The 57,448-nt window shown below is 72.7% G+C and carries 47 protein-coding genes and 1 rRNA gene (1 of these 48 cut by a window edge); 20 read left to right on the plus strand and 28 right to left on the minus strand.

The annotated features are described in order from the left end of the window. Nucleotides 1-68 (minus strand): 16S ribosomal RNA (locus RM812_RS24695); the annotation flags it as partial. 558 nt (nucleotides 69-626) lie between these two features. Between RM812_RS24695 and RM812_RS24700 the strand changes: the two genes are divergently transcribed. Next, on the plus strand, nucleotides 627-1,076 hold the full coding sequence (locus RM812_RS24700) for a PTS sugar transporter subunit IIA (protein WP_311575681.1): 450 nt from the start codon (nucleotides 627-629) through the stop codon (nucleotides 1,074-1,076). Nucleotides 1,077-1,153: 77 nt separating this feature from the next. Beyond that, on the plus strand, nucleotides 1,154-2,824 hold the full coding sequence (ptsP, locus tag RM812_RS24705; protein ID WP_311575684.1) for a phosphoenolpyruvate--protein phosphotransferase: 1,671 nt from the start codon (nucleotides 1,154-1,156) through the stop codon (nucleotides 2,822-2,824). 58 nt (nucleotides 2,825-2,882) lie between these two features. Here the strand turns inward: ptsP and RM812_RS24710 are convergent, their stop codons facing one another. Beyond that, on the minus strand, nucleotides 2,883-3,770 hold the full coding sequence (locus RM812_RS24710) for a hypothetical protein (RefSeq protein WP_311575686.1): 888 nt from the start codon (nucleotides 3,768-3,770) through the stop codon (nucleotides 2,883-2,885). Nucleotides 3,771-3,890: 120 nt separating this feature from the next. Beyond that, nucleotides 3,891-5,867 carry an acetoacetate--CoA ligase gene (locus tag RM812_RS24715; protein WP_311575689.1) on the minus strand — a complete coding sequence of 659 codons (1,977 nt, stop codon included), beginning with the start codon at nucleotides 5,865-5,867 and terminating at the stop codon, nucleotides 3,891-3,893. Between the two features lie 213 nt (nucleotides 5,868-6,080). On the opposite strand from RM812_RS24715, the gene RM812_RS24720 reads away from it, so the two are divergent. Further along, nucleotides 6,081-8,456: a glycoside hydrolase family 31 protein gene (locus tag RM812_RS24720; RefSeq protein WP_311575692.1), complete on the plus strand. Its 2,376-nt coding sequence runs from the start codon at nucleotides 6,081-6,083 to the stop codon at nucleotides 8,454-8,456. On the opposite strand, the gene RM812_RS24725 is transcribed toward RM812_RS24720, so the two are convergent. Together RM812_RS24725 and RM812_RS24730 are read right to left on the minus strand one after the other, a co-directional pair. Next, complete coding sequence (locus tag RM812_RS24725; protein WP_311575695.1) at nucleotides 8,447-8,983, minus strand: NUDIX hydrolase; 537 nt, start codon at nucleotides 8,981-8,983, stop codon at nucleotides 8,447-8,449. The genes RM812_RS24720 and RM812_RS24725 overlap by 10 nt on opposite strands. Before the next feature lie 46 nt (nucleotides 8,984-9,029). Beyond that, entirely contained in the window at nucleotides 9,030-9,842 is an 813-nt protein-coding gene (locus RM812_RS24730; RefSeq protein ID WP_311575698.1) for a M15 family metallopeptidase, read from the minus strand. A gap of 150 nt (nucleotides 9,843-9,992) precedes the next feature. Between RM812_RS24730 and RM812_RS24735 the strand changes: the two genes are divergently transcribed. Then, nucleotides 9,993-11,618 carry a GGDEF domain-containing protein gene (locus RM812_RS24735; RefSeq protein ID WP_311575702.1) on the plus strand — a complete coding sequence of 542 codons (1,626 nt, stop codon included), beginning with the start codon at nucleotides 9,993-9,995 and terminating at the stop codon, nucleotides 11,616-11,618. A 375-nt stretch (nucleotides 11,619-11,993) separates the two neighbouring features. Here RM812_RS24735 and RM812_RS24740 read toward each other — a convergent pair whose 3' ends face one another. The 4 genes from RM812_RS24740 to RM812_RS24755 are packed head-to-tail and all read right to left on the minus strand — an operon-like array spanning nucleotide 11,994 to nucleotide 16,317. After that, entirely contained in the window at nucleotides 11,994-12,599 is a 606-nt protein-coding gene (locus RM812_RS24740) for a GTP-binding protein (RefSeq protein ID WP_311575705.1), read from the minus strand. A gap of 34 nt (nucleotides 12,600-12,633) precedes the next feature. Then, entirely contained in the window at nucleotides 12,634-13,029 is a 396-nt protein-coding gene (locus tag RM812_RS24745; RefSeq protein ID WP_311575709.1) for a DUF742 domain-containing protein, read from the minus strand. Between the two features lie 10 nt (nucleotides 13,030-13,039). Further along, nucleotides 13,040-13,474, minus strand: a complete 435-nt coding sequence (locus tag RM812_RS24750) for a roadblock/LC7 domain-containing protein (RefSeq protein ID WP_311575712.1) — start codon at nucleotides 13,472-13,474, stop codon at nucleotides 13,040-13,042. After that, nucleotides 13,471-16,317 carry a nitrate- and nitrite sensing domain-containing protein gene (locus RM812_RS24755; protein WP_311575715.1) on the minus strand — a complete coding sequence of 949 codons (2,847 nt, stop codon included), beginning with the start codon at nucleotides 16,315-16,317 and terminating at the stop codon, nucleotides 13,471-13,473. The genes RM812_RS24750 and RM812_RS24755 overlap by 4 nt, the downstream gene beginning before the upstream one ends. Before the next feature lie 420 nt (nucleotides 16,318-16,737). On the opposite strand from RM812_RS24755, the gene RM812_RS24760 reads away from it, so the two are divergent. Then, nucleotides 16,738-17,298, plus strand: coding sequence for a hypothetical protein (locus RM812_RS24760; protein ID WP_311575719.1), 561 nt, complete (start codon nucleotides 16,738-16,740; stop codon nucleotides 17,296-17,298). A 33-nt stretch (nucleotides 17,299-17,331) separates the two neighbouring features. Here the strand turns inward: RM812_RS24760 and RM812_RS43365 are convergent, their stop codons facing one another. Together RM812_RS43365 and RM812_RS24770 are read right to left on the minus strand one after the other, a co-directional pair. Further along, nucleotides 17,332-17,679, minus strand: a complete 348-nt coding sequence (locus RM812_RS43365; RefSeq protein ID WP_449657847.1) for an oxidoreductase C-terminal domain-containing protein — start codon at nucleotides 17,677-17,679, stop codon at nucleotides 17,332-17,334. Then, nucleotides 17,648-17,971, minus strand: coding sequence for a bifunctional 3-phenylpropionate/cinnamic acid dioxygenase ferredoxin subunit (locus RM812_RS24770; protein ID WP_311575721.1), 324 nt, complete (start codon nucleotides 17,969-17,971; stop codon nucleotides 17,648-17,650). Before RM812_RS24770 ends, RM812_RS43365 begins: the two co-directional genes overlap by 32 nt. A 240-nt stretch (nucleotides 17,972-18,211) precedes the next feature. Here RM812_RS24770 and RM812_RS24775 point away from each other — a divergent pair, with 240 nt between their 5' ends. The 5 genes from RM812_RS24775 (at nucleotide 18,212) to RM812_RS24795 (ending at nucleotide 25,063) form a co-directional block, all read left to right on the plus strand. Next, entirely contained in the window at nucleotides 18,212-19,036 is an 825-nt protein-coding gene (locus RM812_RS24775) for an IclR family transcriptional regulator (protein ID WP_394816512.1), read from the plus strand. A 154-nt stretch (nucleotides 19,037-19,190) separates the two neighbouring features. Beyond that, nucleotides 19,191-20,276, plus strand: a complete 1,086-nt coding sequence (locus RM812_RS24780) for an S-(hydroxymethyl)mycothiol dehydrogenase (protein WP_311575724.1) — start codon at nucleotides 19,191-19,193, stop codon at nucleotides 20,274-20,276. Continuing rightward, nucleotides 20,273-22,726, plus strand: coding sequence for a GcvT family protein (locus tag RM812_RS24785; protein ID WP_311575726.1), 2,454 nt, complete (start codon nucleotides 20,273-20,275; stop codon nucleotides 22,724-22,726). The genes RM812_RS24780 and RM812_RS24785 overlap by 4 nt, the downstream gene beginning before the upstream one ends. 10 nt (nucleotides 22,727-22,736) lie before the next feature. Then, nucleotides 22,737-23,942: an N-methyl-L-tryptophan oxidase gene (solA, locus tag RM812_RS24790; protein WP_311575728.1), complete on the plus strand. Its 1,206-nt coding sequence runs from the start codon at nucleotides 22,737-22,739 to the stop codon at nucleotides 23,940-23,942. Further along, nucleotides 23,939-25,063 carry an aromatic ring-hydroxylating oxygenase subunit alpha gene (locus RM812_RS24795; RefSeq protein ID WP_311575731.1) on the plus strand — a complete coding sequence of 375 codons (1,125 nt, stop codon included), beginning with the start codon at nucleotides 23,939-23,941 and terminating at the stop codon, nucleotides 25,061-25,063. Before solA ends, RM812_RS24795 begins: the two co-directional genes overlap by 4 nt. Here RM812_RS24795 and RM812_RS24800 read toward each other — a convergent pair. The 6 genes from RM812_RS24800 to RM812_RS24825 form a co-directional block, all read right to left on the minus strand. Continuing rightward, nucleotides 25,052-29,695, minus strand: a complete 4,644-nt coding sequence (locus tag RM812_RS24800; protein WP_311575733.1) for a hypothetical protein — start codon at nucleotides 29,693-29,695, stop codon at nucleotides 25,052-25,054. The genes RM812_RS24795 and RM812_RS24800 overlap by 12 nt on opposite strands. A 55-nt stretch (nucleotides 29,696-29,750) precedes the next feature. Beyond that, on the minus strand, nucleotides 29,751-30,632 hold the full coding sequence (locus RM812_RS24805; protein WP_311575736.1) for a hypothetical protein: 882 nt from the start codon (nucleotides 30,630-30,632) through the stop codon (nucleotides 29,751-29,753). 127 nt (nucleotides 30,633-30,759) lie between these two features. Beyond that, entirely contained in the window at nucleotides 30,760-32,283 is a 1,524-nt protein-coding gene (locus RM812_RS24810; protein ID WP_311575740.1) for a hypothetical protein, read from the minus strand. A gap of 80 nt (nucleotides 32,284-32,363) precedes the next feature. Further along, a complete protein-coding gene (locus tag RM812_RS24815) occupies nucleotides 32,364-33,059 on the minus strand; it encodes a GntR family transcriptional regulator (protein WP_311575743.1) in 696 nt (231 codons plus the stop codon). A gap of 143 nt (nucleotides 33,060-33,202) precedes the next feature. Continuing rightward, nucleotides 33,203-34,621: a HEAT repeat domain-containing protein gene (locus RM812_RS24820; protein WP_311575746.1), complete on the minus strand. Its 1,419-nt coding sequence runs from the start codon at nucleotides 34,619-34,621 to the stop codon at nucleotides 33,203-33,205. 345 nt (nucleotides 34,622-34,966) lie between these two features. Then, the gene (locus RM812_RS24825; protein ID WP_311575748.1) at nucleotides 34,967-35,359 is read right to left on the minus strand and encodes an ankyrin repeat domain-containing protein; all 393 of its coding nucleotides are present in this window, start codon (nucleotides 35,357-35,359) and stop codon (nucleotides 34,967-34,969) included. Nucleotides 35,360-35,668: 309 nt separating this feature from the next. Between RM812_RS24825 and RM812_RS24830 the strand changes: the two genes are divergently transcribed. Continuing rightward, entirely contained in the window at nucleotides 35,669-35,863 is a 195-nt protein-coding gene (locus tag RM812_RS24830) for a hypothetical protein (protein WP_311575751.1), read from the plus strand. A 53-nt stretch (nucleotides 35,864-35,916) separates the two neighbouring features. Next, complete coding sequence (locus RM812_RS24835; protein ID WP_311575754.1) at nucleotides 35,917-37,623, plus strand: P-loop NTPase family protein; 1,707 nt, start codon at nucleotides 35,917-35,919, stop codon at nucleotides 37,621-37,623. 50 nt (nucleotides 37,624-37,673) lie between these two features. Here the strand turns inward: RM812_RS24835 and RM812_RS24840 are convergent, their stop codons facing one another. Then, entirely contained in the window at nucleotides 37,674-39,173 is a 1,500-nt protein-coding gene (locus tag RM812_RS24840) for an SCO1417 family MocR-like transcription factor (protein ID WP_311575757.1), read from the minus strand. A 98-nt stretch (nucleotides 39,174-39,271) separates the two neighbouring features. On the opposite strand from RM812_RS24840, the gene yczE reads away from it, so the two are divergent. From yczE to RM812_RS24860, 4 genes are all read left to right on the plus strand, one after another. Beyond that, entirely contained in the window at nucleotides 39,272-39,934 is a 663-nt protein-coding gene (yczE, locus tag RM812_RS24845) for a membrane protein YczE (RefSeq protein WP_311575760.1), read from the plus strand. After that, complete coding sequence (locus RM812_RS24850) at nucleotides 39,931-40,698, plus strand: glycerophosphodiester phosphodiesterase (RefSeq protein ID WP_311575763.1); 768 nt, start codon at nucleotides 39,931-39,933, stop codon at nucleotides 40,696-40,698. Before yczE ends, RM812_RS24850 begins: the two co-directional genes overlap by 4 nt. An 85-nt stretch (nucleotides 40,699-40,783) precedes the next feature. Beyond that, entirely contained in the window at nucleotides 40,784-42,130 is a 1,347-nt protein-coding gene (locus tag RM812_RS24855) for an MFS transporter (protein WP_311575766.1), read from the plus strand. A gap of 277 nt (nucleotides 42,131-42,407) precedes the next feature. Continuing rightward, nucleotides 42,408-42,782, plus strand: a complete 375-nt coding sequence (locus tag RM812_RS24860; protein ID WP_003977404.1) for an RNA polymerase-binding protein RbpA — start codon at nucleotides 42,408-42,410, stop codon at nucleotides 42,780-42,782. 129 nt (nucleotides 42,783-42,911) lie between these two features. Here RM812_RS24860 and fxsA read toward each other — a convergent pair whose 3' ends face one another. The 4 genes from fxsA to RM812_RS24880 all read right to left on the minus strand — a co-directional run bounded on the left by fxsA (nucleotide 42,912) and on the right by RM812_RS24880 (nucleotide 47,152). Further along, nucleotides 42,912-43,484, minus strand: coding sequence for an FxsA family membrane protein (gene fxsA, locus RM812_RS24865; protein WP_311575880.1), 573 nt, complete (start codon nucleotides 43,482-43,484; stop codon nucleotides 42,912-42,914). A gap of 46 nt (nucleotides 43,485-43,530) precedes the next feature. Then, nucleotides 43,531-44,478 (minus strand): polyprenol monophosphomannose synthase, encoded by a 948-nt coding sequence (locus RM812_RS24870; protein ID WP_311575882.1) that lies wholly within the window; start codon nucleotides 44,476-44,478, stop codon nucleotides 43,531-43,533. Nucleotides 44,479-45,012: 534 nt separating this feature from the next. Beyond that, the gene (locus RM812_RS24875; RefSeq protein ID WP_311575884.1) at nucleotides 45,013-46,617 is read right to left on the minus strand and encodes an amidohydrolase; all 1,605 of its coding nucleotides are present in this window, start codon (nucleotides 46,615-46,617) and stop codon (nucleotides 45,013-45,015) included. A gap of 94 nt (nucleotides 46,618-46,711) precedes the next feature. After that, the gene (locus RM812_RS24880) at nucleotides 46,712-47,152 is read right to left on the minus strand and encodes an Lrp/AsnC family transcriptional regulator (protein WP_142196567.1); all 441 of its coding nucleotides are present in this window, start codon (nucleotides 47,150-47,152) and stop codon (nucleotides 46,712-46,714) included. A 267-nt stretch (nucleotides 47,153-47,419) separates the two neighbouring features. Here RM812_RS24880 and RM812_RS24885 point away from each other — a divergent pair, with 267 nt between their 5' ends. After that, complete coding sequence (locus RM812_RS24885) at nucleotides 47,420-47,857, plus strand: hypothetical protein (protein WP_311575890.1); 438 nt, start codon at nucleotides 47,420-47,422, stop codon at nucleotides 47,855-47,857. A gap of 307 nt (nucleotides 47,858-48,164) precedes the next feature. Next, nucleotides 48,165-48,446: a hypothetical protein gene (locus RM812_RS24890; RefSeq protein WP_311575892.1), complete on the plus strand. Its 282-nt coding sequence runs from the start codon at nucleotides 48,165-48,167 to the stop codon at nucleotides 48,444-48,446. On the opposite strand, the gene RM812_RS24895 is transcribed toward RM812_RS24890, so the two are convergent. The 4 genes from RM812_RS24895 to RM812_RS24910 all read right to left on the minus strand — a co-directional run bounded on the left by RM812_RS24895 (nucleotide 48,409) and on the right by RM812_RS24910 (nucleotide 52,520). Next, nucleotides 48,409-49,581 carry an acyl-CoA dehydrogenase family protein gene (locus RM812_RS24895; protein ID WP_311575894.1) on the minus strand — a complete coding sequence of 391 codons (1,173 nt, stop codon included), beginning with the start codon at nucleotides 49,579-49,581 and terminating at the stop codon, nucleotides 48,409-48,411. The genes RM812_RS24890 and RM812_RS24895 overlap by 38 nt on opposite strands. A gap of 543 nt (nucleotides 49,582-50,124) precedes the next feature. After that, a complete protein-coding gene (locus RM812_RS24900) occupies nucleotides 50,125-50,784 on the minus strand; it encodes a TetR/AcrR family transcriptional regulator (RefSeq protein ID WP_311575897.1) in 660 nt (219 codons plus the stop codon). A gap of 81 nt (nucleotides 50,785-50,865) precedes the next feature. Continuing rightward, complete coding sequence (locus RM812_RS24905; protein WP_311575900.1) at nucleotides 50,866-51,006, minus strand: SCO1431 family membrane protein; 141 nt, start codon at nucleotides 51,004-51,006, stop codon at nucleotides 50,866-50,868. 140 nt (nucleotides 51,007-51,146) lie between these two features. Next, the gene (locus tag RM812_RS24910) at nucleotides 51,147-52,520 is read right to left on the minus strand and encodes a peptidase C39 family protein (RefSeq protein WP_311575904.1); all 1,374 of its coding nucleotides are present in this window, start codon (nucleotides 52,518-52,520) and stop codon (nucleotides 51,147-51,149) included. Between the two features lie 207 nt (nucleotides 52,521-52,727). On the opposite strand from RM812_RS24910, the gene RM812_RS24915 reads away from it, so the two are divergent. Together RM812_RS24915 and RM812_RS24920 are read left to right on the plus strand one after the other, a co-directional pair. Beyond that, complete coding sequence (locus RM812_RS24915; RefSeq protein ID WP_394816513.1) at nucleotides 52,728-53,348, plus strand: uridine kinase family protein; 621 nt, start codon at nucleotides 52,728-52,730, stop codon at nucleotides 53,346-53,348. 430 nt (nucleotides 53,349-53,778) lie between these two features. Next, nucleotides 53,779-55,644, plus strand: a complete 1,866-nt coding sequence (locus tag RM812_RS24920; protein WP_311575911.1) for an AAA family ATPase — start codon at nucleotides 53,779-53,781, stop codon at nucleotides 55,642-55,644. 145 nt (nucleotides 55,645-55,789) lie between these two features. On the opposite strand, the gene RM812_RS24925 is transcribed toward RM812_RS24920, so the two are convergent. Together RM812_RS24925 and RM812_RS24930 are read right to left on the minus strand one after the other, a co-directional pair. Beyond that, nucleotides 55,790-56,827: a hemolysin family protein gene (locus RM812_RS24925; RefSeq protein WP_311575917.1), complete on the minus strand. Its 1,038-nt coding sequence runs from the start codon at nucleotides 56,825-56,827 to the stop codon at nucleotides 55,790-55,792. Beyond that, on the minus strand, nucleotides 56,824-57,448 hold the final stretch of the coding sequence (locus RM812_RS24930) for a hemolysin family protein (RefSeq protein ID WP_311575919.1). The gene runs 707 nt beyond the window's last position; only the last 625 of its 1,332 coding nucleotides appear in the window; the start codon falls outside the window, past its right edge; it ends in the stop codon at nucleotides 56,824-56,826. Before RM812_RS24930 ends, RM812_RS24925 begins: the two co-directional genes overlap by 4 nt.

The raw sequence follows: 57,448 nt of genomic DNA on the forward strand, positions 1-57,448 counted from the left end.
CGTTCGACTTGCATGTGTTAAGCACGCCGCCAGCGTTCGTCCTGAGCCAGGATCAAACTCTCCGTGAATGCTTGCCGGTAATCCGGCGTACACCACGAGAGCGGAACAGTCGGAGGAATGATCCGACCGTTCACAGCGTCCTCGCTGTGTTTTTCAAAGGAACCTCGTCCCGACCGTGCGGCCGGAGACGGGGTATCAACATATCTGGCGTTGACTTTTGGCACGCTGTTGAGTTCTCAAGGAACGGACGCTTCCTTTGTACTCACCCGATACTCTCGGGCTTTCCTCCGGGCGCTTCCCTTCGGTGTTTCCAACACTACCAGGCTTTCCCGGTGCTTCTGACCACCGTCCTGCGGGCATGCAGAAGGCGATCCAGCGATAGGATCTGATGAGTTGGTTACTGCCGGAGCCAGGACACGGTGCTTCGCATCGGTCAGCCCCAAGCAGGAGTCACGACACTACACGGGGCTGAGGAACGGGTGCAAATCCGTGGGGACTGTGGTCTAGACCTCTAATCGGAACACTCATGCGGAACCGGTACTTCCTATGACATACGCTGCTCCACAGTGCGCCGTCCGGGACAGGCAGTGACGGCCCGTACACATCTCCGCCCTGGGAGGCTTCCCATGACCACCGTCTCGTCCCCGCTCGCAGGACGCGCCATCGGACTGGCCGCAGTACCCGATCCCGTCTTCTCCGGGGCCATGGTCGGCCCGGGCACCGCCATCGACCCCGTGCGGGAGCCTTCCGAGGCGGTGGCCCCCGTGGACGGGGTCATCGTCTCTCTGCACCCGCACGCCTTCGTGGTCGTCGACGAGAGCGGGCACGGGGTGCTGACTCATCTCGGCATCGACACGGTGCAGCTCAACGGTGAGGGATTCGAGCTGCTGGTGAACAAGGGCGACACCGTCGTACGCGGGCAGGCCGTGGTGCGCTGGGACCCGGCCGCCGTCGAGGCCGCCGGCAAGTCACCGATCTGTCCGATCGTGGCCCTGGAGGCGACGGCCGAGGCCCTCACCGAACTGCGTGAGGACGGCGAAGTGAAGGCCGGCGAGGGTCTCTTTCTCTGGAAGTGACGTCAACGCCGTCGTATGACGGCTGGCAGGACAACGACCGCGGCGGCGGGACCCGCCGCACTATCGGGACGGGTGAGATGGAGACAACGCTGCGAGGCGTCGGTGTGAGCCACGGTGTGGCGATCGGCGAGGTCCGCCACATGGGGACGGCGGTGCTCGAGCCGCCGGCCAAGCAGATTCCGGCCGAGGAAGCGGAGCGTGAGCAGGGACGCGCCCGCAAGGCCGTGGAGGCTGTGGCGGCCGACCTGATGGCGCGCGGCAATCTGGCGGGGGGCGAAGCCCAGGCGGTGCTCGAGGCGCAGGCCATGATGGCCCAGGACCCCGAGCTGATGGCGGACGTGGAGCGGCGGATCGCCGTCGGCAGCACGGCCGAGCGCGCGGTGTACGACGCCTTCGCCGCGTATCGCGCCCTGCTGGCCGGTGCCGGTGAGTACCTGGCCGGCCGGGTGGCCGACCTCGATGACGTGCGGAATCGTATCGTCGCCCGTCTGCTCGGGGTGCCGATGCCCGGTGTTCCGGACAGCGACGAGCCGTACGTTCTCATCGCACGGGATCTCGCGCCCGCCGACACGGCGCTGCTGGACCCGACGCTGGTCCTCGGTTTCGTCACCGAGGAGGGCGGGCCGACCAGTCACAGCGCGATCCTCGCGCGGGCGCTCGGCGTGCCCGCCGTGGTGGCGCTCCCGGGCGCCGGGGAACTGCCCGAGGGCACGGTCATCGCCGTGGACGGCAGCACCGGTGAGATCTTCGTGAACCCCAGTGAGGAGGAGAAGACGCGGCTGGCGGCGGAGGCCGCGGAGCGCAGGGCGGCGCTGGCCGCCTCGACGGGGCCGGGCGCGACCTCGGACGGTCACAAGGTGCCGCTGCTCGCGAACATCGGTGGTCCCGCGGACGTGCCCGCGGCGGTGGAGGCCGGGGCCGAGGGCGTCGGACTCTTCCGTACCGAGTTCCTCTTCCTCGACGACAGCACGAACGCGCCGTCGGAGGAGAAGCAGGTGGCCGCCTACCGGCAGGTGCTGGAGGCGTTCCCGGAGGGCCGGGTGGTCGTGCGGGTGCTGGACGCCGGCGCGGACAAGCCGCTCGACTTCCTCACCCCGGGCGACGAGCCGAACCCCGCGCTGGGTGTGCGTGGCCTGCGGACGCTGCTGGACCACCCTGACGTGCTGCGTACGCAGCTGACGGCGCTGGCCAAGGCGGCGGAGGGTCTGCCGGTGCACCTCGAGGTCATGGCTCCGATGGTGGCGGACCGGGCCGATGCCAAGGCGTTCGCGGACGCGTGCCGCGAGGTCGGGCTGCGGGCGAAGTTCGGTGCGATGGTGGAGATCCCGTCGGCCGCGCTGCGGGCGCGCTCGGTTCTGCAGGAGGTCGAGTTCCTGTCGCTGGGGACGAACGACCTCGCGCAGTACACCTTCGCCGCCGACCGTCAGGTGGGCGCGGTGTCCCGGCTGCAGGACCCGTGGCAGCCGGCGCTGCTCGACCTGGTCGCGCTGTCCGCCGATGCGGCGAGGGCCGAGGGCAAGAGCTGTGGTGTCTGCGGTGAGGCCGCTTCGGACCCGCTGCTGGCGTGTGTGCTGACCGGTCTGGGTGTCACCTCCCTCTCCATGGGTGCTGCGTCGCTTCCCTATGTCCGGGCGACGCTGGCCAAGTTCACGCTGGCCCAGTGCGAGCGCGCCGCGGCGGCCGCTCGGGCGGCGGACAGCGCCGAGGAGGCGCGGAACGCGGCTCAGGCGGTGCTGTCCGGCGAGTAGGGCCGGATGAGGTTGTGTGCGGGGCGTCCCTTCTTCGGAGGGGGCGCCCCGCATGCGTTCAGTGGTGGTGTCCCGGTGGGTTTTCGTCTCCGAGGTCGGGCGGCGCGCAGTAGTCGACGTTCGATTCCGGGGAGATGAGGTCGCCGGTGTCCATGTCGGTGCAGTAGGCGTCGAAGACCTCACCGGCGGTGAGGGGTTCGAGGCCGTATCCCCGCAGGCGCCAGCCGTGGACGCGGTCGGGGCCGCTCGGGGCGCTGATGCGCATGACGAGTCCGCCGGGGCTGTGGGTGGCGAGGCCGAGGGCGAGGACGCTGGTGAACTCCAGGGCTTCCGCCTCGTCGAGGTGCGGAGTGCCGTCGATGTCCTCGTCGGCGTGGAGGACGGCGGCGAGCGTTTCCGGGGCGCCCGAGACACTGCAGACCAGGTGGCGGTTGCCCGGCGGGGCTGTTTCGAGGATGCGCAGGACGAGCCGCTTGGCCCGGGTGAAGGCGGCTCGGCCCAGGTCCTCGCCGCAGGTGGCGCAGCTGCCGAGGCGGGCCAGCAAGCCGGTGGTGTACTCCCAGGTGGCCTGGCGGACGGCTTCGTCGACGAGGACCGGGAGGAGATCGGCGAGTGCCTGGCCCTCGTAGGGGAGGGTGGGTCCGTTGGCGGCGAGTTCGGCGGTGAACCGGGTGCGGCTGGCGTGGGCGTCGGGGTCGAGGCCCGCGGCCGAGCAGAACTGGGCGTACTCCTCCGGGTCGAAGAGGGCGATCGTGGTGTGGGTGCCCTGGGAAGCGCGTGCCCTGAGGAGGGCTTCCACCTGTTGGAGATAGGCGGCGTGGTCGTCGAACGTGAAGCTGCGGTATCGCCGCATGGCACGGAAGTCGTGCTCGTCGGTGAGCACGCCGATGGTGCCGGCGATTTCGCGGCGCAGGACGCGTCGCATGGTCTGGTCGGTGTGCGCCATGTTTCCCCCTGTGCGCAGTCGATCAATGCTCACTCACAGTAACCGGGGGCACTGACAACGGCGTCGGGGCGGTGCGGCGAGCGGCCCCGCCGGGCCCCGGCCGGCTCGCCGAGGGCCTGGTCAGGTGCGCTTGCGGGCGAGGTCCTCGTAGAAGTGGAGCAGGTCGAGGTTGTCGATGGAGCCGGGGTTGACCGCCTTCTCCAGCGGGGTGCCCTGCAGGAGTCGCTTGACCGGGACCTCGATGCGCTTGCCCGTGAGGGTGTGCGGGACGCCGGGCACCTCGATGATCTCGTCGGGGACGTGGCGCGGGGAGAGCTGTGCGCGGATGGTCTGCTTGATGCGGGTCAGCAGTGCCTCGTCGAGGACTGATCCGGGGGCGAGGTGTACGAAGAGGGGCATCCAGTAGCCCCCGTCGGGCTGCTCGACGCCGATGACGAGGGATTCCCTGATCTCGGGGAGGCGCTCGACGGCCTCGTAGATGTCGGCCGAGCCCATGCGGACGCCCTGCCGGTTGAGGGTGGAGTCCGAGCGGCCGTGGATGACGACGGACCCGCGGGAGGTGAGCGTGATCCAGTCACCGTGCCGCCAGACGCCGGGGTAGGTGTCGAAGTAGCTGTCGTGGTAGCGGCTGCCGTCAGGGTCGTTCCAGAAGCGGATCGGCATGGAGGGCATCGGGTTGGTGACGACGAGCTCGCCGACCTCGTCGGTCAGGGGCGCGCCGCTCGGGTCCCACGACTGGAGGTCGGTGCCCAGGCCGGGCGCCTGGAGCTCGCCGATGTACACGGGGAGGGTGGGGACGGCGCCCGCGAAGCAGGAGCACACGTCGGTGCCGCCGCTGACGGAGGCGATCCACAGGTCCGCCCCGCTCTCCGCGAACTCGTCGTGCAGCCAGCGGAAGCCGTCCGGCGGGAGGGGTGAGCCCGTGGTGGCGACGCACTGGACGGTGGAGAGGTCATGGTCGCGGCCGGGGTGCACGCCGGCCTTTCGGCACGCCATGACATAGGCCGCGGAGGTGCCGAAGAGGGTGGCGCCGGTGCGTTCGGCGATGCGCCACTGGGCGCCCGTGTCCGGATGGCCGGGGCTGCCGTCGTACAGGACGATCGTGGTGCCGGTGAGGAGGCCGGAGACGAGGAAGTTCCACATCATCCAGCCGGTCGACGTGTACCAGAAGAAGCGGTCCTCGGGGCCCAGGTCGCAGTGCAGGCCGAGTTGTTTGAGGTGTTCGACCAGGATGCCGCCCTGGGACTGGACGATGGCCTTGGGCAGGCCGGTGGTGCCGGAGGAGTAGAGAACCCACAAGGGGTGGTCGAAGGGCACCTGCTCGAAGACCGGGTCCGTGTCCGCGGCCGTCAGGGTCTCCCATTCCAGGGCTCCCTCCGGGGCCTCGGTGCCGAGGAGCGGGATGTGGATCACCGCGCGGAGGGTGGGCAGATCGCGGCGCAGCTCGGCGACGGTGTCGCGGCGGTCGTGTTCCTTGCCGCCGTAGCGGTAGCCGTCGACGGTGAACAGGACGACGGGTTCGACCTGCTGGAAGCGGTCCAGGACGCTGCGGGCGCCGAAGTCGGGGGCGCAGGAGGTCCAGACGCCGCCGACGGCGGCGGTGGCGAGGAGGGCGACCACGGCCTGCGGGATGTTCGGGAGGTAGCCGCTGACCCGGTCGCCGGGGCGCACGCCGAGGGCGCGCAGCTCGGCGGCGAGGGAGCCGACCTGGCGGTTCAGCTCGGCCCAGGTGACGGGGCGCGGCTCGTGGGCCTCGTCGACGTACAGGAGGGCCGGTTCCTCCGGGCGGGTGGCCGTCGCGCGCAGGGCGTGCTCGGCGTAGTTCAGGGTGGCCCCGGGGAACCACTGTGCTCCGGGCATCGTGCGGTCCCCCAGTACGCGCGCGTAGGGGGTCGAGAAGCGTACGTCGAACCACTCCGCCACGGCCTGCCAGAAGGTGTCCAGCTCGGCGACGGACCAGCGGTGCAGGGCCGCGTAGCCGCCTTCGGCGGGGGCGCCGTGGTGTTGGGCCGCCCAGGTCTGGAAACGGGTGATCCTTGCCCCGGCGATGCGCTGGGGATCTGGCTGCCAGAGCGGCTGCGGGTTCACGGTCGGCATGGGGCGGCTCCCGGACGGTGCGCGTCGTGTGCGTCCTCCGCGCACGGGCTGGGGTGTGCGCGTGACGCGGCTGACACGGACGATGCCATGTGATCGACTTCCGCACCAGGGCGCGCCCCACATAGTCGGTGACATGAAGATGTGGTCCCGTCACGGGTGAACGGCAGTTGAACGCTGCCCGCGCGGGGAGTGGTCGATGGCAGGGTGAGCAGCATGGACGGTCGTGACCTGGTGCGTTCGATGAAAACGGTCGGTTCTGCGGGGGCGGCGCAGGGGTTGCGTAGCGTACGGGCGGCGTGGCGCAGGCGGCGGGCCGATGCCGCCGGACTGCCACCGCGGGGCCCGGAACGTGCGCGGGTGCCCGGGCCGATGCAGGAGGTGGAGCCGGGCCCCGGGGGCGGTGTCGTCCGGTTCAGCCGCTCGGAGCTGCGGATCCTCGTCGCAGTGAACGGCGCCGTGTTCTGGGGCTGGGACGGGGCGGAGCCGGAGCCGTCGTACGCGTTGGCCCGGTGCCCGGAGCCGGACCCCCGGGCGGTGCTGGAGCCGGACAAGGACGGCGGCTGGCGGGTGGTGGCCGAGCGGGCGACGGTGGCCGTGTCCCTGCACGGCGCGATCGAGGTCCGTACCCCGGGAGGCGTCGTACTGCGCCGTGAGCTGCCGCCGCGCTGGTGGGAGCCGGTCGGCGGCGGTCCGGCGCGCTGGACGCAGCGGTCCGAGGTCGCGGCGGACGCCCGGTTCTTCGGCCTCGGGGGCCGGTCCGCGGGCCCGCGGTTGCGGAAGGGCACGTACCGGTTGTGGAACACCCGTCCGGGCGCGGCCTTCGCTCCCGGTGAGGACCCGTTGTCCATCACGATGCCGGTGCAGGTGGTGGTGGCCGACGCGGGAACGCATCTCGTGTTCCATGACAGTTCGTGGGACGGCACCGTGGCGTTGCGGGAGGGCGAGGAGGGCGCCGGGTCGGGACACGACCGGCCCGGGCGAAGTGTGCTGCGGATGGACGGCGGTCCGCTGCGGTGCTGGGTGGCGGTCGGCACTCCCGCGCGCGTGCTGCTCGCGTGGGCCGCGCTCACCGGGGCGCCCGCGCTGCCGCCCGGGTGGGCGCTCGGTCACCACCACGCGGGGTGTGGTTTCGGTGACGAGCAGGAGGTGCGGCGGATCGTCGCCGGCTACCAGGAGCGTGATCTGCCGCTCGACGCCGTCCATCTGGACGGGGGCCATTTCGCCGCCCATCAGGTGTTCACCGTGGACGAGGAGCGGTTTCCCAAGCTGCCCGTACTCGCCGACGAGCTGCGGCGGGCGGGAACCCGGCTGGTGTCGGTCGTCGGTCCGGCGGTTCCGGCCGTGCGCGGCAACGCCGTGTACGACGGTGGAGCGGCCGAGGACGCGTTCGTCAGGGACGCCTCCGGGGCGGTCGTCCACGGTGTGGCGTGGCCCGGGGACGTGGTCTTTCCGGACTTCACCCGCGCGCGTGTGCGTGAGTGGTGGGGTGGTCTCCACGAGGAGCGGGTCGGGAAGGGTTTCGCCGGCTTCTGGCACGACCTGGACGAGCCCACCTCGTTCGCCGCGTTCGGGGAGTCGACGCTGCCGCGGTCGGCCCGGCACTCGCTGGAGGGGCGGGGCGGTGACCATCGGGAGGCGCACAACGTGTACGCGCTGTGCATGGCCCGCGCCGGGTACGAGGGGCTGCGGAGCCTGGTGCCCGAGGAGCGGCCGTTCGTCCTCTCCCGCTCCGGGTGGGCCGGGATGCAGCGCTACGGCGGCGCGTGGTCCGGGGATGTCGCCACGGGCTGGTCCGGGCTGCGGGCATCGCTGGCGCTGGTGATGGGGCTGGGGCTGTGCGGGGTGCCGTATTCGGGGCCGGATGTGGGCGGGTTCGACGGGAGTCCGTCGCCGGAGCTGTATCTGCGGTGGTTCCAGCTGGCCGCGTATCTGCCGCTGTTCCGCACGCACGCGGGTCCTCGGGCGGGGCGCAGGGAACCTTGGGAGTTCGGTGCTCAGGTGCTGGAGCACGCGCGCGTGGCGCTCGTCGAGCGGCGGCGTCTGCTGCCGTACTTCGTGACGCTGGCGCATCTGGCCCGGCGCACCGGCGCGCCGTATGTGCGTCCGCTGTGGTGGTCGGCGCCGGAGGAGCGGGCGTTGCGGGAGTGCGAGGACGCCTTTCTGCTGGGCGACTGCCTGCTGGTGGCGCCGGTGCTGGAACCGGGGGCGGACCGGCGGCTGGTGGAGCTGCCGCGGGGTCGCTGGTACGACACGGTGACGGAGCGGGCGTACGAGGGGCCGGGGCAGGTGCTGGTCGATGCTCCGCCGGCTCGGATCCCGGTGTTCGCGCGCGCGGGGGCCGTCCTTCCCGTGCGTGGGGAGGACGGTGGGCTGGAGCTGGAGGTGTGGGCGCCCGCGCGGGGGCGGACCGGCGGCGGGCTGGTCGTGCAAGACGCGGGCGACGGTTGGGAGGAACCGGAGATAGAGCGGTACGTCGCCCGCTGGGAGGACGGGCGGGTGGTGGTCGAGCGGGAGGGTGAGGGCGGCGTGTCTGAGCCGTCCTGCCCGGTGCGTGTCCGGGGGGTCGGCGAGCGTCCGGGTCAGATGTAGCGGCCCTCGAACCAGGCTCGCGCCGCACGGGTGTGGAGGGGGAAGGCGAGTTCCTCGGCCCCGCGCAGGAGATGCCAGCCCTCGGTCTCGTTCGTGGCGGCGGACGGTGGAAGTCCGCCGGAGGGCCGTTCGGGGAGGAGCCCGAAGAGCAGCAGGTGGCCGTCGGGCGAGCTCATGGCGTCGGCGAGACGCACGTCCCGGCTCGCCGCCTCGATGCCCGTCTCTTCCTCGAGCTCGCGGACGACGGCCCGCCGCCAGTCCTCCCGGTCGTCGATGTAGCCGCCGGGCAGTGCGACGCCTCCGCGCGCGGGGGCCACGGTGCGGGTGATGACGACCAGGGCGGTGCCCTGCGTGTCGTACACGGGCTGGAGGGCGACCGCGACCGGCAGCGGGTTGCGGTAGGTCACGGTGCCGCACGCCGGGCAGGTGCGGGGCCGGCCGGAGACGCCCTCTCCGTAGGGCGTACCGCAGCTCGAACAGTGGGAGCCCGGTGCGGAGCCGGCAACGGGGACTGGGGTTTCGAACACGCGGCGGACTGTATCCGATCACGTGGCGGGCGGCTCCGGCAGCGGCTCAGCGGCGGCCGGCCAGGGACTTCGCGGAGACCGGGAAGTCGAAGTAGGTGTCCGGGTGGGGCTCGGGCTTGTAGGTGAAGTGCCACCACTCCTCGGGGAGGTTCACGAGGCCGACGTCCTCCAGGGTGTCCTTCAGCAGCAGGCGGTTGGCGCGCTGTTCACTCCCCACGCGCGGGTCGAGGGTGTGCGAGAGGGTGTCGAAGCAGTCGTAACCGGTGCCCATGTCGACGGAGTTGTCGGGGAAGCGCTGGTCCTGCGGCGCGAAGCAGGGTGCCAGGGGTTGTCCGGGGTGGTACGGCCGGGTGGGCTTCGCCGGAAGCCTCACGAGGGTGAGGTCCACGGTGGAACCCCGGCTGTGTCCGGACTTCTCCGCGATGTAGCCGTCGGCGAACAGGCGGGTCTTGTCGACGTTGGGGTAGAACTCGGCTTTCATCGCCTGGTCGTCGAGGTCTTCGGCCCAGCGGACGAAGTGGTCGACGGCGCGTTGTGGCCGGTAGCAGTCGTACACCTTGAGGGAGTAGCCCTGGCGCAGCAGCCGGGTCTGGGCCCGGTGCAGGGCGTCGGCGGCGGGACGGGTGAGGATGCACAGGGGCTGCCGGTAGCCGTCGACGCGCTCGCCGACGAAGTTGTGCGGGGTGACGTAGCGCATCTCCTGGATGATCGTCGGGTCGACGCTTCTCAGGGCCACGAAGTCCTTCGGTGCCTTCGGCTCGGCGGGCGCGGAGCGGGCGGTGGCGGGGAGGGCGGTCACCGCGAGCAGGGCGGCGACGGTGGTGGCCAGACCGCGGAGTGCGGTGGTGAGTCGTGTCATGTTCCCTGCATCTATCAGGAGTGGGTTCCGCGGGGGAAGTGGGCGGGACGGCGACTCGCCGTTTCGTCCGGTCCGTGGGCGCGTCGGAATCCTGCGTGAACGTCGCGTGAACTGGGCCCGGTTGGCCGCCGGCGGCGCCATCCTGCTCCCGTGCGCTCCTGGACGGACACTCTCCGCTTCGCCTTCCAACCGGTGGTCAACCTGATGACCGGCGGGGTCGCGGCGCTGGAGATACTCGCCCGCCCGGAGACCGGCGACATCCTGGCCGAGGCCCGCCGCGACGCCGAACTCGACGGCCGGCTGGCGGTCTCGGCGTTCCGCGCTGCGGTGCACAAGGAGACGTTGCTGCCCCTGCACGTCAATGTGTTCGCGGGCACGCTCGCGGACCTCGGCGGCCTCCAGCCGTTGCACGACGCCGTGCGGGAGGCCGGCCGGCTGCCCTGGGAGGTGACGGTCGACATCTGCCCGCCGTACACCCATGTGCCGCGGCGGGCCCTGCTGGAGGCGGTGACCGTGCTGCGGGGGCAGGGGTTCCGGGTCTGCGCGGACGGGGTCGGTGACGGGGACGCGCCGCTGCGGCTGCTGACGGACCTGGCGCCGGAACTGGTGAAGCTCGACGCCTCGCTGCTGGCTCGGCCGGCGGCCGTGCGGGCCATGCGGGCGCTCTGCGACGAACTGGGGGCGCTGCTGTCCGTCGAGGGCGTGGAGACGGAGTCGCAGTGCGCCGCCGCCCGGTCGGCCGGGGCGCAGTTGGCGCAGGGCGAGCTGTTCGCGCCGCCCGCTCGGCTGCCCGCGGCGGACGTGTACGTTCCGTCCGGCTCCCCCGGTGTCGTGCCGGTGCCGCCGTCAGGGCCCTCGGTACGGCAGTTCGTGCGGCCGGCCGCGCTGCTGCCCGTGACCGCTTCGGCGGGGCAGGTGCGGGCGCTGTTGACCGGGTCGCCCGATGTGTCCGGGGTGCTGCTCGTGGACCGGGAGGGGGTCCCGGTGCGGTCGGTGCACCGGTCCCGCTTCCTGCTGTCGATGTCGGGGCGCTACGGGCACGCCCTGTACGCCGACCGGCCCGCGGTGAAGCTCGGCGACCCGCCGCGGACGGTGGGCGTCGAGGCGACGGCCTGGGAGGTGCTGGACGTGGTGGCGGTCGGCGGCCGGGGCCGCACGTCGGACGACGTGGCCGTGGTCGACGCGTCCGGGCGGTGCGTGGGTGTCGTACGGCTCTCGGATCTGGTGCGGGCGCTGGCCGAGAGCCGGGTGGAGGAGGCGGTCGGGCTCAACCCGCTGACTCGGCTGCCCGGCTCGGACGCGATCACCGGTGAGGTGGACCGGAGGATCGCCGACGGGCGGGCGTTCGCGTTGAGCTGGCTCGACGTGGATCACTTCAAGCAGGTCAACGACGGCGCCGGGTTCGCGGCGGGCGACGAGCTGATCAGGACGGTCGGGCGGGCGTTGCTGCGTATGGCGTCGGTGTCCACGCGCGTGGGGCACATCGGCGGTGACGACTTCGTGGTGATCACCGATCCGGAAGAGCTGGATCCGCTGGCCGCCTCCGTGCTGGACGCGTCGTGGTCGGCCGGCGGACGGCCCGTGACACTGTCCTTGGCGACGGTCCTGTGCGCGCCGGGCAGCGTGCCGGACCACCGGCAGGCGGCGGCCGGTCTGGCCCCGCTGAAGAAGGCCGCGAAGGCGTTGCACGGGGCGAGTTGGGTGCTGGGGCGGGCCGGTGTTCCGGGGCACGAGGTGCGGCGTGGGTCGGACCGGGCGACGGCACCCGCGGGGTGACGGGCTTCCGGGCACCGGCGTGAGCCGGTGAGTCGGCACCCGCGGGTGTCGGGCGGAGGCGTCGGACGGAGGTGTCGGGCGGGGTTGGCTCACGACGAGCCGGCGGACGCGCGGGGCCTCGGCCGCCGTGCACCAGTACTCCTGCGTGTCACGCCCCCGAGGCCGACGGCGGCATGGCGGAGAGCGGTCCGCTGGCGCGGCACCAGGCGGATGTGCCGGACGTGCCCGTGATGCGGCCGCGGGGCTCCGCGCCGACGGGTGACGGCGATGGGGACGGCGACGGACGGCCCCGTGGCGGGCTCGTGGCACCCACGCGTGCCGTGTCGCTTCACGCACGCGCGCGTGGAGGTCGTTTCCGGTCCGCCCGGGTGGTGCTCAGGTGGTCACGACCCGGCGACGGTCCGCCGCCTGGGCCATCGCGTGCTGGACCACGCCGACCAGGAGCTCCTTGACCGACTCCCGGTCGCGGGCGTCGCACATCATCAGCGGCACCTGGGCGTCGAGGTCGAGGGCCTGGCGGACGGTCTCGGCCGGGTAGCGGGCCGATCCCTCGAAGCAGTTGACGCCGACGAGGAACGGGATGGAGCGCCGTTCGAAGTAGTCGACGGCGGCGAAGCAGTCCTCCAGGCGGCGTGTGTCGGCCAGGACGACGGCGCCGAGCGCGCCCTCGGAGAGCTCGTCCCACATGAACCAGAACCGCTCCTGGCCGGGCGTACCGAAGAGGTACAGCACCAGGTCCTCGCGCAGGGTGATCCGCCCGAAGTCCATGGCCACCGTGGTCGTGTGCTTGTCCTCCACACCGCTGACGTCGTCGACGGGCCGCCCGGCCTCCGTGAGCAGTTCCTCGGTGCGCAGCGGCCTGATCTCGCTGACGGCGCCGACGAGGGTGGTCTTGCCGACGCCGAAGCCGCCGGCCACCAGGATCTTGAGCGTGACGGGCTCGACCGGCGGCTTGCCGCGCTGAGAACGCCCGAAGATCATCGATCTCTTCTCCTCACCATGCCCGGAGGCTGATTCACAGGGCCCTCAGGCCGCTGATCACATCGCGCAGAATGTTCTCGTCCGGCAGTTCGGCCGGGGGCACCGGCCGGTTCACGTGGACGAGTTCCAAGTCCACGAGGTCTCCGACCAGGACCCGGACCACACCGACGGGCAGGTCGAGTTCGGCGGCGAGTTCGGCGACGGACTGCGGGGTGTCCCGGCAGAGCCCGACGATGTCCACGTGCTCCGGGGAGAGCGTGACGTCCGCTTCCGGGTCGTCCGCGTGGGGTTCCGCGACGACCACCGCGATGAGGTCGAGGCGGTGCTGGGCCGCACTGGTGGTGCGGCCGCGCGTCATGGCGTACGGACGGACGACGGGGCCGGCCTCGTCGTCGAACCAGTGGTTTGTTCCCTGACCGTCTGCGCTCATGTCATCCCACTTACCCGCCCGAGGGCAGATCGGTGCGCGGGGCGGTACCCAGATGCGCGCCGACCCGCTTCACGAGGAGGGTCATCTCGTAGGCGACCTGGCCGACGTCGGAGTCGGCGTCCGACAGAACGGCGAGGCAGCTGCCGTCGCCGGCGGCCGTGACGAACAGGAAGGCGTCGTCGAGTTCGACGACCGTCTGCCGGACGCTGCCCGCCTCGAAGTGACGGCCCACGCCCTTGGCGAGACTGTGGAAACCGGACGCCACGGCGGCCAGGTGCTCGCTGTCCTCCCTGGTCAGGTCCTTGGACGCCCCGGTCGCCAGGCCGTCGCCGGACAGGACCACGGCCTTGCGGATGCTCTCGACACGGTCCACCAGGTCGTCGAGGAGCCAGTTGAGCTCCCCGGACCTGGTCGCGGTGTGGCCGGTCGCCTTCGGTGCGGTCATCGACCGTCCCCCTTGTTCGTTCCTTGTGGTGCTTGTGTTGCTGTGCCGTCGGTGCCGTCGTCAGCCGCGGCGTTCTCCTCGCGGCCGCGCTGCCAGCCGCGCTGGAGAGAGGCCATGCGGCTGCGTACTTCCTCGGCGTCCCGGTCGGCGGGGTCCAAGCGGACCTCGGTGGGCCGCTCGGCGCTCTGCTTGAGCTGGGGAGCCAGGTTGGCCTGCCGTACGCGCCGCGGCAACGCGTCCGTGCCGGGCTCGGCGCGCCGCGTGCCGTCCTCGCCGTGGCGGGCGGGAGCGTCACCCCGCGCGGCGGACGTGCCACGGCGGCGGGCCGGGAGGGACGGCAGCGCGCCGGGTGCCGGACGGCCGGAGTCGCGGCCGTCGGCACGGTCGTCCGCGCGGCCGTCGGTGCGGTCCCCGCGACGACGGCGGGTCGGCAGCGCGGGTGTCTCACCCGGTCGTGTCTGCGGTCCCGTCCGGGGCTCCGCACGGTCCGCACCTGCCGAAGGCGCCTCGTCCGCGCCGTCCCGGGCCGGCCGTTCAGGAACCGGGCGCCCGTGGGAACTGACCAGCTTGGGGGTCCGACGGCGGGGCAGCGGGACCGGAGCGGTCGCCTCGCCCTCCCCCTCGGACGGTTCACTGACGTGGTCGGGCTCCTGGCGTCGCCGTTCCGCGCGGCGGGCCGTCCGCTCGTCGTCCGCCGCGACGAGGGAGCGGCGCGGCCGGAACAGTCCTCCGCGTTCGCTGTCCTGGTCGCCGAGCGCGCCCGGCAGGTCGTCGAGGACGTCCAGGTCGACGGGGGCCTCCAGCTCGACCGGCCCGTCCAGGGGCGGGGCGGGTCGGCCCGGCGGCGTTGCCGGCACGTGGGAGAGGGCGGAACGGCGGCTCTCCGTCCGTTCCTTGTCCTTGACGTACTGGGGACGGTCGAGACGGAACCCGACCCCGTTGGTGTCCGGGGCGTCGTCCGTGAGCAGCACGTCGGGGACGAAGACGACGGCGGTGGTGCCGCCGTACGGGGAAGGCTGCAGGGAGACCCGGACGTTCTGCCGCTGGGCGAGCCGGCTGACGACGAACAGGCCGAGCCGGTCGGTGTCGGACAACTCGAACTCCGGTGTCTCCGCGAGCCGCAGGTTGGCGTCGAGGAGGGCCTCGGCCGCCATGCCGAGGCCGCGGTCGTGGATCTCCAGGGTGAAACCGTTGGCGACCCGCTCGCCCAGGACCTGCACGGCCGTGTGCGGCGGCGAGAACACCGTGGCGTTCTCCAGGAGTTCGGCCACGAGGTGGGTGAGGTCGGCGACCGCGGGGCCCGTGACGGCGACGCGCGGCAGCCGGCGGACCTCGATGCGCTCGTAGTCCTCGACCTCGGCGACGGCTGCACGCACCACGTCCATGAGCTGGACGGGTTTGCGCCACTGCCTGGAGGGCGCGGCGCCGGAGAGGATGACCAGGCCCTCCGCGTGGCGGCGCATGCGGGTGGTCAGGTGGTCCAGGCGGAACAGGTCGGCGAGTTCCTCGGTGTCCTCGGTGCGGCGCTCCATGGTGTCGAGCAGGGTGAGCTGCTTGTGCAGCAGTACCTGGCTGCGGCGGGCGAGGTTGACGAACACCTCGGAGACGCCGGCGCGGAGTTCGGCCTGTTTGACGGCGGCCTCGACGGCGGCGCGCTGGAGGGTGTTGAGGGCCTGGCCGACCTCGCCGATCTCGTTCTTGTCGTACTCCAGGCGCGGCACCTCCGTCTCGACGTCGACCTGCTCGCCCGCGGAGAGGCGCCGCATGACGCTGGGCAGTCGTACGCCGGATGCCTCGTGGGCCTCCAGGCGCAACTGCCTGAGGTCGCGGATGAGGGAGCGGCCGACGCGCACGGACAGGAAGAGGGAGAACAGCAGGGCGATCAGGCCGAGCGCGCCGGCGACGACCACCTTGGCGATGACGTTCGTCGCGACCGGGTTGACGCGGTCCTGGTAGCGGTCGGCGGCGTGGTCGTCGAGGGCGCCGAGTTCGTCGAGGACGTCGCCGGCGGCGGTGTCCCAGCTCTTGGCGGTGACGCCGCGGGGCGGGCCGGCCTCGGTGGAGACGGCCGCCTCCTCGGCGACCCGCAGGGGGGCGGAGGAGGCGTTCTTCCAGAAGCGCTGGTAACGGCCGCGTTCGGCGGCGGGCAGCAGCGGCAGGTTGATGTCGTACATCACGGTGCGCTGCGCCACGAGGTCGGAGACGTCGCGTGTCTCGGCCCGGGTGAGCCGGCCGGTGACCAGGGCGGAGCCGAGGAGGGCGTCCTCGCGGGAGAGGAGCTCGCGTGCGCGCGAGACGTTGACGAGTGCGCGGTACTGCTTGTCCAGGTTCACGTCGTCGACGACGTGGAGGTTGGCGAGCAGTTCGTGGCAGGGGTCGACCAGGCGGTTGTAGAGGCCGAGCGCCTGCGTGCGGTCAATGGTGCCGTCCTCCACGCTGCGGCGCAGGGAGGCGATGCCGTCGAAGGCGTCCAGGACGGCCGTGAGGCGTTCCTCCTCGCCCTGGCCCAGCGCGTCGCGTACGTCGGTGTTCGCGGCGTTGCGCCGGATCTCCGCGATGGCCTCGTCGGTGGCGGTGCGGCTGCGCCGGAGGGCCAGGAGCCCGTCGGAGGCACGCGGATCGGCGAGGTGGACGAGGGTCTGGCGGCGTTCCTGCTGGAGGACGCGGACGGTGTCCTCGACCGGGTAGCCGATCTCCTCGACGAGGGTCGACACGTCGAACAGCCGGCTCGCCTCACGTCCCGTGAGCACCGTCGCGAAGGCCCAGATCGCGGTCAGGGACACCAGCGGCACGAGAAGCAGCGCCACGATCTTCCGGCGGATCGACTTCCCGCGAAAGCGCATGGCCTCCCCCAGCTGGACCCCCACCGGCAGGGGGTACACGTGTACGTCAACAAACGGCGCGAGCCTACTACTGACGCACAGGTAACTCGAAGACCCGCCCGGAAGCCGAGCCTCCGCGGCGGCGGCCTGCGATGGTCAGTTGTCCGGCCATTACGGGAGATTGCCTCCCGGGAGCCGGGCAGGCGGGGGGCCGTGCCCTTCCGGCGACGCGGGCGGATTGGCCGAAATTTTTCGACTGTGCGGGATTTCCGGGAATCCTGGAGAGCCGTCGCTCGTCCTTCACTACGGGAAAGGGAGGCGGAATCGGCCACAGGAGCCGCAACCCGCCCCCGGGCGGCGTAAAGCAGCGCAAGCCGGGCATCCAGAGGGGAGCCGTGTCCGCGGGCACGGGCGAGCTGTCTGCAGGCGGTGGGGAGTGACATGTCGATGGGCACGGCGGAGCGGCGCGAGGCGCACGAGGACGGCGAGGCGGCCGAGTTGACGGCCCGGTCGCCCGCGGAGGCGCCGGACCGCGACATTCCGGCGACCGGATCGCACACGCCGCCACGCGAGCGGCCGAAGCCGCCGGAAGCGCGGGAGCAGCGGCCGGACTACCGGCCGCTGTGGACGGAGGAACCCGCGCGGCGCCGTCGGCTGCCGGATCCCGTGCGTACGGCGGCCGTGCGCGCGGTGCTCGTCGTCGCGTTGACGCTGATACTGGCGATGGTGGCCTTCCTGTGCGCGATGGCGGGGTCCTGGCTGTCGTTCCCGATGGTGATCGGCAGCGTCGCGGGCACGGTGGTGGCCACGTGGGGCGTCCTGGACGTCTGGGTGACGCGTCAGGTCTGGAACCAGCGGCACGGCGTGGTGTCGATGCCGAGCAGCACCGCGCGGGCCATGCGCCGCGAGCGTCGCCGGGCCAGGCGGCAGGCGCGGTCCGCGCAGCGGGCCCAGGAGCGAATACGCCGGCGGGGCGGCGCGGGGCAGTTGACGCACTCCTGAGCGGACGTGCCCCGGCAGGGCACGCCGCACGCCTCACAGCGCGGTCGGCTGTACCCGGTCGGCGTCGCGGGCGAGTTCGCGCCGGGCACGCAGAAAGGGACGGGGCCGGTCCACGGAGAGCACCGCGGTCGTACGGCCGTCCCGTAGGTACGGGACGAGGAGGCCTCCCTGGGCCGGCGCTCCCTCGGCGGTCCCGCCCTCGACGATCCGGACGAAGTCACCGTCCTGGTACCGCCCGGCGAACTGAAGACGGACGCCGTACTGGTCGGACGGCCGTCGAACCCCTGGGCACGCAGTTCCCGTGCGGCGTGCAGGCCGGACAGTGAGGCGCCGACGACGGTCACGGTCCTCATGCGACGCTTCCCTCCTCCACGGCGAGATGGACGTGGACCACGCCGTCGTCGACGGTGACCCGGTGCGTGCGGACGGGCCTGCGGGCCGGGAGGCAGGTCGGCCGGCCCGTACGCAGATCGAACGAGGCGGCGTGCAGCGGGCATTCGACCAGGCAGCCCTCCAGCCAGCCCTCGGAGAGGGAGGCGTCCTGATGGCTGCAGGTGTCGTCGATGGCGTAGAGGTCGCCGTCGTCGGTGCGGAAGACGGCGACGGGCGGATTCGTCCCGAGGCGGGTGGACTCGCCCTTGGGGAGGTCTTCCAGACGGCAGACGGGAATCACGGGTCCCCCTCTCGGTCCGGAACGCGCTCTCGGCGGTTGCGGGAGGACGCACCCATGGGGGAAGGCGTGCCTCGCACGGCACGCGTACCCTTCCGGAATCCGAACGCTTCGGTAACATGATGTTCCACATAGCGCACTGGAGAGCGCTATGCGCAACAGAATCCGGGCGGGTGCCCTTCGAGTCAAGGGGCTCTCGCAGACGCGGCCCGAATGGGACCGTCAGGTGGTGAGTGTTGAGCCATGACCCGCACACAGAAGCAGCCCGACCATGGTGAGGACCACGTGGAGAACAGACAGGGCGGCAGGGGCGCGTCGAGCGCCGTGCAGTCGGTGGACCGCGCCGTGAGCGTGCTGGAGATCCTCGCCCGGCACGGCGATGCGGGCGTCACCGAGATCGCCGACGAGTTGCAGGTGCACAAGTCCACCGCGTTCCGGCTGCTGGGCGTCCTGGAGAACCGCGGCCTGGTGACCCAGGAGAAGGAGCGGGGGAAGTACTACCTGGGCGCCGGTGTCCTGCGTCTCGCGGGGGCGGCGGCCGTGCGTCTGGACATCTCGCAGGAGGGCGTGCCGGTCTGTCGCGAACTCGCCGACGAACTCGGCGAGACGTCGAACATCGCGGTCCTGGACGACGACGCGGCGGTCAACGTCATGCAGGCCCGCGGCACCGCCGCCGTGACGGCACAGAACTGGCTCGGCCGGCGCACTCCGCTGCACGCCACGGCCAGCGGAAAGGTGTTGCTCGCCCACCTGCCGCCCACCCTGCGCGAGGGCCTGCTGGCCCGCCCGCTGCACCGGTTCACCGAGCACACCGTCACCGGAGCGGCGGTGCTGCGCGGCGAGCTGGAGACCGTGGCCCGGCAGGGCTACGCCATCACGCAGGAGGAACTGGAGATCGGGCTCGCCGCCGTGGCGGCGCCCGTCCGCTCCCACGACGGCAAGGTGATCGCCTCGATCAGCGTCTCGGGCCCGGTGTACCGGCTGACGCCGGACCGGCTGACGGACCTGGCGAAGCGCATCCTGGCGGCGGGAGCCGAACTCTCCCGCCGTATGGGCCACGACTGCTGAGCAGGCGTCGGGCGAGGCTGCCCGAGACCGGACGCACCGCGTTCCTTTTGGCCAGGGGTTGACCCGTACCTCTTGACGGCCACTTGATGGCGTTCCCACTATGTCCCTCATCGCGCAACCCATCGTGCAAAGCGCAACAGCAGAGGAGCCTGTCGTGCCACACGAGGTCCGTGCCGTAGTCGCTGTGAAGAAGGGCGCGCCCGTGGAGGTGCGGACGATCGTCGTCCCGGACCCCGGGCCCGGCGAGGTTCTTGTCGCGGTGCAGGCCTGCGGGGTCTGCCACACGGACCTGCACTACCGGGAGGGCGCGGTCACGGACGACTTCCCGTTCCTGCTGGGCCACGAGGCGGCCGGCACCGTCGAGGCGGTCGGCCAGGGCGTCACCGATCTCCAGCCGGGCGACTACGTGGTCCTGGCCTGGCGGGCGCCCTGCGGAGGTTGCCGTTCCTGCCGACGGGGCCGCCCCTGGTACTGCTTCGACTCCCGCAACGCCGCCCAGCCGATGACCCTGCTCGACGGCACCCCGCTGACCAGCGCCCTCGGCATCGGCGCCTTCGCCGGGAAGACGCTGGTCGCGGCCGGTCAGGCGGTGAAGGTCGACCCGGCCGCCCGGCCCGAGGCGGCCGGCCTGATCGGTTGCGGAGTGATGGCGGGATACGGTGCGGCCGTCAACACCGGCAACGTCGGGCGCGGTGACTCGGTCGCCGTCATCGGCTGCGGCGGCGTCGGCAACGCGGCCATCGCGGGCGCCGTCCTGGGCGGCGCCATGAAGGTCATCGCCGTCGACATCGACGGCGGGAAGCTGGACCGGGCGGAGCGGTTCGGCGCCACGCACACCGTCGACTCCCTTGGCACCGACCCGGTCGAGGCGGTCCGCGCCCTCACCGACGGCCACGGCGTGGACGTCGCGATCGACGCGGTGGGCCGTCCGGAGACGTTCCGGCAGGCCTTCTACATGCGTGATCACGCCGGCGTGCTGGTCCAGGTCGGCGTGCCCACGCCGGAGACGACGGTCGAGCTGCCACTCATCGACGTGTTCTCGCGCGGCGGCGCGATCAAGTCGTCCTGGTACGGAGACTGTCTGCCGAGCCGCGACTTCCCGTTCCTGATCGACCAGTATCTGCACGGACTGCTCGACCTGGGCGCCTTCGTCTCCGAGACGACGACGCTGGACCGGGTGGAGGAGGCGTTCGCCAAGATGCACCGGGGTGAGGTGCTGCGTTCGGTGGTGGTCCTGTGAGCTCCCACGGCACCGGGCGTCCGCCCCGCGTGGTCGTCATCGGCGCCGGCATCGTCGGCTGCTCCCTCGCCGACGAGCTGACCGCCCGCGGCTGGAGTGACGTCACCGTCCTCGAACAGGGCCCCCTGCCCGCCCCCGGCGGCTCCACGTCGCACGCCCCCGGCCTCGTCTTCCGGACCGGCCCCTCCCGGACCCTCACGGCGTTCGCCCGGTACACCGTCGAGAAGTTCACCTCCCTCGAAGCGGACGGCGTGCGGTGCTTCACTCCGGTCGGCGGCCTGGAACTGGCCACCACCCCCGAACGCCTCGCCGACCTGCACCGCAGGGCCGGCTACGCCGCCGCCTGGGGCGTACGCGGCGAGATCGTCGACGCCGCCCGCTGCAAGGAACTCTGGCCGCTCCTCGACGAGTCGGTGGTGCTCGGCGGCTTCCACACGCCGGAGGACGGCCTGGCCCACGCCCTGCACGCGTCCCGCGCCCAGATGGAGCGCGCCACCGCGAGGGGCGCCCGCTTCCTGGGCCGGCACACGGTCACCGGCATCGAGCGGCACCACGGCAGGGTCACGGGGGTCGTCACCGACCGGGGCACCTTCCCCGCCGACCACGTCGTCTCCGCGGCCGGGTTCTGGGGGCCGGTCGTCGGCCGCATGGCCGGGGTCGACGTCCCCCTGCAACCGCTCGCCCACCAGTACGCGAGGACCGGGCCGCTGCCCGAGCTGAGCGGCGCCACGGCAGCGGCCTCGAAGCCTGTCCTCCGCTTCCAGGACCGCGACCTGTACTTCCGTGAGCACACCGACCGGCTCGGCATCGGCTCCTACGCCCACCGCCCCCTGCCCGTCGACCCGTTCGCCGTCCTCACCTACGACGAGGCCCGCGCCCGGAACATGGACATGCCCTCCTCCCACCCCTTCACGCCGGACGACTGGGCGCCGAGCTGGGAGGACTGCCGCCGGCTGATGCCCGCCCTGCGCGGCACGGAGATCGAGTCGGGGTTCAACGGCGTCTTCTCCTTCACCCCGGACGGCATGCCGGTCCTCGGCGAGTCCCGCGCACTGAGGGGATTCTGGCTGGCGGAGGCCGTCTGGGTCACCCACTCGGCCGGTGCCGCCAAGGCCATCGCCGAGTGGATGGTGACCGGGCGGCCGTCGCTCGACGTGCACGAGTGCGACCTCACACGGTTCGAGGAGGCGCAGCGTTCACCGGCGTACATCCGTGAGCGTGGTTCACAGCAGTTCGTGGAGGTGTACGACGTCGTCCACCCCCTCCAGCCGATTCAGCGGCCACGCCCGCTCCGGGTCAGCCCCTTCCACGCCCGTCAGCAGCAGCTCGGCGCGTACTTCCTGGAGGGCGGCGGCTGGGAGCGTCCGCACTGGTACGAGGCGAACGCCGGGCTGGCCGCCGGCCTGCGCCTCCCCGACCGCGACGCCTGGTCGGCACGCCACTGGTCCCCCATCGCGGCGGCGGAGGCGCGGGTGACCCGCGAGAGGGTCGCCCTGTACGACATGACCCCGCTGCGCCGCCTGGAGGTCACCGGCCCCGGGTCCCTCGACTTCCTCGACCGCATGACCACCAACAACCTCCGCAAGAGGCCCGGAGCGGTCACCTACACGCTCCTCCTCGACGAGACCGGCGGCATCCGCTCCGACCTCACCGTCGCCCGCCTCGCCGCCGACCGCTTCCAGGTCGGCGCCAACTCCCCCGCCGACCTCGACCACCTCCTGCGCCACGCTCCCGACGGCGTGCACGTCAGGGACATCACCTCCGGCACCTGCTGCGTCGGCGTCTGGGGCCCGCTCGCCCGGGACCTCGTCCAGCCGCTGACCCCGGACGACTTCTCGCACGGGGCGTTCGGCTACTTCCGCGCCAAGGAGACGTACGTCGGCCATGTCCCGGTCACGGCCCTGCGCCTGAGCTACGTCGGTGAACTCGGCTGGGAGCTGTACACCACCGCCGACCTGGGGCTCAGGCTCTGGGACACGCTGTGGGAGGCCGGCCGGGACCTCGGCGTGATCGCGGCCGGGCGCTCCGCCTTCAACTCCCTGCGTCTGGAGAAGGGGTACCGGGCCTGGGGCACCGACATGACCGACGAGCACAACCCCTACGAGGCGGGCGTCGGCTTCGCGGTCCGCATGGACAAGGCGGACTTCCTCGGCAGGGCCGCGCTGGAGCGCGCGGGCGAGCCGGTCCGGCGCCTGACGCCGCTCCTCCTCGACGACCCGGCCGCCGTCGTCCTCGGCAAGGAACCGGTCCACGTGGACGGCACACCCGCCGGTTACGTGACCAGCGCGTCGTACGGCTACACGCTCGGTCGCTGCGTCGCGTACGCCTGGCTCCCGGCCGGTCTGGCCACCGGCACCGGCGTACACGTGGCGTACTTCGGCGAGAAGGTGCCCGCCACGGTCGCCGACGAGCCGCTGTTCGACGCGGAGATGACCCGCATCCGCTGCTAGGAGGCCCCTGTTGTCCCCCACCTACGACGTGATCGTCATCGGTCTCGGCGGCATGGGCAGCGCCGCCGCCCACCACCTGTCCGCGCGGGGCGCCCGGGTGCTCGGCCTCGAGAAGTTCGGCCCGGTGCACAACCGTGGCTCCAGCCACGGCGGTTCCCGGATCACCCGGCAGTCGTACTTCGAGGACCCGGCGTACGTGCCGCTCCTCCTGCGCGCCTACGAGCTGTACGAGGACCTCGAGCGGGCCACCGGCCGGGACATCGCCCTCCTGTGCGGGGGCGTGATGGTCGGCCGCCCCGACTCGTGGACCGTCTCGGGTTCGCTGCGCTCGGCGCGCGAGTGGGACCTGCCGCACGAGATGCTGGACGCCCCGGAGATCCGCCGCCGTTTCCCGACGCTCACCCCGGCGGACGACGAAGTCGCTCTGTACGAGGCCGGGACCGGTCTCCTCCGCCCCGAGAACACGGTCGCCGCCCACCTCCAGCTCGCCACCCGGCAGGGTGCCGACCTGCACTTCGACGAGCCGATGACCCGCTGGGAGCCGTACCGGGACGGCGTGCGCGTGCACACCGCCGAGAACACCTACACCGCCGCCCGGCTGGTGGTCTGCCCGGGCGCGTGGGCACCGCGGCTGCTCACGGACCTCGGAGTGCCGTTCACGGTCGAGCGCCAGGTCATGTACTGGTTCCAGCCGAGGAACGGCATCAGGCCCTTCCTCCCCGAGAAGCACCCCGTCTACGTCTGGGAGGACGCGTCCGGCGTCCAGGTCTACGGCTTCCCGGCCATCGACGGCCCCGACCACGGTGCCAAGGTCGCCTTCTTCCGCAAGGGGCGGGCCACGACCCCGGAGACCATCGACCGCACCGTGCACGACGACGAGGTCGAGGCCATCTCCGATCACCTGTCCGGCCAGGTCCCCGATCTGCCCGGGACCTTCCTCAAGGCCGCGACCTGCATGTACACCACCACCCCGGACGAGCACTTCGTCATCGCCCGCCATCCCGCGCACCCCGACTCGGTGACCGTGGCCTGCGGATTCTCCGGGCACGGCTTCAAGTTCGTGCCGGTCGTCGGCGAGATCCTGGCCGACCTGGCCCTGACCGGTACCACCGCGCACCCCATCGGTCTCTTCGACCCCGCCCGCCCCCAGGCTCGGCTTCGCTCGAGCGGGGACACCCCCACCGCCGCCGCGCCCGCCCGAGGAGCACGCACGTGACGACGATTCCCCTTTCCAGCCCCAGCCTCCTCGCGACTCTGCCGGGCCGCTACTACACCGACCCGGAGATCTTCCGCCAGGAGCAGCGTCACGTCTTCGAGTCGATGTGGTTCTGCGCCGTCCGCAGTGCCGACCTGGACCGGCCCGGCGCCTTCCGCACGGTGCAGGTCGGCCGCGAGAACGTCATCATCACGCGCACCCGCGCGGGCGGGTTGCGCGCTTTCCTCAACATCTGCCGGCACCGCGGGGCCCGGCTGTGCCTGGAGGAGTCCGGGCAGGTGCGCCGCAACCTGCGGTGTCCCTACCACGCGTGGACGTACGACCTCGACGGCAGGCTGGTCGCCGCGCCCAACCTGACGAAGATGCCGGACGTCGACCGTGCCGCGTACGGACTGGTGCGGGTCGCCCTGCGCGAGTGGCTCGGCTATGCGTGGGTGTGCCTGGCCGACACTCCGCCCTCCTTCGAGGAGACGGTGCGGGGCGCGGCCGTCGAGCGGCTCGGCGACCCGGCCGCGATCGAGCACTACGGGGCCGAGAACCTCACGCTCGGGCGGCGCGTCGGGTACGACGTGCGGGCCAACTGGAAGCTGATCGTCGAGAACTTCATGGAGTGCTACCACTGCGCGACCATCCACCCCGAACTCACCGACGTCCTCCCGGAGTTCGCCCGCGGCTACGCGGCGCAGTACTACGTGGGCCACGGCGCCGAGTTCGGCGAGGGGGTGAAGGGCTTCACGGTCGACGGCAGCGAGGGCTTCGGCAGACTGCCCGAGGTGCCGGAGGGCCAGGACCGCCGCTACTACGCCATCACCGTCAAACCGACGGTCTTCGTCAACCTCGTACCGGACCATGTGATCCTGCACCGCATGTTCCCGCTCGCCGAGGACCGCACGGTCGTCGAGTGCGACTGGCTGTACGCCCCGGACGTCGTGGCGTCGGGGGCGGACCTGTCACGGTCGGTGGAGTTGTTCCACCGGGTCAACACGCAGGACTTCGCGGCCTGCGAGCGGACCCAGCCGGCCATGTCGTCGCGGGCCTACCGCGCGGGCGGGGTGCTGGTGCCGGCCGAGCACCACATCGGGGTCTTCCACGAGTGGCTTCTGGAACGGCTAGGCGAGTGACTGGCTGGGCCGCTTGAACATCCGGGTCGCCGTGATCTCGCTGTGCACCGTCTCGCCCTCACCCGCCGGAGTCGGCTGGGGCAGCCCCGGCCTCAGGTGCTCCTCCACGCTGATGTACTTCAGCCCGGCCCTGAGGTCGGCGTCGTTGCGCAGCCGGATGACCAGCGGGAACTCGGCCAGGGCGGTCGTGTCGAACAGGCCGGTGGTGTACAGCAGCTGTACGCCGAGCGCGTCGGAGACGGCCCGCTGGAGCTCCAGCAGGTAGGCGGCGTTGGCGCGGCCGATGGGGTTGTCGAGGAACAGGGTGCCGGCGTGGCGGTGCCGGTCGTGGCCCCGGTCGTTGCTGCGGAGCGCGGCCATCGTGCAGTACAGGGCGATGGCCGCGGTGAGCAGCTGGCCGCCGGAGAAGACGTCGCCCATCTGGCCGACGGGGACGCGCTCGGCGCGCAGCACGGCGTCGGGCTTGAGGATCTCGACGGCCACCCCCTTGGGCGCCAGGGCGGCCGCGACGCCGCGCAGCAGCAGGGACATGCCGTCGCGGCGCAGGTCGGAGTTCTTCTTCACGGCAGCGCGGGTGGCCTCGTCGACGACCTCGCCGAGCCGCTCGGTGAGGGTGGCCTGGTCGGGTTCCTCGAAGCGGATGCGCAGGAACTCCTGCCCGGACCATTCGCCGAGGCCCTCCGGCAGGCGGGAGAGCCGCTGGGCGGAGCGCAGCGTGGCCAGGGCCGACTCGACCAGGCCGCGCAGCCGGTCCACGATCGAATCGCGGTTGCGCTCCAGTTGCGCCAGTTCGTCGGTGAGGACGCGGAGTCGGGGCGCGAAGGCGTCCGCCCACTTACCGGCGTGCTCGGGCAGCGCGGAGGCGGGCAGCTCGCGGATCTGCTGGCGTGCGGGGGTGCGGACCTGCTCGTAGCGGGTCGAGTTCGCGTGCCGGACGAGTACGTCGCTCGCCTCGCGTACGGCCGCCTCGGCGGCGGACAGGTCGGCGGCGCAGCCGCGCAGTGAGCGGCGGGCCTCGGCGGCGGACCGGCGGGCGTCCTCCAGCCCGCCCGGGTAGGGCTCGGGCTCCTCCTGCTCTTCCTCGGACGCCTGCTCGCGCAGCAGGTCGCGGAGCAGGGCGGCGATCTCGTCGAAGCCTCCGGCCGCGTCCTCGGCGGCCCGGTGCGCGTCGAGGAGTTCGGTGTGCGCCTCGCGGGCCTGGGCGAGCGCCTCGGTGCGGGATGCGAGTTCGGCGGTGGCCGTGCGCAGCAGGGTCTGGGCGTGTTCGGCGTCGCGCGGGATCAGTTCCCCGGGGAGTTCGGTGTGGGCGTCGCCGTCCTCGGGCGCGTGCCGTTCGGCCTCGCCGCGCAGCCGGCCGAGCTGTTCGCTCGCGCTCGACATGCGGGTCTCCAGGAGCTGGACCAGCTCCTCGGCTCGGGCGACGGCGGCCTGCCGGGACGGTCCGTCGGAGCCGTCGGGCGACTCCAGCAACTGCCCGGCCCGGGTGCGGACCTTGTTGCTGAGCCGGTCGAGCTCGGCGCGCGCCGTGCTCTCGTCGCTCTCCGCGCGGGCCTGCTCGGCGCGGAGATCGGCGCCGACGCCGACCTTCTCGTACACCTGGGATGCGGCGCGGTAGGCCTCGCGGAGGGCCGGCAGGGACGCCTTCGGCGTCTGGGCGTCGTCCTCGGGTACGTCGTCGGGGGCGCCCGCGATCTCGGAACGCTCGGCGCGCAGTGCGCGGGCGGTGCGGCGGGCGTCGTCGGCGGCGCGCTGGGCGGCGCGGCGGTCCTCGTCGGCGGCGCGGGCCCGTTCCAGGCAGGCCTGGGCGCGGGCCTCGGCCTCGGCGCCCTCGTCGGCGAGTTCGCGGAGGCCGGCCTGCCAGCCGGCGCGCTCGCGCAGCCGGAAGGCGAGTCCGGCGAGGGCGTCGGCGGCACGGCGGGCCTTCTGCGCGGCCTCCTGACGCTCGTCCCGCAGCCGTACGGCTTCGGCGGCACTCTCCTCCGCCTCGGCCCGCACGGTGCGCGCCTCGGTCAGCTCGGCCTCGGTCTCCTCCGCGAAGGCGCGTGCCTCCTCGGCGGTGCGCGCCAGTTCGGCGAGGCGTCCGGCGGGGCAGCCGGCGCGCCAGGAGGCGAGCCGCGCCGCCAGTTCCCGGTCCTTGCCGAGCCGGGCGGCGAGGGTGCGGATCTCCTCGTCCCGCTCCGTCGCCCGCGCGCGCAGCGCGTGCCGCTCCTCGTCGGCGGCGTGCTCGTCGTGCATGGCGGGGTTCGGCGGTACGAGGAAGACGTCCCCAAAGCCGGTGCCGGGGGCCGGGGTGGGCGCCAGCAGAGCGGCGGCGGTGCCGACGGCGACGGCGGAGCGCGGCAGCAGGGCCGCGTCGCCGAGGACGTCGCGGGCGCGGGTGTGCGAGTCCGGGTCGGTGATGATGACGCCGTCGACCAGTTCGGGCCGGGCGGCCAGCACGCGCGCGTGGTCGGCGGGGTCCACGGCCTGCGCGAGATAGCGCCAGCCGGGCAGGGCGGGGATGCCGTGCTCGCCGAGGAACTCCACGGTGGCCAGCACGTCCGGGCCGGGCGGCAGGAGTCCGCCGTCACCGAGCGCGCCGAGGATGCGCGCGTCGTCGGCGGCGGCGGTGCGCAGCTCGAACAGCTGGCGTTCGGCGGAGGAGACGGTGCCGTCGAGCAGCTCGCGCAGCTCGTCGGCGAAGCGGTCGAGTTCCTCGGGGGTCAAGGCGCCGTCGGGGGCCTTGGGTGCGGCGGCCCGATCACGGCCGGTGTCCTGGCGGGGGCGCGGGATACCCGGGCGGGGCTCGGCGGCCAGGCCGAGCAGTTCCACGAGTCGTTCCTCGGCCGCCAGCGCCTCGGCCGTCCGGCGCTCCGCCTCGTGGGCGCGCTCGGCCGCGGTGGCCGCGTCCGCCGCGCGGGCCGCCGTCAGTTCGGCGCGGCTCTCCGCGGCGGCCGCCTCGCGCGCGTACTCCGTGGCCCGGCGGGCCGCCTCACGGGCGGTGTCCCAGGCCGCGACGGTCGTCTTCTCGGCGTCGCTGGCGGCGAGGGCGGCACGGGCGGGGTCGGCGTCGGGCGCGCTGTCGTCGAGCCAGCCGGCGCGGACCGCCTCGGCGGTCTCCTGCTCGACCTCGGTGAGGCGCTGGCGCAGGTGCCCGGCCTCGCTGCGGGCACGCTGCGCCTCGGTGGCGGCGGTGGTGGAGTCCCGGTGCGCGGCGTCGCTGACCTCCTGGAGCGCCGCGGACCGCTCCTCCTCCTCGTTGGCGTGGTGCTCGGCCCTCCCGGCCGCCGCGTGCAGGGCGCGGACGAGGTCGACGGCGGCCTTGGCGCGGGCCGCGAGCGCGGGGGCCGCGTCCCGCTCGGCCTCCTGGATGGCGGCGGACACGCGGGCGACGCGGTCGGCGGCGACGCGGTGGCGCAGGACGGCCTCGGCGGCCTGCCAGGCGGAGTGCAGGGTGCGCGCGTCGGCGAGTTCACGCTTCTGCGCGGCGGCCGACTTCTCGGCCGCGGCCAGGGCCAGCGAGGCGTGCCGGTAGGCGAGTTCGGCGGCGATGAGACCGCTGCGGTCACGGGCCGACTCGGCGTGCGTGACGGCGTACGCGGCGGCGGTGACCCGCTGGGCGAGGTCGCCGGCCCGGGCGCGCTCCTGGGCGCCGCGGGCGGAGAGCCGGCGGGCCAGGGTCCTGGTCCGGCGTTCGGCGGCGGTGTGGATGTCCCGCGCGCGGGTGCGGGATTCGGCGGCGTCGACGATCCGGCCGAGGAGGTCGACGGACCCGGCGGTGAAGTCGCGTTCGGCGATCAGCTCGGCGCGCCGGCCCAGCTTGTTGCCGAAGCCGCCGACCAGGTCGGCGAGTCCGTCGGTGTCGCGGGTGTCGGTGACGGCGCGCAGCAGCAGATCGGTGAAGTCGGAGTCCTTCTTGACCGCGAAGAGGCCGGCGGCCTCGCCCTCGTCGGCGTTCATCTCGCGCTGGTAGCGGAAGAGTTCGGGGTCGAGTCCCAGGTCGCCGAGGTGCTCGATCCAGCGGTCGTGGATCTCCTCCCAGTACACCTCCAGGTGCGGGTACGCCTTGCCGGCCTCGGTGAGCGCGTCCCGGAAGCCCTTCATGGTGCGGCGCCGGCCCTGGGCCCCGGACGCGCCCTCGACGGGCGGGCGTACGGCGGTGGCCTCGGCGACGGGCAGGTTGTCCAGGGTCAGCCCGGGGCCGGGCCGGAAGGAGTACCAGGCCTCGGCGAACTTCCGGGGGTCGCCCGAGACCTGCCGCCCGCGCCACTCGCTGACCTTGCCGACGACGACGCATTCGCCGGTCTGCACGTGTTGCCACTCCAGTGCCACGTGTCCGCAGTCGTCGGCGAGCAGGAACTTGCGCAGCACTCCGGAGCTGGCGCCGCCCAGGGTGTTGCGGTGGCCGGGCAGCATCACGGAGAAGATCAGCTTGAGCAGGACGGACTTGCCGCCGCCGTTCTCCAGGAAGAGCACGCCGGCGGGTGCGGGCCGGCGCGGCGGGCCGACGGGCTCCTCCTCGAAGAACTCCGCCTGGGTGGGCGCGGGGTCGGGCACGGGCTCGCCCACACCGCGCAGGTCAAGCACGGTGTCGGCGTAGCGCGCACCGGCGGGCCCGATGGAGTAGAGGCGGACCCGGGACAGCTCGTACATGGCGGACTCTCGTAAGTCTTCGTGAAAGTGGGGTGCGGGGGGGGCGTGGGCGGTGTCAGGAGGAATGGAACGGCAGCCCGGCGTCGGCGACCAGCTCCAGGTCGTCCGTCTCGTCCGCGGGCAGCAGCGTCGCCGTGCCGTCGGTCACCGGGACGACGCCCAGGTCCAGCAGCTCGGCCATGGCGGCGCTGCCCGCCATGTCGCGCACCTGGAGCTGGTAGCGGGCCGTCGTGCGGTACGTGCCGCCGTTGTCGTCGCCGGTGCGCTGGAGGAAGCCGGACTCGGTGAGGAACGCGGCGGCCTTGCCGACGATGCCGGTGGTGGAGCCGGGGAGTCTGCGCGCGTCCTTGGTGGCGCCGGTCGCGCTGCGGCGGGCCCAGATCCGCCAGGCGGCCTCCAGGCCCGGGGCGTCGGTGGCCGGGTCGGTGTTCTCGCCCTGCTGTTCGGCCCGCTCCTCCAGTCGCCGGCAGGCCTGGCGGACGAAGGCGTCCACGCCGTTGACCGTGACGCGGCCGATGTAGCCGTCGTCGGCGAGGTCCTCGGGGCGCGGGTAGGCCATCGCGGCGACGGCGAGGTGGGCGAGGCCGTGCAGGAAACGGTCGCCGGAGTCGGTGGCGGCGCGGCGCGCGTAGTCGCCCATGCGGACGGCGAACACCGAGTCCTCGGCTGCGGTCACGGCCATCCCCGCGCGCGGGGACACCTCCAGGACGATCAGCCCGAGGCCGGCCGCCACGGCGTCGGCGAGCCGGGCGAAGGGCGGGTCCTCGCGGTACCGGCGCAGCAGGTCGGCGTATTCCTGGTCGCGCGCGGGCAGGAGCTTGGGCTGGAGGCCGAAGGCGACGAGCCGCGCCGCGTCGGCGGCGTCGGCGGGCGTGACGGCCGCGGTGGCCGGCGCGGCACCCGCCTCCGGTTCGCTCCGGTCGACGTGCTCGGTCACGGTCGGTACTCCTCGCTGTGCTGGTGCCGCTGTTGATGCTGCTGCGGGTGCTGGTACGGCTGTGGCTGCCGGCGTCGGGGTGGGCACTGGCCCTGGTGCGGGGGTGGGCACTGGTGCTGACGTGTCCTCACGCCGCCTCCCGGTCCGCGGCCATCCCGGCCGCGTCCAGCAGTGCCGTGCCGACGATGAGGTCGGCGCCACCGAACTCGGGGTCGTCCAGCTCGGTGCCGTCGTCCACGGCGAACAGCAGCTTCGGCTCGCCCTGGCGGTAGGCGGTGCCCACCGGCGGGCTGGCCGCGTGGACGGCCAGCAGGGCGACGAGGTAGGGCAGCTCCGCGTCCCGGGCGCGGGCGTCGGCCAGCAGCCCCGACAGCCGGCGCGGGGCGTCGTGCGGCAGGTCGAGCAGTTCCATGGCCGCGGCGAGCTGCTCCTCGCTGAAGCGGCTGTCGTCCGGGGTCGCGATCAGGTCGGGTTCCGGCATCTCGGCGCCCAGGTGCTCCCGCTCCACGGGCGGGGTCAGGAGTATGTCGACGAGGTCACCGACCCGCACGGAGACGGGTGTGCGCAGACCGGTGCCGCGCGTGAAGAAGGCGTCGGTGACGCGCAGCGCCTCCTCCAGCGGCAACGGCAGTACGGGGGCGAGGAGATGGCCGTACAGGTCCAGGCCCGAGGTCGTCAGGGGGGTGGCGAAGGCCTGCCGGTCCTGTTCGGCCCGGAAGAGCGGGCCGGCCTCCAGGAGCCGGGACTGGAGCTGGGTGTGGCGGCGGATGCAGTCCTTGACGATGTCGACGAGTTCGGCCGCGCGGCGCTTGTGCTCGGGTTCCTCGGACTCGTCGCGTGCCTTGCGGATGTTGGTGAGGATCGCGTTCTCGTGGCGGTACCGGTCGGCGACGTGGTCCAGCGCCTCGGCGATCATGTCGGGGACGGCGCTCAGCCAGTCCACCGCGCGGACGTTGCGCCGGGTGGCGTCCAGGGCCTTGCGGAGGGTCTCCGAGTACTGCACGGTCCGGTACCGGGCCTGTTCGGCGGCCAGCTGGGCGTCGGCGAGCCGCCCGCGGCTGATCAGCACCTCGAGCTTGACCTCGGCGGCGATCTGGGCGCTGGTGACGTCGGTGTCGAGGGCGCCGACGAGGACGTTGACCGCTTCGTCGGTGGTGCGCAGGTAGACGGTGCCGCCCGGGCCGGGGACCTCCTCGAGGAGTTTGAAGTCGTAGTCGCGGCGCACGTAGGTGCCGTCCGGGCCGAACGTGCCGTACACCGCGCGGAAACCGCGGTCGACGCTGCCGACGTTGACCAGGTTCTCCAGGACCCAGCGGGCCACCCGTTCGTGCTCGGCGGCGGGGCGTTCCGGGGCCTGGGCGGCGACACGCGGGATCAGCCGGGCCACTATCTGGTCGTGGTCGGCGCCCGTGTCGAAGTCCATGTTGAGCGTGACGAGGTCGATGGCGGCGAGGGCGACCTCCGCCATGCCGTACACCGAGTACTCACCCGCGAGGTTGGCCTTGCGCGCGTCGAGGTCGTGCAACGGCGCCGTGCAGGCGAGCGCGCGCAGCCGCCGCGCCAGTCCCTCGTCGGCGGCCGGGCCCGGAGCAGGGCGCGGCCCCGCGCTGAGCTGGGGCGGAACGCTGTCCGTCGATGCAGGCGAAGTCACGGTGCACAGACTAGGTCCTCGGTCTGACAACGACCCAAACGGGCGCAGACGCACCACGGCGCGACCGCCGCCGCGGCGGCCTACCTCTCGTCCCCGACCCGCCGCAGGTAGACCTCCACGACCCGCTTGAGCGAGTTCTCCAGATACACCGCGAGCAGCCGCTCCGCCGTTTCCCGCTCACCGGTCTCCAGGGCCTCGAGGATCTCCGCGTTGCGTGCGATGTACGGCTCGTGGAGGCGCTGCGGGTCGTCCACGACGTGGAAGGCGAGGCGCAGTTCCGCGAAGACGCTGCGCATCAGCTCGTCCGTGCGTTCGCTGCCGGCGAGGGCCACCAGTTCCCGGTGGAAGTGGATGTTGGCCGTACTCACTGCTTTCCAGTCACCCTCGCGGGCGGATCGGCGTCCGTCCTCGACGGCCCCGGCGAGCCCGTCCAGGGCGTACGGCGGCTCGGCGAGGCCGCGGACGACGGCGCACTCGACGAGGGCGCGGGTGCGGTAGATGTCCTCGACGTCCTCGACGGTCAGGACGCGCACGAAGACGCCGCGGTTCAGCTCGTGGACGAGCAGGCGTTCGTGGGTGAGCAGCCGGAACGACTCCCGCAGCGTGTTGCGGGAGACACCGAGCGCGCCACCGATGCTGTCCTCCGACAGCCGGGTGCCCGGCGGGAAGTAGCCATCGGCGATACGGCTCCTGAGGATGTCCGAGACCCGCTCGGCCGTGCTGGTCCGCCCCAAGAGGGCGCGGTCGTCGGCCAGTCCCGTCAACTGCTCTGCCATGCCCGGAATTCAATCGCAGATACCAGAACGAAACAACATGGGTATCGAGGGATCGTTGAACGATCCCTGCGGGGGCTTCGGTCCTCTCGAAGAGCCCAGGGGGCGCCAACCGGCAGACCTGCGCCCCCAGGGCACCCGCCCTGTCACACAGCGGGCGCGTCCGGTCCGAAGCGGCTGCGTACGGCCGTCTGGACCTCGTCCTCCTCCGCGGGATCGGCGGCGAGCCGGCGCAGCCGTTCGACGACGCGGTTGTCGCCGGTCTCGGCATGGCGGGCGGCGATTTCCCGGGTGGTCTCCTCGCAGTCCCACAGGCACTCGATGGCGAACCCGGCGGCGAACGACGGGTCGGTGGCGGCCAGGGCACGGGCGGCCCGGCCGCGCAGATGGGACGAGGCGGTCTCGCGATAGACGTGGCGCAGTACGGGTGCGGCACAGGCGATGCCGAGCCGTCCGGTGCCGTCGACGAGGGTCCACAGGGTCGGCGCGTCGGGGCCTTCACCGCGCACCGCCTCCCGCAGCGCGGCGAGGACGAGGTCGCGGTCCTGCGCCGCGCCCCGGCAGGCGAGTACGCGCCCGGCCGCGGCGCCCAGGGCATCGGGCCGGTGGACCCAGCCGCGCGCCCGGTCGACGGCGGCGAGACTGCGCATGCGTTCGAAGGCGGAGACGGCGGCCTCCACGACCGGTGTCGAGCCGGTGGCCACGGCGCCCTCGATCAGGTCGAGGGTGTCCGGATCATTGCTGTCGGCGAGATACCGCAGGGCGGTGCAGCGGGCGCCCTCGCCGCCGGATCTCGCGGCCTCGACGATCTCGGACCGGTCCTCGGGGCCGGCGACGGCCATGAGGCACCGGGCGGCCGGCACATGGAGCGCGGCACCGCGTTCGAGACCCTGCTCGGCCCACTCGAACACGGCCCGCACACTCCAGCCGGGGCGCGGTCCGGGGGGGCTCATCTGCCGTTGCCAGCGGTCGAAGCAGCCCGTCTCCTGGGCGGCACGCACGCGGGTGGCGATCGATTCGCGCGGATCGTCGGCCCACAGGCGCCAGGGACGGGGTTCGAAGGCGTCGCGCACGGCGACGGCCAGCTCCGCGTCACCCTCGGCATCGCGCGGGAAGCGCGCCAGTACGGGCGCCGCCAGGGCACGCAGACCGGCGTCGTCGTCGCGCAGCGCCAGCTCGTCCAGGGCCCACGCCCAGTTGACGCCGTGGGCGGCGTACCTGCGCAGCAGTTCGAGCGCGTCCAGCCTGCCGTAGGAGGCGAGGTGGCCGAGGACCGCGAGGGCCAGCCCGGTGCGTGACTCGTCGGAGTCGAGGACGTCCTCGGGGTCGAAGAGGTGCGCCTCGATCGCGTCCAGCTCGCCGTTCAGGTCGAGGTAGAGGCGGGCGTAGTAGAGGGAGCGGTTCTCCACCTGCCAGTCGTGGCGGGGATCGTGCAGCACACAGTGGTTCAGAGCCGCGAGCGCTTCGGCGCGCGGGGCGGTGAGCGCGTGCAGCGTGCCGTCGCCGCGACCCCGCTGGAGCAGGCCGAGCAGCGTACCGCTGGGCGCTATGACCGGATCGAACATGGGAAACAGCCTCACATCAAGCGTCGACGCAACCGGGGAACACGCGTTACCTGGCCGTGTGCCCGCACGTCGGATCGCCCGCCGTCTCTTGCTTGCTGAAGACCATTTCCTCTGCCTCTCGTCGGTGGCCCTTGCGGACCGGTGTCACGGCCCGCGCGGTGCGGCAACATCTGCCCAGCCATCACGTCCGTGAACCACGTCGTCATGATGACCCGGCGGTCACATCTGCCGCGACCGAAATTTCGGCGGCCCTGTACCGCCTCCCCCGTTTTCAGTGTTTTCCCTGGTCAAAAAGTGTGGGGCGGGCCCGGAGCAGCCTCACGGCAGACCCGTGTCCACGCCCGGTCACTGCGCCCCGAACAGCTCCAGCAGCTCCGTCCGGGCGAACATCCGCGCCGTGTCGACGGCCGACGGGGTACCGGCGGCGGGGTCGGCTCCGGCTTCGAGGAGAGCCTTGGTCACTTCCGTTTCACCCTTGAAGGCGGCACCGGCGAGTGGCGTCTGACCCCGGTCGTTGACGCGGTCGGCCTCGGCGCCCCTGGACAGCAGCGCGCGCACCGTGTCGGCGTGGCCGTGGTAGGCGGCGAGCATGACGAGGGAGTCGCCGCGGTCGTTGGTGAGGTTGGCCGGAACGCCGGCGTCCACGTACGCCACCAGTTCCTCGGTCCGCCCCTGCCGGGCCAGATCGAAGATCTTGGTCGCCAGCTCCACGACCTCGGGGTCGGGGGCTTCACTCATCGGCCGGACCGCCTCTCACTACGAACGTCGAACGTCGGGGACTGCGTGTGCGCACGGACGCGAGCGGTGCGGCCGTGCGAGTGAATCGCCAGGGTACTGGCTCGCGCCGCACATGAGCCGATGTGCCCGAGGTAAAGATCGGTACCGACCCGGCCGGGCGCGGCCGTCCTGCTCAACCGGCCCGGCGTCCGCTCCGCCACGGGGGCCAATTCGGGGATATTTCCCCCATTTGCACCTTTTATCGTATGGATACATCCTGTGAGCCTGGAAGTACTCATGGTGACTGTCCCGCGAACCAGGAGAAATCACATGGTCCTCTCGATGTCAGGCGTGGTCCTGCTCGGCTGCGTCGTCTTCATCTTCTTCCGCAAGGACGGCCTCAAGGGCACCCACGCGCTGACCGCCGTCCTGTTCGGGTTCTACCTCTCGAGCACTGCCATCGCGCCGAGCATCAAGGCAGGCGGCGAGAGTCTGGCGGGCCTCCTCGGCGGGATCAGCTTCTGACGGCCCGCCTCCCCCGCCCGACGTCCGCACGTACGCACTTCCAGGAGGCAGCAGTGGCCCGGCGGCCCCTCCCCCGCATTCTGAGCAACGGCGGCGCACGGCTCGCCCGGAGCCGGGAGCTGGCCCGGACGGCGGCCGACAGCGCCGGCGACGTCCTCCAGCCGCTGATCACCATCGCCCGCGGCCTGCGCCGACTGGCCGCGGCCGGGCGGCGCAGATGGACCGGGACCCCCAAGGACAGGCGCGGTGGGGTGCTGTTCCTGGCGGCCTCGGTGGTCCTGGTCGTGGCGCTCGTGCCGTACGGTCCGCTGCTCGCCGTCATCTCCCTGATGGCGGCGGCGGCCTGGCAGGGCAGGGACCGCACTCCGCCGGCGCCGAAGGGCCCCGACGACGCCCAGACCGAGCGCCTGCGGTCGCTCTACGAGGCGCTGGTCCCGTACTTCTCGCTCGCCGAGGACCCCGAGCCCCTGTACGCCCACGGCGGCGCGTGGGAGAAGGCGTTCCCGGCGTACGAGTTCGACGACACCGGCCGCTTCGCCCACCTGGTGATCCGCTACCCCGCTTACTTCACCGACGGGGAGGCCGAGCCCCGGGCCCGGATCGAGCACCTGCTCGCCGCGAAGTCGGGCCGCGGCCGTGAGTACCGGTTCAGCTGGAACGAGGAGGCCAACCACCTCTCCGTCGACGTACTCGCGGCGCTGCCCACCGACATCGCCGCCCAGCGTTTCGTCACGGCGCCCGGCGAGACCGTCCTCGGCTTCACCGACCCGACCGGGGTCCAGCGCACCCTGCCGCTCACCCACGGCGAGGAGCGGCGGGACGTACCGCCGGTCGTCTGGCGCACGGGCATCCGCTCGACCGAGCCGCACCTGCTGGTCCTGGGGCAGCCCGGCACCGGCACGTCCACCCTGCTGCGCTCGGTCGCCCTTCAGGCGCTGCACCACGGCGACCTGCTGATCGTCGACGGCGGTGGCACCGGCGAGTACGCGTGCCTGACCGGCCGGGACGGCGTCCTGGCCGTCGAGTGCGGTCTCACCGGAGCTCTGACCAGCCTCGAGTGGGCCGCCCACGAGACGGAACGCCGGCTGATCTCCGTCAACCGGGCCCGCCAGGAGGGCCGGCCCGTGCCCGACGACACCAAGCGGCCGCTGTGGGTCTTCCTGGACCGGCCCAGCGCGTTCGCGCACCTGGCCGCCGCGGACGGCCGCAGGGACCCGCAGTCCCTGCTCCAGGTCCCGCTGCGGCACGGCCGCGCCGCGAACGTCACGATGGTCGTCGCCGACCAGCTGGACGCCCTGGACATCCTCAGTGACGCCGTACGGCAGCACACACGCGCGCGTGTCGTCCTCGGCCCGGCCACGGCGGACGAGCTGACGGCCGTGCTGGGCGCTCCCCCGCGCACCACTCCCGTCGACCAGGTTCCGCCCGGCCGGGGCTACGCCCGACTGGGCGCGGGCCCGGTGCACCGCCTGCAGGTCCCGGCCACCCCGGACCCGTACGACGACGCGACCAGCGACGCCCACCGGCAGGCGGTCCTCGACCTGCTTCCGCCGCGCACGACGCCCGCGGACGGTGAGCGGGCGCCCGTACCCGTGGAGGCGGAGGCGGAGAAGATCTCCACGAAGAAGCAGACCGCCCCGGCCGAGTCCGAGCCGGGGACGGCCGGGGCGGACCCCGAGCCGACACCGTTCGTGGGGGAAGCGGCGTCGGCCTCCCCGGCCCCGGTCCCGGCCAAGGCGGTCGCGGCCGAGACATCCTGACGAACCCCGGGCCGGGTCACCGCCCCGCCCGCCCGCAACGCGGCCGCCGGCTAGGCCACGAAGGTCCGCGGCGCCTCGCTCCCTGCGACGCCCCCGTTCTCCACCAGCCGGGCCGCCGCGGCCAGTCGTACCGCCGCCTCCTCCGCCACCGCGCCGCCGACGGTGAACGGCAGCCGGACGTACCCCTCGAAGGCCCCGTCGACCCCGAAGCGCGGTCCGGACGGAACCCGCACGCCCACGCGCTCCCCCGCCTCGGCCAGCCGGGAACCGGAGAGGCCCCCGGTCCTCACCCACAGGGTCAGCCCGCCTCGCGGCACCTCGAACTCCCACCCGGGCAGCTCCCGCCGCACCGCGGCCACCAGCTCGTCCCGGTTCTGCCGGGCCTGCTCGCGCCGCACCTGGACCGCCTGCTCCCAGCCGCCCGTGCTGAACAGCCAGTTCACGGCCAGCTGCTCCAGTACCGGTGTACCCAGGTCGGCGTACGCGCGCGCGGCGACCAGGCTGCGGATCACGTCGGGCGCGGCGCGGACCCAGCCGATGCGCATCCCCGCCCAGAAGGCCTTGCTGGCGGAGCCGACGGTGACGACCGTCGAGCCGGCCGGGTCGAAGGCGCACACGGGGCGCGGCATCTCGACCTCGTCCTCCAGCCACAGCTCGCTCATCGTCTCGTCGACCACGAGCACCGTCCCCGCCGACCGGGCCGCATCCACCAGCCGCCGCCGCTGGTCCTCGTCGGCGAGCGCGCCGGTGGGGTTGTGGAAGTCGGCGACGACGTAGGCGATACGGGGAGCGGCCTCGCGCAGCACCTGACGCCAGCGGTCCACGTCCCAGCCGTTCAGCCCCTCGGCCATCGCGACGGGGACCAGTCGCGCACCGGCCTCGCGCATCAGCTGGAGGATGTTGGCGTACGAGGGCGACTCCACGGCGATCCGCTCACCGCGCCCGCCGAAGAGATGGCAGATGGCGTCGATCGCGCCCATCGCCCCCGTGGTCACCATGATCTGCTCGGGCATGGTCGGGATCCCGCGCGCGGTGTAACGCTCGGCGATCATGGCCCGCAGCGCCTGCAGCCCGGCCGGGTAGTCGCCGTGCGTGTGCGCGTAGGGGGGAAGTTCCTCCAGGGCGCCCTGCACGGCCCGGGTGAGCCAGGGTTCGGGAGCGGGCAGCGCCGCGCAGCCGAGGTCGATCAACGAGCCGAGGGCCTCCGGCGGCAGCGGCTCCAGGCCGCGCGCCGGCAACGGGTTCCCGGCCGGGACGGCGGTCCAGCTGCCCGCGCCGCGCCGGGACTCCAGGAAGCCCTCGGCGCGCAGGGCCTCGTAGGCGGCTGCGACCGTGGTGCGACTGACGGTCAGGGAGAGGGCCAGTTCGCGTTCGGCGGGCAGCCGGGCGGCGACCGGCACGCGCCCTTCGAGCACCAGCAGCCGGATGCCGTCGGCGAGCGCGCGATAGGCGGGCGGGCGACGGGTGCCGGGCCCGGCGGGGCGGTCCTGCTGGGAACCGAGCAGCCGGGCGAGCTGACCCGCCCCCACGGCCGAGGTCCACTGCGGCATGAAAATCAGTCCACCTTCCCCGAATTGGCCATGGTTGACTCTCCTTCTCAAGCCACAGGGTGTCATGCAGCGGGCCACTACCACCACAGGGGGCGGACATGACCACGGAAACCGGGCAACGGCATCTCGCACGGCGGCTGACCCAGCTCTACGGCGGACTCGTGCTGTACGGCGCGAGTTCGGCGCTGCTGGTCCGGTCGGGACTCGGCCTGGAGCCGTGGAACGTCCTGCACCAGGGACTCGCGGAACGCACGGGCCTGTCGATGGGCGTGGTGCTGACGATCGTGGGCGCGGCGGTGCTGCTCCTGTGGATACCGTTGCGCCAGCGGCCGGGGCTCGGCACGGTCTCCAACGTGCTGGTGATCGGCGCCGCGATGGACGCGACGCTGGCCGTGGTGCCCGACGCCCACGGCTGGACGCCGCGCATCACGATGATGGTGGCGGGGATCGTCCTGAACGGCGCGGCGACCGGCTCGTACATCGCGGCACGGTTCGGTCCGGGCCCGCGCGACGGCCTGATGACCGGGCTGAACCGGCGCACGGGGTTGTCGGTGCGCCTGGTGCGCACGGCCGTCGAGATCACCGTGGTGGCCACCGGCTTCGCCCTCGGCGGCACGGTCGGTGTCGGCACCCTGCTGTACGCCGTGTCGATCGGCCCGCTCGCCCAGGTGTTCCTGCGCGTGTTCGCCGTGCCGTCGGCATCCGACGGCAGCACGGTGGTTGCCGCCGGTCAACCCCGGCGCGCGATACTGCGTCGGTGAGCACCGCGATACGCCACCCCTATCTGGACCATCCCGGCCCGATCCCCTTCGCCCACCGGGGCGGCGCGGCGGACGGCCTGGAGAACACCCTGCGGCAGTTCCGGCGCGCGGTCGAGGCGGGCTACCGCTACATCGAGACGGACGTCCACGCCACACGGGACGGGAAGCTCGTCGCCTTCCACGACGCGACCCTGGACCGGGTGACGGACGGGTCCGGGCGGATCGCCGACCTGCCCTGGGAAAGGGTGCGGCACGCGCGCGTGGCGGGCGAGGAGCCGGTGCCGCTCTTCGAGGAGCTCCTGGAGACGTTCCCCGGGGTGCGCTGGAACATCGACGTGAAGGCGGAGCCGGCGCTGCTTCCCCTCCTGGAGCTGATCGAGCGGACGAACACCTGGGACCGGATCTGCGTCGGCTCGTTCTCCGAGGCACGCGTGGTCCGCGCCCAGCGGCTGGCCGGCCCGCGCCTGGCCACGTCGTACGGCACCCGGGGCGTCCTCAACCTGCGGCTGCGGTCCTGGGGCTTCCCGGCCGCGCTGCGCCGTTCGGCGGTGGCGGCGCAGGTGCCCGAGGCCCAGTCGGGCTTCCAGGTGGTGGACCACCGCTTCCTCCGCACCGCCCACGCGCGCGGGCTCCAGGTGCACGTCTGGACGGTCAACGATCCCGGTCGCATGCACCGGCTCCTGGACCTGGGCGTGGATGGCATCATGACCGATCACATCGACACACTGCGCAAGGTCATGGAGGACCGCGGCGTCTGGGTCTGAGACCGTCCGGGACTCTCCGGCACCGTCCGGGGCCGTCGGCCGAACCCCCGGGACGTCGCGCGTTCACGGGGAAGCGAGGGCACGGGTGGGCACCGACACCCTGCGGACGGACTCGGCCGACGGGGCCGCCGACCGGCGGCGCGAACAGCGCGGCTGGTATTTCTACGACTGGGCGTGCTCGGTCTACTCGACGAGCGTGCTCACCGTGTTCCTGGGACCCTATCTGACCTCGGTCGCCGAGTCGGCGGCGGACCCGGACGGATACGTGCACCCGCTGGGCATACCGGTGCGGGCCGGCTCCTTCTTCGCCTACTCGGTGTCCCTCTCGGTGATCGTGGCGGTGCTGGTGATGCCCCTGGTGGGGGCCGCCGCCGACCGCACGGGCCGCAAGAAGCCGCTGCTGGCCGCCGCCGCGTACACCGGGGCGGTGGCGACGACCGCCATGTTCCTCCTCGACGGCGACCGCTACCTCCTGGGCGGTCTGCTCCTGGTGGTCGCCAACGCCGCGCAGTCCGTGGCGATGATGCTCTACAACTCCTACCTGCCCCAGATCGCCCCGCCCGAGGAACGCGACGCGGTCTCCTCGCGCGGCTGGGCCTTCGGCTACGCGGCCGGGGCGCTGGTCCTGGTCGCGAACCTGATCCTCTACACCGCCCACGACTCCTTCGGGCTGACCGAGAGCGCGGCGGTCCGCATCTGCCTGGCGTCGGCCGGCCTGTGGTGGGGCGCCTTCGCCCTCATCCCGCTGCGGAGGCTGCGGGACCGCCGGGCTCCCGTGCGGGAGGCCGCCGTGCCCGGGTTCCGGCAGCTCGCCGCGACCGTCCGCGACATGCGCCGCCGCCCGCTGACGCTGGCCTTCCTGCTGGCGTACCTCGTCTACAACGACGGCATCCAGACGGTGATCTCCCAGGCCTCGGTCTACGGCTCCGAGGAGCTGGACCTGGGTCAGTCCACGCTGATCGTGGCCGTCCTGCTGGTCCAGTTGCTGGCGGTCGCCGGCGCGCTGGCGCTGGGCCGGCTGGCGCGGACGTACGGGGCGAAGCGCACGATCCTCGGCTCGCTGGTCGCCTGGACCGTCACTCTCGGGGCCGGGTACTTCCTGCCGGCCGGGGCTCCGGTGTGGTTCTTCGTGCTGGCGGCCGGGATCGGGCTGGTCCTGGGCGGCAGCCAGGCACTGTCCCGCTCCCTGTTCTCGCACCTGGTCCCGCCCGGCAAGGAGGCCGAGTACTTCTCGGCGTACGAACTCAGCGACCGCGGCATGAGCTGGCTGGGCCCGCTGTTGTTCGGGCTCACCTACCAGCTGACCGGGAGCTACCGGGACGCGATCATCTCGCTGGTGGCGTTCTTCGTCATCGGTTTCGCGCTGCTCGCGCGGGTTCCGGTACGGCGGGCGATCGCCGACGCGGGCAATCCGGTACCCGAAAGGATTTAGCACTCGGCGCGAAAGAGCTGTAGTGTACGCGTTTGGCCTGCCAGGCGTACCGTTACTGCGCGTCAATGGTGCCGAAACGCTATGCCGCCTCTGTCAGCAGAGGTGACAAACCGGACGTCGGCGGGTACTGCACTGGTTGCAAGGCTGCGGCTGCGACGGCGACGCAGGGCCCGGATCGGGAGTCGGGACGGGAATCTTTACCGCCGCCCGGACGTTGACCGGATGACGACGACAGCGACACCTGTCCTGTGGGCGACAAGCCCGGGAGGCACGATTCATGAGTGAGCGAGCTCTTCGCGGCACGCGCCTCGTGGTGACCAGCTACGAGACGGACCGCGGCATCGACCTGGCCCCGCGCCAGGCCGTGGAGTACGCATGCGAGAAGGGGCATCGATTCGAGATGCCCTTCTCGGTCGAGGCGGAGATCCCGCCGGAGTGGGAGTGCAAGGTCTGCGGGGCCCAGGCACTCCTGGTGGATGGCGACGGCCCTGAGGAGAAGAAGGCCAAGCCCGCGCGTACGCACTGGGACATGCTGATGGAACGGCGCACCCGCGAGGAACTCGAAGAGGTCCTCGAGGAGCGGCTGGCCGTTCTGCGCTCCGGCGCGATGAACATCGCGGTGCATCCGCGAGACAGTCGCAAGAGTGCGTAGCGGGAAACCGTAAGCAGCACGACCGAACACCGCGGGTGCCGTACGTGGACTTCACGTACGGCACCCGCGGTTTTTGTGCGTGCCGGGCCGGGTGGCCGGGGCCGGGCGCGTCGGGGCCGGGTCCGTCGGTCAGCGCGTCAACGGGGGGCGGGGGCCCTGGGGAGCGTCGTCCGGGTCGTCCCGTATGACCTCGCCCTGGACGACCTTGCCGTCCGGGCGGTGCATGCGGGCCTGGCGGAAGGCGTCGCCGAGGGTGCCCGGGCCGGCCTCGCGGAGCTTGCGCTCCACCGTCCGCTCCGCGTAGCGGCTCACGGCCTTCTGCACCGGGGGCAGCAGCATGAGCAGGCCCAGCGCGTCCGAGATCAGGCCGGGGAGTATCAGGAGCAGCCCGCCCAGCATCATCAGGCCGTTGCCCTCGCTGTTCGGACGGGCCTCGGGCAGCACACCGGCCTGCTGCTCCTGCAGGGTCCGGGTGAGGTTCCTAAAGGCCCTGCGCCCCGCCCGCTTGATGACCACGGAGCCGAGGACGAGGCCCGCCACCAGCAACAGGAAGACCACGAACCCGCTGGACGCCCCCGCGACAACGGTCAGCAGCCAGATCTCCAGCACGAGCCAGGCGGCGACGCCCAGCGGCAGGAACGTGCGCAGGCGGGAGCGTGGGGGCCGGGCGGGGGACCTGGGGGTCTGGGCGCCAGTCGTCATACCCCCAGTGTGCCTGGCCCCGGCTCAGCGCGGGATAAGGGGATGATCAGGCGTTCCTGTCGGGCCTCTGTACCGACCTGTCGGCGGCCTCCCCGGTCGAATCCGTCGGCTCGGCCGCCTCTTCCGCCGCCTCACCCGGCTTCAGGGTCGGCGCGGCGGGCTTCTGCATCGGCCTGGTCGTCGGACCGCCGGGTGCCCTGCCGGGCTGCCGGTCGCGGCCCAGGACCTTGCCGACCCGCTCCCCCACACCCCACGTGGTGACCCGCCACAGCGCCTCCACGAGGATGTCGCGGCTCATCTTGGAGTCGCCGAGTTCGCGCTCGACGAACGTGATCGGCACCTCGACGACGTGGTATCCGGCCTTGATCGCCCTGCGGGCGAGGTCGACCTGGAAGCAGTAGCCCTGGGAGGAGACATCGTCCAGGCCCAGCCCCTCCAGGGTCTCCCGGCGGAAGGCGCGGTAGCCGCCGGTGATGTCGCGCAGCGGCAGGTCGAGGGCGATGCGCGAGTACATGCTGCCGCCGCGGGAGATGAACTCGCGGGACTTGGGCCAGTTCACCACCCGGCCACCGGGCACCCAGCGGGAGCCGAGCACCAGGTCGGCGCCCTTGAGGGCGGTCAGCAGGCGGGGCAGTTCCTCCGGCTGGTGGGAGCCGTCGGCGTCCATCTCGATCAGCACGCCGTAGCCGTGCTCCAGGCCCCAGCGGAAGCCCGCGAGGTAGGCGGCTCCCAGGCCCTCCTTGCCCTTGCGGTGCAGGACGTGGACGTGGTCGTCCTCGGCGGCGAGTTCGTCGGCGAGCTTGCCGGTGCCGTCGGGGCTGTTGTCGTCGGCCACGAGAACGTGCGCCTGGGGCACCGCCTCGCGCACGCGCGCGACGATCGCCTTGATGTTCTCCGCCTCGTTGTAGGTCGGAATGATCACCAAGGCCGTGCCCAGGGGTCCGAACCGCCTCCCCTGCCCCGCTGCCGCGGGCGTCCCGTCGCCGTCGTTCACCGCTGTCCCTTCATGTCCATACGCAGAGGACCACCATAATGGCCGCGGCCTGCGATGACGTGACAGGACGTTCGTATGGTGGTGTCCTTTCCACAAGAGCCGGGTAGGGATGCCTGTTTCGGACCGTTCCGCGGCGGATGGGGGCCCGGCGCCCTTCGGGCCGACCAGGGACCCGCTGGCTGCGGGTCGACCGAAAGCCGTTGTCTACTGAGCGCCCGGGCCCCACCCGGGTCACACCTCCCGACCGGCCGGAACGTCCCCCCGTCACGGCGCGAACGCTGAGCCTGGCTCCCAGTGGCGGTGCCCCGGTGCGGCACACCGTCCCTGACCCAGCGGCGCCGCGACGCGTGCGCGGAAGGTTCCCCGGTCGGGCGTCCGGTGGTGGACTCCGCCGAACCTACCGGCCCCCCGCCGCCGCCTGTCAACAGCCGTTCGACCTGCGACGTCTGTGGCAACGCCCAGGTCAGCGCGGAGGACGCGCAGGACGCGCAGGTCGTACGCGGGAGAAGATCATCGCCCCGTCGGGGGTGGAGATCACTCGCCCGGCCCTACGTGGACCGTCCGGCCGCCCACCACCGTACGCAGGCAGACGGGCAGGTTCCGGCCCGGGGTCAGATCGGGCAGGCCGGGGGTGCCGGAGCGGGGGTCGGTGGACCAGCGCGCGACCCGGTCGTCGGGGGCCTGGACCACCAGCTCGTCCGTACGCCACACGGCGTAGTCCGCGGGCGCGCCCGGCACCAGGACACCCCCGTCGTCGCGTCCGATCGCCCGCCAGCCGCCGCGCGTATGCGCCGTGAAGGCCGCGCGGACGGAGACGCGGTGCTGCGGTGTGCGGTGGAAGGCGGCGGCCCGTACGGTGCCCCACGGGTCGAGAGGCGTGACCGGGCTGTCGGAGCCGAAGGCGAGCGGGACACCGGCGCGCAGCAGGGCCGCGAAGGGGTTGAGGGTGCGCGCCCGCTCGACGCCCAGGCGCTGGGCGTACATGCCGTCCTCGCCGCCCCACAGCGCGTCGAAGGCGGGCTGGACGGAGGCGGTCAGACCCAGCTCGGCGAAGGCGGCGACCGTCTCGGGGGTGAGCATCTCCGCGTGCTCGACGCGGTGCCGGGCGGCGCGGACACGGGCGAGGCCGAGCTTGTCGGCGGCGGCCCGCACGCCCTCCACGACGGTGGTCACCGCGGCGTCGCCGATGGCGTGGAAGCCCGCCTGGAGGCCGACTTCGGTGCAGGCGACCACGTGGGCGGCGACCGCGGCGGCGTCCAGGTGGGCGGTGCCGGTGTGGCCGGCGTCCGCGTACGGCTGGTGCAGGCAGGCGGTGTGCGAACCGAGGGCGCCGTCCACGAAGAGGTCGCCGGCGGCGCCGATCGCGCCCAGCTCCCTCGCCTTGTCGACGTCCTGCTCGGCCCAGTACCCGATCACGCGCGGCACGCCCCCCTCGGCCGCCAGGCGGAGCAGCCCCGTGAGGTCGTCCTCGGAGGAGATCTCCGGTCCTGCGCATTCGTGAACGGTGCCGATGCCCACGGAGGCGGCGTGCGCGAGTGCGGCGCGCTGGGCGTCGGTGCGCTGGGCGGGGGTGACGGCACCGAGGGCGGCGGCGCGCACGGCGTGGTGGGCGTCGCCGGTGAGCGGGCCGTCCACGCGGCCGGCGTCACCGGGGACCAGGTCGAGCAGTGCGGTGGTGACGACGGCCGAGTGGACATCGATACGACTGAGGTAGAGGGGGCGACCGCCGGTGGCCTGGTCCAGTTCGGCGCGCGTCGGGGGGAGGCCGTCGGGCCAGCGGGAGGCGTCCCAGCCGTGGCCGAGCAGGACGTGGTCGTCCGGGCGGGCCGCGGCGAAGTCCCGCACGAGGGCGAGGGCAGCCTCGCGGGTGGGGGCACCGGAGAGGTCGAGGCCGGTGAGGGCGAGGCCCGTGGAGGTGGTGTGCACATGTGCGTCGGTGAACGCCGGGGTGACCAGGGCGCCGTCCAGGTCGATCACCTCGTCCACGCCGTCCGCGAAGGCGTCCGCGGCGCCCTCGGAACCGACCCAGGCGACCTGGCCGCGTTCGACGACCATCGCCGTCGCGAAGGGGTCGGCGGGACTGTGGACCTCGCCGCGGCGCAGCAGGACGGTCGTGGACGGGGCGGTGGACTCACTCATGGCACCAGTCTCGCCCCTCGCGCGGACCGCCCGGCACGCGGGGCGGCGTGCGGCCGCACCCGGCTGCCGGGGGCACCGGGTCCCCGGCAGCCGGTCAGATCCGCGGCGGCCGGGACTCGTACGGCGTCGACAGGACCACGGTGGTCCGAGTCGACACCCCGGCGAGGGAGCGCACCCGGGCGAGGAGTTCCTCCAGCTCGTGCGGGGTGGACACGCGCACCTTGAGGATGTAGTTCTCGTCGCCCGCCACGCTGTGGCAGGCCTCGATCTCGGGGACGCCGGCCAGGCGGTCCGCGATGTCGTCGGGGGCGCTGGGGTCGAACGGTTTCACCGAGATGAAGGCGGTCATCGGCAGCCCGACGGCCTCCGGGTCGACGACCGCGGCGTACCCGCGGATGACACCACGCTGCTCCAGCCGCCGCACCCGCTGGTGCACGGCCGAAGTGGACAGGCCCGTGGCCTTGCCCAGGTCTGTGTAGCTCATCCGCCCGTCCTTGACGAGCAGCTGCACGATCTGTCGGTCCAGCTCCTCCATGGCGCAAGAACCTACAGTGCGGTTGATCTCCTCGGATACCTGAGCAGCCCAGGTCATGCCCGCTTCGTGATGTGACGGGGCGACGGCCGCCGGCCGAGCGGGGACAAATCAGCCGGACGGGGCACCCGCGGGCGGCATGTGACGAACACCACAGCTTTCGAACAGCCTCCGTGATGTTCTCGTGATTACCCCGGAGGGGGGACGGGAAGTGCTTGCTGTGGTCGAGGCCGCAGTGCCGTCACGGCCCAGCCCGAGGGGGAGAATCCCATGCAGAGTCTTAAGCGCCCTGGTCGTACCGCGCCCAAGCGGCAGCAGCCGGTCGTCGAGCCCGTATCGGAGGGTGTCGAACCCGACGCCTACGACGACGAGGAACTCGACGCCTACGACACCTTGGAGATGTACCGGGTGATCTGCCCGGACTGTGCGCAGCCCATCGCCCTGCTGGCGGACGAGGCGGTGTTGCCGGAGCACGCGCTGTGCGCCTCGCCGTGGAACCCGTTCGGGCTCACGGTCTGCGTCGGCACCGGCCGCCGGGCCACCGAGGCCCGCCCCGCGGACGAGTCGTTCCAGCCCCATGAGCAGGACACCGCCCTGCTGTTGACGCTCCCGCGGGGCCTCGACTGGCGGACCCAGCCCTTCTCCCACGTCGGCGGCCCGGGTTCGCGCCCGATGCGCGTGCCGACGATGCGACGCCGGGCGGCCTAGCCTCCGCCCGGCCGGACGGGCCCCGGGTCCCGCCGTCCTCGAACGGCGTCGCTCGATTCCGTCGGGCCACCCGCGCCACGGCCACAGGTGCCGTGGCGCGGTTCGGGGTGCCGCCCGGGCGGGGGCGGACCGGCGTGGGCGGACGGCGCGTCGGACCGGCGTGGGCGGACGGCGCGTCGGACCGGCGTGCGGCAGACGGCACGTCCGGGCCGCGCACGGCAACAGCGGCTCGCTGCCGGACGTCTACGAACCCACGCTCGATTCGGTGGGCCGGTGACCTCTCCGTGCGTCGCAGCGTTGCCCGGGTATGACCGTCACGTACTCGGCGACCGGGCGTCGGCGCCATGTGTTCGTCCCGGTGCCCGCGGGATCGGTTCCGCCGGCTCCGCAGCTCCCGGACCCGCCGATCTACCGTGAGCTGATGCGGGCCTGGGCCGACCGCGGCCGTACCCTCCCGGGGTGCCACGACCCGGAGTGGGTCAGGCTCGCGGCACCCCCGCGCGGGGTCGGGGACCACACCGCCGCCGGTGACTCCCCTGTCACCGGCGATTTCAGCGTCCCTCGGGACCCGCGAGATGACGGGCGATGACCATCCGCTGGATCTGGTTGGTGCCCTCGACGATCTGCAGCACCTTGGCCTCGCGCATGTACCGCTCGGCCGGGAAGTCCGCGGTGTAGCCATAGCCGCCGAGGATCTGCACGGCGTCGGTGGTGACCCGCATCGCGGTGTCGGTGCACAGCAGCTTGGCCATCGCGGCCTGCTTGGCGAACGGCAGCCCGGCGTCGCGCAGCCGCGCGGCCGACAGGTACAGCGCGCGGCCGGCCTCGATCTGGGTCGCCATGTCGGCCAGCATGAAGCGCAGCCCCTGGAAGTCCGCGATCGGCTTGCCGAACTGCCGCCGCTGCGCCGCGTAGGACACCGCCTCGTCCAGCGCCGCCTGGGCCACACCGATCGCGCAGGCCGCGATGCCGAGCCGACCGGACTCGAGCGCGGACAGGGCGATCGCGAAGCCCTGCCCCTCGTCGCCCAGGCGCCGCGCGTCGGAGACCCGCACGCCGTCGAGGTGGACCTGCGCGGTGGGCGAGCCCTTGAGCCCCATCTTCTTCTCCGGCGCCGCGGCGCTCAGTCCCTCCGCGTCACCGGGTACCAGGAAGGCGGTGATCCCGCGGGGGCCCTCCTCTCCGGTGCGCGCCATGACGGTGTAGAAGTCGGCGATGCCTCCGTGCGTGATCCACGCCTTGGTGCCGGTGATCACCCAGCCCTCGCCGTCGCGCACCGCCTTGGTCCGCAGGGAGGCGGCGTCGGAGCCCGAGGCGGGTTCGGAGAGGCAGTACGCGCCGAGCAGGCCGCCGCCGAGCATCGCGGGCAGGTGTTCGACCTGCTGCTCCTTCGTACCGAAGGCGGCGAGCGCGTAGGAGGCGAGCGTGTGCACGCTGACGCCGAGGCCGACGGTGAGCCGGGCCGCGGCGAGCTCTTCGAGGACCTGGAGGTAGACCTCGTACGGCTGCTCCCCGCCGCCGTACTCGGCGTCGTAGGGCAGGCCGAGCAGGCCGGATTCGGAGAGCAGGGTGAAGACCTCGCGCGGGAAGCGTCCGGCGTCCTCCTCCTCGGCCGCGCTCGGGGCGATCTCACGCTGCGCGATGTCGCGGACGAGCGAGATCAGATCCCGGGCCTCGTCCGTGGGCAGTTGCCGGTCCACCGGCTGCGGGGCGCGGTCGGGCATGGCGACGCTCTCCTCCCTGTCGGGCACATCGGCGGAGGTGCGCCTTGGGTGGAGGCGGTTCCGCCGGGTCTCTCGGGCCTGGCCGATGCTCGCACCCCCGGGTCACGGAAGCGGCTGACCAGCGGCTGTGCGCTGTGAGTATGCCCGATCGGACGCATGGAGTCACCAGTTAACGACCGCTTACTTCACGATGTTGGCGCGAACCGGTTCTTCCGGGGGACACGGTCGTGATCGGCGCCGGTCGGACCGGCGTCCCGGGGGGTTCCCGGCGGGGTGCGCCACCGCCCCGCACCCGTCCGGGCGGTCCGGGCGGATGCCGCCTCGGACCGCGGCCGGCTCGTGGAGGAGCGCGCCGAGGAGGCGACGAGCCGGTCGAGGCGATCGGCCCACCACGACCGGAGAGCGACACGGGCCGGAGAGCGACGCGGGCCGGAGAGCGATGCGGGCCGGAGAGCGATGCGGGCCGGAGAGCGATGCGGGCCGGAGAGCGACACGGGCCGGAGAGCGACGCGGGTGGGATGCCGGCGCCGCCTGCGCGCCGCGTCAGGTGTCCCGGCGGGCCGGGGCCGGGGCCGGGCAGGAGGGGTCCAGCTCCTCGATGGCGCGCAGGGTGCCGCCGAGTGTCTTCACCAGCAGGTCACGCATGGCCTCGCGGGGCAGTTCGGTGCTGCCGATCCAGTCAAGGGTGGCGCCCTCGACGCCGCACACCCAGGAGAGCAGGCCCATGCGGGCCAGCGGTCCGATGTCGGAACGGCCGTACGCCCCTTCGGCGATGGTGCCGACGATCGCCTCGCGCACCCCGTCCCGGACCGCGTGGACCTCGGCGTCGAAGCCGACGCCGCCGCTGACGATCGTGCGGTAGGCGGCCTGGTTGTGCTCGGCGTAGCGCAGATAGCCGTCGATGGTGCGGTGGACGCGGTCCAGTCGCGGCAGTTCGGTGCCGCCCGCGGCGGTGGTGACCAGACCGGCCACGGAGTCCTGGATGATCGCCAGGTAGTAGCCCCGCTTGGACCGGAAGTAGTAGTAGATCAGCCCTTTGGCGACGTGCGCCTGGCGGGCGATGTCGTCCATCGAGAGCGCGTCGTAGGACGTGTCGGCGAACAACCTCCGCCCGATGGCGATGAGTTCGGCGCGGCGTGCCAGCGAACGCTCCGTGCCGCGCGCCCGGGGAAGGGCGGCGGCACGCTGTTGACCGATATTCAATCTCGACCCTGGTTCCTACGGGCGGCAGGACCTCCGCAGTATGGCAGGTCGGTTCGTGGGACAGGTCACACGAAGGTCACGTCAGAGCAGGCCGAGCTGGACCACGAACATCGCGATCACCACGACGAGGGTCCAGCCCATGACGTGCTCGAGGATCTTCGGGCCGTCGTCCTTGGGGCCGCCGGTACGGACACGTGCGGCGGTGGTGGTGTGTGCGGTCATGGCTGCTCGCTGATCCCGGATGCTCGGTGGACTCCCCCTCGACCCTGTCCACCTTGCCACCGCCGGCGGCTTTTGCGGCGGAGACGTCGGTCACAGCGAAGGCCCCCGGCGGCGCCGGGGGCCCGTGGTCGAGGTGCGGGTCAGCGCACGCCCACCGCCGCGAGCGCCTTGAGCTGGCGCGGGCTCGGCTGCGCGGGGAAGTACAGGTAGCAGACGCCGCCGGTGCCGGAGACGACCTTGCCACTGGCGTTGTACCGCTTGGTCCTGAGCCAGATGTTCTCCCACTCGCGCCGCTTGTAGACGCGGCGCACGGCCTCGTTGTCGTCCGAGGCCGGATCGTTGGCGATCACGTCACCGTCGACCGTGAAGCCGATCACCGTCATCAGGTGGCCCGATGTGCCGTAACCGGCCCCGGTCAGCTCCTTCTCCAGGAAGGACTGGGACGTTATGGCCGGGATGCCGGCCGCGATCAGCGTCTCCAGGTCGGCGAGCGAACCGAGGCGGGTGACCACGCCCTGGAGGTCCTTGAAGGTGGCCGCGTAGGCGGCGTTGAAGGGCCAGTTGCCGCAGCCGGCGTACTGGTGGTCGTACGTGTACCGAGCCGCGTGGCAGATCTGCGGGTCGGCGTAGGAGGGGTCGACCCAGGCGAGCTGCCCCTCGGTGAGCCGGCCGCCCCAGTACTCGACGATCATCTGCGAGGACGTGGGGCTGCACCAGGCCTCGCCGCCGTTGTCGTACTCGGGGTACTGGCCCTTGTGGATCTCCTGCGAGTAGCGCGGGACGCGCAGTTCCTGGGCGAGACCGGGGGTGCTGGCCGGGACGGTGAAGCGGTCGGGGATGTCGGAGCCCATCGCGCCGAGCCGCCAGACGGTCGGCGTGGTCCTCGTGCCGGGGCGGCGGTAGAGGGTCAGCCTGAGCCGGTAGGAGGCCAGGCGCAGGCCGGTGGAGGCGTCGTCGATGGCGAAGGTGTCCGTCCAGACGCTGCTCCTGCCGTCGCTCTGGTCGTCGACGGAGGTGCGTTTGATGTCCTGGTCGCCGGCCGCCCAGCGGCCCATCACGTACCAGGGTGTCTCCGTGCCGTCGGAGTAGGTGCCCCGGAGCTCGACCTGGAGCCACGTGCCGCTCGGGGTGTGCGCGTTCCAGGAGGCGATCACCTCGGTCGAGGGCACGGCGAGCCGGTGGACGGGCGAGGTCCAGGTCGCGTACTCCCAGCCGGTGGTCCTGCCGGTGTGCGGGTCGGTGTACTCGGTGGTGCCGGCCGGGGTGCCGATCACGACACCGGGCCGGGCGCCCGCGACGGGGCGGGCGCCTCGCGCGCTACCGCCCCGCCAGTCGGTGAACGTGGTCCAGGCGCGGTAGTCCACCTGCCGGGCGGGGGCACGGTCCGGGTGCGCGGTGCCGGTGCCCGCGCCGGGCACGGCTTCCGCGGTGGCGGGGGCCGCGCTGCCCGCCACGGCGGCGGCGACCGCGGCGGCCAGGACGGTTCTGCGGGACGGCTGTTCGGCTCTGCTCATGGGTGGAAGACCCCCAGGTGTCCGAGTCGGGGCGGGTCCGTTGCACGGTTGTGCGCCAACTATGGCCGTGGGCGCCCACTCCCTGCCAGCACTTCCGCGCACGCCACGCCATGAATATTGGTGTCGACCAGTGGCACGGGGGTGTGCCCGGCCCCGTTAGAGTGCGGGGCGAACACGCCCGCCCCCTCGCGCCGCCCAGGACCCGCCATCCACGATCTCGCAGCCCGGCTCCGTCGGCTACCCCCTTCGTGCGGGCCCGTGCGGCTCGTCGGCGTCGACGGGCACGCCGGCTCGGGGAAGTCCACGTTCGCCGGACGGCTGGCCGCCGAGTTGGGCGGCGCGCCGGTGCTGCACCTCGACGACATCGCCACCCACGACGAGCTGTTCGACTGGACCGGGCGGCTGCTGAGCCAGGTGGTCGAGCCCCTGCGGCGCGGTGAGACCGCGCACTACGCCCCGTACGACTGGCGGGCCCGGTCCTTCACGGCGTTCCGCCCGCTGCCACCCGCCCCGGTGGTCCTGATGGAGGGGGTCGGCGCGGGCCGCGAGGCGCTGCGTCCGTATCTGGCGCGGCTGCTCTGGATGGAGCTGCCGCGCGAGCAGGCGTGGGCGCGCGGGCGGGCGCGCGACGGAGCGGAACAGCGGGCCTTCTGGGACGGGTGGATCCCGGCGGAGCGCCGGCACTTCGCCCACGACCCCTCGCGCCCCTTCGCGCACCTTCTGGTACGGCAGGGCGAGCAGGGGTACGAGGTGCTCCCGGGACCGGCGGGAAGCCCCGGCCGAGCCCTCTTCCTCACGGAGGGTGACGACCCCTCGGCAATGTGCTGATCTCGTGAAGATCGGTGCTCGACAACTTGCGGGAGAGCCTCAACTCCGCTTGACCCAAGGGTCGTACAGGTCTTACGTTCTCAATGTGCGGCCCTTCGGAGCCGCCCGCAGACGCGAAGCCCCCGGTTGTTCCCCCGTGATCGGGGGCTTCGTTCTGCCCTCAGCGCGTTTCCCGGCTGCTCCGCGACGCGAACCGCTCACCCTCGGTCACCGCCCCGCGTGCGCCCCCGTCTGCTCCCACCTCCCCGAACGGCCTGTCCGGCACCCTTCGGAGGGAAGACCGCCGCGGGTACGATGCCCTCGGTGCGACCTACGGGCGGTTGCCGCGCGCACCTTGCAACTCCGGTCCGCGGTACAGCCGTTGACCGAGGCGGCCGGTGGGCGACGGCCCGGCGGCTTACCGACGGGGGCACGGTTCGTGGGGGACGGGATGGACTTCGGCACGCAGGGCCCACCGGCCCCGGCCGACCTCGCCTGGCTGCGCGGCGTGGACGCCTACACCATGGGGGCATATCCACAGGCGGAGGAGGAGTTCCGGGTCGCGGTGCGCATCGACCCCGCGATGGCCGACGGCTGGCTGGGACTGCACGCCCTGCGCGTCGACACCACCAACGCGCTGCTGAGGATGTTCCGGCACCGGGACCGCTTCGGCGAGCAGCGCACCCGCCACCGCCGGGCGCTCAACTCCTGGTACTGGCTGGGCTGGTGGGTGCAGCCCGTGCTGGAGGAGCCCCGCGATCTGCTGCTGGCGCACGCCTCGCACTGGCTGGACGGCCGCCACGTCGCGGAGCTGGACCGCGCACTCGCCGGGCTGCCGCCGGTGGACACCGACCCCCAGGTCCGCTTTCTGCACGCGTGCCGCGCCTATCTCGTCAAGGACTGGGAGCAGCTCGTCCGGCACACCGACCCGCTGCTCGGCGATCCGCTGCTGGGCATCGAGGCGGGCCTGTTCAGCGGTATGGCGCGGGTGCGGCTGGAGATGTACGGGCAGGCGGAGCCGGTGCTGTCGGCGGCCCTCATGCGGTGCCGCAGCGAGCAGCCGCAGCGCAAGGAGCTGCGCTACTGGCTGGCCCGGGCCCACGAGGGCACGGGCCGCAGCGCCGCCGCGATGCCGCTGTACCGGGCCGTGCACCGCGTCGACCCCGCCTTCATGGACACCTCGGCCCGGCTGGCGGCGATCGCCGAGGCCGACGGCTATGACGACTCCACGGATCTCACGGGGCTCGCCCAGGCCGGTATGGGATGGGACGGCCTGGACGGCTCCGACGGGCTCGACCCCCTCTTCGGCACCGAGGAGCGCGACCTCAAGCTCTCCGTCCCCGAGCCACCGTTGTCCGCTGCCCTGCCCTCGCTGGGTGGACCGTCGGTGCGCGAGAAGAACGACGGGCCCGACCCGTCCCTGCCCACCGGGCCCACCGACCCTTCCTTACTGGAGGAGGCGCTCGCCGAGCTGGAGCGCATGGTGGGGCTGGAGCCGGTGAAGCGCCAGGTCAAGGCACTGTCCGCGCAGCTGAACATGGCGCGGCTGCGGGCCGGGCAGGGCCTGCCGGTCCAGCCGCCCAAACGTCACTTCGTCTTCTCCGGTCCCTCCGGTACCGGCAAGACCACCGTGGCCCGCATCCTGGGCCGCGTCTTCTACGCCCTCGGTCTGCTCGGCGGCGACCACCTCGTGGAGGCGCAGCGGGCCGACCTGGTCGGCGAGTACCTCGGCCAGACCGCGGTGAAGGCCAACGAGCTGATCGACTCCGCACTCGGCGGTGTCCTCTTCGTCGACGAGGCGTACTCCCTGTCCAATACCGGCTACGGCAAGGGCGACGCCTACGGCGACGAGGCGCTGCAGGTGCTGCTGAAGCGGGCCGAGGACAACCGTGACCACCTGGTGGTGATCCTGGCCGGCTATCCGGAGGGCATGGACCGGCTGCTGAGCGCCAACCCGGGGCTGTCCTCCCGCTTCACGACGCGGGTCGACTTCCCGTCGTACCGGCCGCTGGAGCTCACCTCGATCGGTGAGGTGCTCGCGGCCGAGAACGGGGACGTGTGGGACGAGGAGGCGCTCGACGAACTGCGGTCGATCGCCGGGCACGTGGTGGACCAGGGCTGGATCGACGAACTGGGGAACGGGCGGTTTCTGCGGACGCTGTACGAGAAGAGCTGCGCGTACCGGGACCTGCGGTTGTCGGTGTACCCCGGCACCCTGACGCGGGACGACCTGGCGACGTTGCGGTTGCCGGATCTGATGCAGGCGTACGGGGAGGTGCTGTCCGGGCGGGGACCGCAGGATCCGTCGGCCCTGTAGGGCGTCGGGTGTCCGTGCGGGCGGACCGGTGCGCGGCCCGGCGTGGCGGGGTGCCGACCCGGGGGTGCCTCCCGGGCCGTTCGGCTGGGGGAGGCACGTCCTGCCCGCGGCCAGGCGCGGCACACCTGCCCGTAGCCGGGGCCGGCTATGTGGCCAGTGTCACCTCCCGGTGGGCCGGGTCCCTGACCTCGCCCACCAGCAGCTCCAGTACGTCCTCCAGCGCGACCAGGCCCAGCACCTTCCCGGAGGCGTCCGCCACCTGGGCCAGGTGCGTGGCCGCCCTGCGCATCACGGTGAGGGCGTCGTCGAGCGGCAGCTCGGGGCGGAGGGTCGTCATGGGACGCCACAGGTGCTGCGGGACGGCCCGGTCGGATTCCTCCAGGTCGAGGACGTCCTTGACGTGGAGGTACCCCATGAAGGCACCCTTCTCCGCCGCGACCGGAAAGCGCGAGTACCCGGTGCGGGCGGTGAGCCCGACGATCTCCCCCGGCGTGACCGAGGGGCTGACCGTCACCAGGGACTCACGTCCGAGGAGCACGTCCGTCACCGGACGGGAGCCGAGCTCCAGGGCGTCCTCCAGGCGTTCCTGCTCCTCCGGGTCGAGCAGGCCCGCCTGGCCGGCGTCCTCGACCAGCCGGTTGAGCTGCTCACTGGTGAAGACGGCCTCCACCTCGTCCTTGGGTTCGACGCGGAACAGCCGCAGGACGCCCTGCGCACAGGCGCCGAGGGCGACGGTGATCGGCCTGCAGAGGCGTGCGAAGGCGACCAGGCCGGGGCTCAGCCACAGCGCGACCTTCTCGGGGGCGGCCATCGCGAGGTTCTTGGGCACCATCTCGCCGATGACGAGGTGGCAGAAGACCACGGCGGCCAGCGCGATCACGTAGCCGAGCGGGTGGATCACGCCGTGCGGCAGACGGATCCACTCGAAGACCGGTTCCAGCAGATGGGCGACCGTGGGTTCGGCGACCGCGCCCAGTGTCAGCGAGCAGACGGTGATGCCGAACTGGGCGGCGGCCATCATCTGCGGCAACCGCTCCAGGCCGTGGAGCACCTGCCGGGCCCGAGCGGTGCCGAGTGGTTCGATCTGGCTGCGACGCACGGAGACGAGCGCGAACTCGGCACCGACGAAGAAGCCGTTGGCGAGCACGAGCAGCGCGGCGAAGAGGAGTTGCAGGACGCTCATCGGGCGACCTCCAGCCTCGGCACCGGCGCCGTTCGCACCAGCCGTATCCGTTCGGCGCGGTAGTGGCCGACCTGCCGGACGGACAGCCGCCAGCCGGGCAGTTCCGCCCGGTCGCCGACGGCCGGGATGCGGCCGAGCAGGTCGGCGACCAGACCGGCCACGGTCTCGTACGGGCCTTCGGGTGCCTGAAGGCCGATGCGCCGCAGGGCGTCGACGCGGCAGCTGCCGTCGACGTCCCAGGCGGGACGTCCGTCCTCGGGCGCCACGGGAGCGAGTTCGGGCACGTCGAGGCCGTCGTGCTCGTCGCGGACCTCGCCGACGATCTCCTCGACGATGTCCTCCAGGGTGACGACGCCGGCCGTGCCGCCGTACTCGTCGACGACGACCGCGATGGGCTGCTCGCTGCGCAGGCGGGTGAGCAGCGGTCGGACGGGCAGGGTCTCGGGGACGAGGAGTGCCGGGCGGGCGATCCGGACCGCGGGGGTGCGCAGCCGGTCGTGCGCGGGGACCGCGAGGGCGTCCTTGAGGTGGACCATGCCGACGATCTCGTCGATCTTCTCCCGGTAGACGGGGAAGCGGGACAGTCCGGTGGCACGGGTCAGGTTGACCACGTCCTCGGCG

Source organism: Streptomyces lancefieldiae (genome assembly GCF_031845825.1).
Classification (GTDB): domain Bacteria; phylum Actinomycetota; class Actinomycetes; order Streptomycetales; family Streptomycetaceae; genus Streptomyces; species Streptomyces lancefieldiae.

Bases quoted from the DNA above. Each gene is read 5' to 3' on its own strand.
- RM812_RS24715 (WP_311575689.1), bottom strand. From the start codon at position 5,867: ATGCCGACCGTGAACCCGCAGCCGCTCTGGCAGCCAGATCCCCAGCGC.
- RM812_RS24860 (WP_003977404.1), top strand. From the start codon at position 42,408: ATGAGTGAGCGAGCTCTTCGCGGCACGCGCCTCGTGGTGACCAGCTAC.
- RM812_RS24840 (WP_311575757.1), bottom strand. From the start codon at position 39,173: ATGCCGCAGTGGACCTCGGCCGTGGGGGCGGGTCAGCTCGCCCGGCTG.
- RM812_RS24730 (WP_311575698.1), bottom strand. From the start codon at position 9,842: ATGACACGACTCACCACCGCACTCCGCGGTCTGGCCACCACCGTCGCC.
- RM812_RS24820 (WP_311575746.1), bottom strand. From the start codon at position 34,621: ATGTTCGATCCGGTCATAGCGCCCAGCGGTACGCTGCTCGGCCTGCTC.
- RM812_RS24825 (WP_311575748.1), bottom strand. From the start codon at position 35,359: ATGAGTGAAGCCCCCGACCCCGAGGTCGTGGAGCTGGCGACCAAGATC.
- RM812_RS24710 (WP_311575686.1), bottom strand. From the start codon at position 3,770: ATGGCGCACACCGACCAGACCATGCGACGCGTCCTGCGCCGCGAAATC.
- RM812_RS24745 (WP_311575709.1), bottom strand. From the start codon at position 13,029: ATGAGCGCAGACGGTCAGGGAACAAACCACTGGTTCGACGACGAGGCC.
- RM812_RS24905 (WP_311575900.1), bottom strand. From the start codon at position 51,006: ATGACCGCACACACCACCACCGCCGCACGTGTCCGTACCGGCGGCCCC.
- RM812_RS24880 (WP_142196567.1), bottom strand. From the start codon at position 47,152: ATGGAGGAGCTGGACCGACAGATCGTGCAGCTGCTCGTCAAGGACGGG.
- RM812_RS24720 (WP_311575692.1), top strand. From the start codon at position 6,081: ATGGACGGTCGTGACCTGGTGCGTTCGATGAAAACGGTCGGTTCTGCG.
- RM812_RS24750 (WP_311575712.1), bottom strand. From the start codon at position 13,474: ATGACCGCACCGAAGGCGACCGGCCACACCGCGACCAGGTCCGGGGAG.
- RM812_RS24875 (WP_311575884.1), bottom strand. From the start codon at position 46,617: ATGAGTGAGTCCACCGCCCCGTCCACGACCGTCCTGCTGCGCCGCGGC.
- RM812_RS24890 (WP_311575892.1), top strand. From the start codon at position 48,165: ATGACCGTCACGTACTCGGCGACCGGGCGTCGGCGCCATGTGTTCGTC.
- RM812_RS24910 (WP_311575904.1), bottom strand. From the start codon at position 52,520: ATGAGCAGAGCCGAACAGCCGTCCCGCAGAACCGTCCTGGCCGCCGCG.
- RM812_RS24830 (WP_311575751.1), top strand. From the start codon at position 35,669: ATGGTCCTCTCGATGTCAGGCGTGGTCCTGCTCGGCTGCGTCGTCTTC.
- RM812_RS24800 (WP_311575733.1), bottom strand. From the start codon at position 29,695: ATGTACGAGCTGTCCCGGGTCCGCCTCTACTCCATCGGGCCCGCCGGT.
- RM812_RS24700 (WP_311575681.1), top strand. From the start codon at position 627: ATGACCACCGTCTCGTCCCCGCTCGCAGGACGCGCCATCGGACTGGCC.
- RM812_RS24895 (WP_311575894.1), bottom strand. From the start codon at position 49,581: ATGCCCGACCGCGCCCCGCAGCCGGTGGACCGGCAACTGCCCACGGAC.
- RM812_RS24775 (WP_394816512.1), top strand. From the start codon at position 18,212: ATGACCCGCACACAGAAGCAGCCCGACCATGGTGAGGACCACGTGGAG.
- ptsP (WP_311575684.1), top strand. From the start codon at position 1,154: ATGGAGACAACGCTGCGAGGCGTCGGTGTGAGCCACGGTGTGGCGATC.
- RM812_RS24760 (WP_311575719.1), top strand. From the start codon at position 16,738: ATGTCGATGGGCACGGCGGAGCGGCGCGAGGCGCACGAGGACGGCGAG.
- RM812_RS24755 (WP_311575715.1), bottom strand. From the start codon at position 16,317: ATGCGCTTTCGCGGGAAGTCGATCCGCCGGAAGATCGTGGCGCTGCTT.
- RM812_RS24885 (WP_311575890.1), top strand. From the start codon at position 47,420: ATGCAGAGTCTTAAGCGCCCTGGTCGTACCGCGCCCAAGCGGCAGCAG.
- RM812_RS24815 (WP_311575743.1), bottom strand. From the start codon at position 33,059: ATGGCAGAGCAGTTGACGGGACTGGCCGACGACCGCGCCCTCTTGGGG.
- yczE (WP_311575760.1), top strand. From the start codon at position 39,272: ATGACCACGGAAACCGGGCAACGGCATCTCGCACGGCGGCTGACCCAG.
- RM812_RS24920 (WP_311575911.1), top strand. From the start codon at position 53,779: ATGGACTTCGGCACGCAGGGCCCACCGGCCCCGGCCGACCTCGCCTGG.
- fxsA (WP_311575880.1), bottom strand. From the start codon at position 43,484: ATGACGACTGGCGCCCAGACCCCCAGGTCCCCCGCCCGGCCCCCACGC.
- RM812_RS24740 (WP_311575705.1), bottom strand. From the start codon at position 12,599: ATGATCTTCGGGCGTTCTCAGCGCGGCAAGCCGCCGGTCGAGCCCGTC.
- RM812_RS24925 (WP_311575917.1), bottom strand. From the start codon at position 56,827: ATGAGCGTCCTGCAACTCCTCTTCGCCGCGCTGCTCGTGCTCGCCAAC.